The following is a 57,671-nucleotide window of genomic DNA, read 5'->3' on the forward strand; positions in this document are numbered from 1 at the left end:
CCGTGTTCCCCGTCCGGGTCATGGCGAACCTCTCAGGTTCCGATGACAGATGGGGAGGATCTTCCCGTTCCGTACGGGGAGCCCTTTCCTCGCCCGTCACTCCTGGGAGACGACCGTCCGATGACCAGCAGTTCCCCGCGCCGTACGGCGCTCGACGCCCTGCACCGCTCACTCGGCGCGACGATGACCGACTTCGCCGGCTGGGACATGCCGCTGCGCTACGGCTCCGAGCGGGACGAGCACACCGCGGTCCGCACGAAGGCCGGCCTGTTCGACCTCTCGCACATGGGTGAGATCACCGTCACCGGCCCGCAGGCCGCCGCGCTGCTGAATCACGCGCTGGTCGGCGACCTCGCGGCCGTCGGCGTGGGCCGGGCCCGCTACACGATGATCTGCCGGGCCGACGGCGGCATCCTGGACGACCTGATCGTCTACCGGCTCGCCGAGACCGAGTTCATGGTCGTCGCCAACGCCTCGAACGCGCAGGTCGTGCTGGACGCGCTGACCGAGCGGGCCGCCGGGTTCGACGCCCTCGTGCGCGACGACCGGGACGCGTACGCGCTGATCGCCGTCCAGGGGCCGGAGGCGGCCGGGATCGTCGGCGCGCTGACGGACGCCGACCTCAAGGGGCTCAAGTACTACGCCGGGCTGCCGGGGACCGTCGCCGGGGTGCGGGCGCTGATCGCGCGCACCGGGTACACGGGCGAGGACGGGTTCGAGCTGTTCGTGGCGCCGTCGGACGCCGTGGCGCTGTGGGAGGCGCTGTCCGCCGAGGGCGCGGACGCGGGCCTCGTGCCCTGCGGGCTCTCCTGCCGGGACACGCTGCGTCTGGAGGCGGGCATGCCGCTGTACGGGCACGAGCTGTCGACGGACCTGACGCCCTTCGACGCCGGGCTCGGGCGGGTCGTGAAGTTCGCCAAGGAGGGCGACTTCGTGGGGCGCGCGGCGCTGGCCGAGGCCGCCGAGCTGGCCGCACAGCAGCCGCCGCGGGTGCTGGTCGGGCTGGTCGCCGAGGGGCGGCGGGTGCCGCGCGCCGGGTACGCGGTCGTCGCGGACGGCGCGGTGATCGGCGAGGTGACGTCCGGGGCGCCCTCCCCCACGCTGGGCAAGCCGATCGCGATGGCGTACGTCGACGCGGCGCACTCCGCGCCGGGGACGGCCGGGGTCGGGGTGGACATCCGGGGCAGCCACGAGCCGTACGAGGTCGTGGCTCTGCCGTTCTACCAGCGCCAGAAGTGACCCTTCCGTAGCTCTCTATTCATCAGCACTCCCCCGCGTACAGGAGAATTCAGGCCATGAGCAACCCCCAGAACCTGCGCTACAGCAAGGAACACGAGTGGATCTCGGCCGCCGAGGACGGCGTCTCGACGGTCGGGATCACCGAGCACGCGGCGAACGCCCTCGGCGACGTCGTCTTCGTCCAGCTTCCGGCGGTCGGTGACGCCGTGACCGCGGGCGAGTCCTGCGGCGAGCTGGAGTCGACGAAGTCGGTGAGCGAGCTGTACGCGCCGGTCTCCGGTGAGATCACCGCCGTCAACCCGGACGTCGTCGAGGACCCGTCGCTGGTCAACTCCGAGCCGTTCGAGGGCGGTTGGCTGTTCAAGGTGCGGGTCGCCGGTGAGCCGGGCGAGCTGCTGTCCGCCGATGAGTACACCGCTTACACCGCCGGCTGAGGAGTCGTCCCCATGTCTGTCCTGAACACGTCCCTGCACGAGCTGGACCCCGAGGTCGCCGCCGCCGTCGACGCGGAGCTGAACCGGCAGCAGTCGACGCTGGAGATGATCGCGTCGGAGAACTTCGCTCCGCTCGCGGTCATGGAGGCGCAGGGGTCCGTTCTCACGAACAAGTACGCCGAGGGGTATCCGGGGCGCCGGTACTACGGCGGGTGTGAGCACGTCGACGTCGCCGAGCAGATCGCCATCGACCGGGTCAAGGAGCTGTTCGGCGCGGAGTACGCGAACGTCCAGCCGCACTCGGGGGCGTCCGCGAACCAGGCCGCGCTGTTCGCGCTGGCGCAGCCCGGGGACACGATCCTGGGGCTCGACCTCGCGCACGGGGGGCACCTCACGCACGGGATGCGGCTGAACTTCTCCGGCAAACAGTTCAATGTCGTCGCCTACCACGTGTCCCCCGAGACCGGTCTGGTGGACATGGCCGAGCTGGAGCGGCTGGCCATCGAGCACCGGCCGAAGGTGATCATCGCCGGGTGGTCCGCGTACCCGCGTGAGCTGGACTTCGCGGCGTTCCGGCGGATCGCCGACGAGGTCGGGGCGTACCTGTGGGTCGACATGGCGCACTTCGCCGGGCTCGTCGCGGCGGGGCTGCACGCGAACCCCGTGCCGTACGCGGACGTCGTCACGTCCACGACGCACAAGACGCTCGGCGGGCCCCGGGGCGGGATCATCCTCGCGAAGCAGGCGTTCGCGAAGAAGCTCAACTCCTCCGTCTTCCCCGGGTTCCAGGGGGGTCCGCTGGAGCACGTCATCGCCGCGAAGGCCGTGTCCTTCAAGGTGGCCGCGTCCGAGGAGTTCCGCGAGCGGCAGCGCCGGACGCTGGAGGGCGCCCGCATCCTCGCCGAGCGCCTGACCGCTCCGGACGCCCGTGAGGCGGGCGTCAACGTCCTCTCCGGCGGGACGGACGTCCACCTCATCCTCGTCGACCTCCGCGAGTCCGCGCTCGACGGGCAGCAGGCCGAGGACCGGCTCCACGAGGTCGGCATCACCGTCAACCGCAACGCCGTCCCCGACGACCCGCGTCCCCCGATGGTCACCTCCGGCCTCCGCATCGGCACTCCCGCGCTCGCCACGCGCGGCTTCGACGCGTCGGACTTCGCCGAGGTCGCCGACGTCATCGCTGAGGCCCTGAAGCCGTCCTACGACGCGGAGTCCCTGCGCATCCGCGTCAAGGCCCTGGCCGACCGGCATCCGCTGTACCCCGGCCTGAACAAGTAGAACGGCTCACCGGGGCGTTCGGGGTCTGCCGGGCGGGGTGGGGCTGGGCTTGGCGCGGCCCCACGGTCCGGCGTTGCGCCGGACCGCGTTCGGCGGCGGAGCCGGGCGGGCGGGGTTACGGTTCGGCGGTGAGCCGGGCTGCGGGGCCGTCGGTTCGGTTCCCGGCCGGGCCGGGCAGGCGCTTCGGCGCTGCGCCCCGGGCGGGCGGAACTGCGGCCCGGCTCCCGACCTCACTGGGCACGCGGCTCCGCGTTCCGCCAGGCTACGGGGTCGGCCCGGTTCCCGGCCGGGCCGGGCAGGCGCTTCGGCGCTGCGCCGGGCGGCAGGGCGTCGGCTTGGTTCCGGGGCGGCGGCTCGGGGCTGGGCGACGGGTTCGGCTCGGTTCCCAGCAGGGCCGAGCAGACGCTTCGGCGCTGCGCCCCGGGCGGGCGGAACTGCGGCCCGGCTCCCGACCTCACTGGGCACACGGCTCCGCGTTCCGCCAGGCTACGGGGCCGGCCCGGTTCCCGGCCGGGCCGGGCAGGCGCTTCGGCGCTGTGCCCCGGGCGGCAGGGCGTCGGCTTGGTTCCGGGGCGGCGGCTCGGGGCTGGGCGACGGGTTCGGTTACAGGGTGGCTGTTCCGCGAGCCGGGCCGGCGGCACCCGGCCGGACGGCCCGGACCCGGTTGTCGCCTTGCCGGCCCGGCCCGGAGCGGATCTTGTCCTCCGGCCCGGGGCTCGGCGCCGTCGGCCGTTCCCCGGCACCGGTGCCGGCCCCGGCAAGCGGTCCTCTTGCTCGGGGGCGCGGTTCCGTGGTCCGGTCTGTGGGCTGGGTGGCGGTCCGGCCGGCCGGGGCTTGCGCTCGGGGCGGTGGGGCGTTCCGGGTCGGTTCCGGGCCGGGGGTGGGGGTCTGTCCGCGCGGGCTCTTGGGCTGGGGCGGGGCTTCGTCCAGTTCGGTCCGGCGTCGGCGTCGGCCGGTCGTGCCTGGGCGGCGTGGGGAGCCGGCTTCTCGGGGCCGGGTGAGGGGTGGGGGCTGTGGGGCTTTTATGCTGGGTGCGGGGTGGTTTCGTATCTTCCGTCCTGGTCCGGGGGCTGGTTCGCCGGCCAGTTGCTCGGATCGCTTCATGTCCGTACCCGGTGCCGCTCGCGTGCCGGGTTGAGCAGGTTGTTTCCCGGTGGGGCGCTCGATGGCGCGTGCCTCGCCCTTTCTGGTTGGAGTTCCCGTGGCCATCTCTGTGTTCGACCTCTTCTCGGTCGGCATCGGACCTTCGAGTTCCCACACGGTGGGCCCGATGCGGGCGGCGCGGATGTTCGCGCGGCGGCTGCGGAGCGAGGGACTGCTGGACTCGGTGACGGCGGTGCGGACGGAGCTGTACGGGTCGCTGGGGGCGACCGGTCACGGGCACGGGACGCCGAAGGCCGTCCTGCTGGGCCTGGAGGGCAACTCGCCGCGGACGGTGGACGTCGAGGGCGCGGACGACCGGGTCGAGGCGATCAAGTCGTCCGGTTCGCTGCGGCTGCTGGGCGAGCGGGAGATCGCGTTCTCGTTCGACGACGACCTGATCCTGCACCGGCGCAAGGCGCTTCCGTACCACGCGAACGGCATGACGATCTGGGCGTACGACGCCGGGGGCGCCGAGGTGCTGTGCCGGACGTACTACTCGGTGGGCGGCGGTTTCGTCGTCGACGAGGAGGCGGTCGGCGCGGACCGCATCAAGCTGGACGACACGGCCCTCAAGTACCCCTTCCGCACCGGTGACGAACTCCTGCGCCTCACCAAGGAGACGGGGCTGTCGATCTCCGCGCTGATGCTGGAGAACGAGCGCGCCTGGCGCACGGAGGACGAGATCCGCGCCGGGCTCCTGGACATCTGGCACGTCATGCGGGCGTGCGTGTCGCGGGGCATGTCCCGTGAGGGAATCCTCCCCGGGGGCCTGCGAGTTCGCCGACGTGCTGCCGTGACGGCCCGTCAACTCCGGGCGGAGGGCGATCCGTTGGCCCGCTCGATGGAGTGGATCACGCTGTACGCGATGGCGGTGAACGAGGAGAACGCGGCGGGCGGGCGCGTGGTGACGGCCCCCACGAACGGCGCCGCCGGCATCATCCCGGCCGTCCTGCACTACTACATCAACTTCGTGCCCGGCGCCGACGAGGACGGCGTCGTCCGCTTCCTGCTCGCCGCCGGCGCCATCGGGATGCTGTTCAAGGAGAACGCGTCCATCTCCGGCGCCGAGGTCGGCTGCCAGGGCGAGGTCGGCTCCGCCTGTTCCATGGCCGCCGGCGCCCTCGCCGAAGTCCTAGGCGGCTCCCCTGAGCAGGTCGAGAACGCCGCCGAGATCGGCATGGAACACAACCTCGGCCTCACCTGCGACCCCGTCGGCGGGCTCGTCCAGATCCCCTGCATCGAACGCAACGGCATGGCCGCCGTCAAGGCCGTCACCGCCGCCCGCATGGCCATGCGCGGCGACGGCTCCCACAAGGTGTCCCTCGACAAGGTCATCAAGACCATGAAGGAGACGGGGGCCGACATGAGCGTCAAGTACAAGGAGACGGCGCGCGGCGGGCTGGCGGTCAACATCATCGAGTGCTGAGCCGGCGGCGCGGCGAAGCTCCGGTTCGGCACCGGCCGGAGCTTCGTCACACCGTCGTGGGCGGGTTGGTCACGGTGTCCGGGGGAGGTCCGTGCCGAAGTAGCGGTCTCCGAAGTCGCCGATGCCCGGCAGCATGTAGGCGTTCTCGTTGAGCCGTTCCTCGATGGCGGAGGTCACGATGCGTACGCCGGGGTGGCGTTCGCGGACGGCGGTGATGCCTTCGGGGCAGGTGATGAAGGTGACGAAGACGATGTTCTGTTCCGGCACGCCCAGTTCGAGCAGGGTGCCGATGGCGGCCAGTGCGGTGCCGCCGGTGGCGAGCATGGGGTCGAGGAGGAGGACCTGGCGGGTGGCGATGTCCTCGGGGAAGGCCGTGTAGTAGAGGCTCGGCAGCTTGGTCGTCCTGTCGCGCTGGATGAGGATCTTGCCGATCCTGATGCCGGGGACGACGGCGCGCAGTTCGGCCTCCATGCTCTCCCCGGCGCGCACGATCGGCACGCCGACCAGTTTGTCGGCGAAGCGCAGGCCCCGGTAGGTGCGGCCGACGGGGGTGGTGACGTCGTGCGGTTCGAACGGCAGGAGGTTCAGGGCCGCCTCGGTCAGCATGCGGATGATCCGGCCGGTGTAGAAGACGAAGTCCTCGCGGCGGGCGTCGCGGTCCCGGACGATGGTGTGCAGGGCGCGCAACTGGTCGGTCTGCGGGAGGAGGTGGACCGCTTCGTCGAGACGGTGCGCGACCGCGGTCCCGGGCTGGGTGGTCAGGGTGGTCATCGAAGGCTCCTCGATGAGGGCGAGTCGTGAGGGCGGGTCGTGGAAGTGGGCGTGGGGCGTCAGTCGGCCGGGGGCTCGTCGAAGGTGGGGGGAAGTTCCGGCGTGGCGGTGAACTGACCCGCGGCGACGCGGTACACGGACCTGCCGCCCGAACGGAGCCACAGTTCGCGCATCACGTAGACGAGCTTGGCGTTGTGCTCCTCGTCCTCCTCGACGGCGCGGGCGATGTGCCAGTCCCACTCGCGGGCCCAGCGCGGGTCGTCCACGTCGTCCAGGGCGGTCGAGAAGAGGTCGTCGATCGCCGCCAGCTTGGCGGGCGTCACGAAGTGGGCCCGGGAGAACAGCACGCCGAGGGCGCCGGTCCAGTAGCACGCGACGGCTCGCCCGCGTTCCTCGGCGGGCAGGGCGTCCGCGATGTGCCGCATGGCGTGCAGGGCGGTGAGCAGGTGGAGCAGGATGAAGTCGCCGGGTTCGGTCAGGTAGAGGACGGTGACGGCGTAGCCGAGCTGGTCCCAGCTGGCCTCGGGGTCCTGCGCGTCGACCCAGGACGGCGTCTCGTACATCCGCGGGTGGCCCTCGCCGAGCATGCGGGCGATGCGGTACTGGAGTCCGGAGCGCAGCAGTTCCGGGTGGATGCCGTCGGTCGTGCCGTCGTACAGGCTCTCGATCGCGGCGCCGGTGCCGGGCCGCTCCTGCCAGTGGCGCGCGATGCGCAGGAGCGAGTCGAGGGGGCTGTCGGTGTTCGGCGCCGTCGAGGGCCGGGCCCGCTCGGGGTGGCAGTCGACGTAGGCGAAGGCCAGGTAGGCAAGGCCCTCGAGGGTCATCCGGCGGTTGCCCGCGTCCAGGCCCCAGCCCAGGTGGATGGTCGCATGCTGGAGTGCCCCGGCCCATCCGGCGAGCAGGCGCGGGACGTAGGTCCGCAGCAGGGCCGGCATCCCCAGTTCCTTCTCCCGCCGGTCGAAGAAGGCGCTGTAGGCGGCGAAGTCGCGGCGCTTGCCGAGGAGTTCGAGCCAGTTGCCCTCGTCGACGACGAGCTGCGGGGCCCGCGCCGGCTCCACCCGGCAGCCGTACGGCGTCAGGGCGATGTAGTTGTCGTGGAAGGCCACGATCCGCCGGGGGTCCACACCGAGGCCGTCGAGGGCGACGACCGCGTGTTTGACGTGGTTGGTGAGGTGGCCGTTGAACTCGATGTGGTAGGTGGTGTCGTCGAGGAGATCGGTGACGGTGCGGTCGTCCGCCGGCAGGACACCGAGGATCTGCGTCACGGCCTGCGGGAAGGTGTCGGCGATGTGGGTCGGCGCCGCCGTCTCCAGCTGCGCCCGCTCGTGCACGCCGTAGGTGACCGCCACGGAGGCCATGCCGGCCGCCGCGGCCATCTTCAGGTCGTGGGTGGTGTCGCCGACCATGACGGCGTGCTCCGGCAGGGCGTCGTGCCGGCCGAGGATGAGCAGGCCCGACTCGGGGTGCGGCTTGGGGTGCGTGACGTCGTCGGCGCCGACCAGCGTGGTGATGTGGTCGCGCAGCCCCGCGGCGGTGAGCAGGGCGTCGGCGCTCGTGTGGAACTTGCTGGTGGCCACGGTCACCGTGATGCCCTGGCGGCGCAGTTCGGCAAGGCCCTCGGGGACGCCGGGGAAGACCAGGGAGCGGGCGCGGGGCAGGACGACGGTGCGGAACGCCTCCTGGTAGCGGGCCACGCCCTCGGTGACCGAGGGGTCCTCCCGCTCCACGCCCAGCAGGTTCGCGAACGCCTGCTGGAGCGGGAGGCCGATGGTGGCGCGGACGTCCGCGGGGTCGGGGGGCGTGAGGCCCATCGCCTCGAAGGCGGCGGTGAACGCGTCCACGATCGCCCGGGGCGAGTCGACGAGGGTGCCGTCGAGGTCGAACATCGCGACGCGGACGGGCGCGGTGCGCTGCCGGTCGGCCGGTGCCGCCGTGGGCGCGGGGGTCATCGTGGTCATCGTCGGGTTCTCCACCGTCGTCAAGTCGGTTGTCGTCAGGGTCCGTTCGGCCGGGGCGGCGCTCATCGGCCGTCCTCCCGCCGCAGCCGGGCGTGGGCCGCCGCGAGCCGGCCGCCGATCTCGGCGGTGTGGATGAGGACGGCCATGTTGGCGCGGGCGGAGCGGCCTTCGGTGGCCCGGTCCACCGCCCGCATGACGTACTTGGTGACGGCGCCGCCGCGCACCCCGTCCGCCTCCGCGCCGCGCAGGGCGTCGGCGATGGCCGCCTCGACGTCCTGGTCGTCGATGGCGTCCTCCGGCCGGGTCGGGCTGGTGATGAGGACGCCGCCGGGGTTGCCCAGCGCCCAGTGGGTGTCGACGGCGCGGGCGATGAGGGCCGGGTCGTCGAGGCGCTGGGGCGCGCGCAGTCCGCTGGAGCGGCAGTAGAAGGCGGGGAAGTCGTCCGACTCGTAGGCGATCACGGGGACGCAGTGGGTCTCCAGGAACTCCAGGGTCAGGCCGAGGTCGAGGATCTTCTTCGCGCCGGCGCAGACCACCGCGACCTTGGAGCGGGTGAACTGGATCAGGTCGGAGGAGACGTCCATGGTGGTCTCGGCGCCCCGGTGGACGCCGCCGATGCCGGCGGAGGAGAAGAAGGGGATGCCGGCGAGTTCCGCGGCGACCAGCGAGGAGGCGACGGTGGTGGCGCCGGCCTTGCCCGAGGCGAGGACGGCCGCGAGGTCCCGGCTGCTGACCTTCGGGATGCCGGGGGTACTGGCGAAGCGCTCGATGTCGCCGTCGGTCATCCCGATCAGGATGCGGCCGGCGTCGATGCCGATCGTGGCGGGCACGGCGCCGCCGGCCCGTACGGCGTCCTCCACCTTGCGGGCGGTGGCGGCGTTGTCGGGGTAGGGCAGGCCGTGGGTGATGACGTTCGACTCCAGGGCGACCACGGGGTCGCCGGCGGCGAGCGCGGTCGCCACCTCGTCGGTGAAGACCAGGGGCACCGAGGAGTGCCGGGGGGCGGGGATCGTCATGGGAGGGTCCTTACGGGAGAAGCGGGCGGCGGTCAGTAGTTGGGGGTCTTGCTCAGCAACTCCGGCCGGCCGACGATCTCCGGGAGGTAGACCCGCTCGTTCCACAGGTCCTGGGCGACGGGCTCGAGGGCGATGGAGACGACGCCCTCCTCGCAGCCGAAGGCGTTGCTCACGGCGGTGGTGACGGCGGCGACCAGCTCCCGCTCCTTCTCCTCGGTGATCGGCACCGGGAAGTGCTTGATGTTGATGTGCGGCACGGTGGCCTCCGGGATCTGGATGCGGACGGACAGGGTCGGCTCGGGGGACTCGGCGGCGGTCAGCCGGTCGGTGACGACCTTGGCGAGCTCGGCGACGTGCGGCTCGCGCAGGAGTTCGTAGTGGCCGGCCCGCAGGGGGTGGACGGCGGGCGGGTGGGCGGACCAGCCGTCCTCGCCCTCGATGAAGGAGTAGTTGTCGTCGGTGGCCTTGACCAGGGTCACGGGGGTGCGCAGCCGGCGTCCGCGCAGCTCGTGGAAGTCGTAGGTGAGGGAGTAGGTGCGCCGCACGATGTCGGTGACGGCGCGGACCAGGCCCTCGCCGAGGCCGGGGAAGTGCTCGGTGACGAAGGCGACGAAGCCGTCCTCGTCGCTGACGGTGTCCAGGCACCGGTCCAGGCGGGGGCCGGTGAGGGTGCCGGCGAACACGGAGAAGAGCAGGGCGAGGAAGGCGCGGTCGGTGAAGTCGGCGCGGCCGGTGGCGCCGGCGGCGTCCTCGGGCCGTAGCTGCGGCTGGCCGGGGGCCACCAGGAAGAGGTGTTCCACGCGCTCGCCCGCCTGCTCCAGCTGCCGGGCGGCCTCGAAGGCGACGCGGGCGCCGAAGGAGTATCCGCACAGCAGGTAGGGGCCGTGCGGCTGGATCTCCCGCAGGGCCGCGACGTCGGCGGCGGCCATGGCGGCGACGTCGTCGTAGGGGTGTTCGCCGGGGTTGATGCCGTGGGCCTGGATCCCGTAGACGGGCCGTTCGGTGCCCAGGGCCGCGGCCAGCGGGCGCAGGTTCATCGGGTAGCCGCCGAGGCCGGGCCAGCAGTACAGGGGGGTGCCCCGGCCCTCCGGCTGGAGCGGCACCAGGCGGGAGGCGGGCTGCGGTGCGGCGGCCTCCAGGCGGGCGGCGAGCTTCTCCACGGTGGGGGCCTCGAACAGGATCTGCAGCGGTATCCCGCCGCCGAAGTCCGCGTTGAGGCGGCTGACCAGGGCCACCGCGAGCAGCGAGTTGCCGCCCAGCTCGAAGAAGTCGTCGACGACGGAGACCTGGTCCCGTTTGAGCACCGCCTGCCAGATGTCACGGATGCGGCGTTCCAGCGGCCCCCGGGGGGCGACGAAGGCGCGCCCGCCGACCGCCAGTTGGCTCTCCTGGGTGGCTTGCAGGGCCTTGAGGTCGATCTTGCCGTTGGCGGTCTGGGGCAGCCGGTCCAGGACGACGATCCGGTTGGGCAGCATGTAGCGGGGCAGCAGGCCGGCCAGGTCCTCCTTGATCAGTTCGGCCGGACCCTGCATGTGGACCACGTCCTCCTTCATGTCCTCGCCGCGCCACTGGGCGTCGCTGACCCGCCCGCCGACGCAGAAGTAGGAGGGGCCGGACGGCAGTCCGCAGTCGGCGAGGATGCGGCCCAGCCGCTTGGCGGACGGCAGGTCGTTGCCGGACTTGGAGCTGTAGCCCGAGGACATGAAGCCCAGGTGGAGGTCGTTCATCTGGAGGCGCTGGAGCGCGCGGCCCAGGTCGAGGTAGTGCCGCCAGGAGTCGGGGGCGGTGGCGACCATGCTGACGCCGAAGTCGGAACGCTCGTAGACCCGCTGGTTGATGGCGATGACGTGCTTCTTGAGGATCACGTCGTCGCTCACCCGGGTGAGACCGGTACCGGTGTAGCGGTACTGGCCCGGCGGGAGGCCGTCGACCCGGTGGGAGTGCGTCTGGACGTAGAGGTCGAAGGCGTCGGCGTCACCGGTGGCGCCGGGCCCGGCCGCGCGCAGGTCGAAGCTGCCCAGGTAGTGGTCGTCCGGGGCGCAGTCGAGGCGGTCCTTGACGGCGGGCCGGTGGGCGGCGGCGGTAATGCGCAGGCCGTGGGCCGGCAGCACCTCCTCGAAGAGGCCGACCATGTGGCCCGCCTCGATCTCCAGCACCTCGCGGATGTTGTTGCGGTAGACGGGTTCGATGGCGCCGTGCTTGCCGAGGAAGTGCAGCCGCGTGTGGCCGTCCGGGACCCGGGAATCGGCGTCGATGAGGACGAGCCGGTGGTGGAGCGGGTGGTAGTAGTGCAGGCCGGCCGGGATGTCGTTGCCCGCGCCGACCTCGACGTAGAGCTGCGTGGCGTACAGGGAGCCGGGTGAGGCGTAGGCGTACTTGGGCAGCAGCCGCTGGTCGCTGAGGTGGCTGCCGAAGTTCCGCAGGATGCGGCCGAGTTCGTCGCGGCCGATCAGGTCCGAGGTGCGGGCGGGCGGTTGTGGGCGGGTGCGCGGGCCGAGCAGCCGCAGGATGTCCTCCTGGCTGACCGCGGCGGCGCCCTCGTAGAAGCGGTAGGTCTTGCGGGAGAAGGCCAGGGCGCGCTGCTCGGGGGTGGCCTCGGCGCCGGGCAGGTCGAGTGCGGTGCGGCCGGCCAGGTCGGCCTCGTCGCGCAGGCCGGGGTGCGACAGCTGGGCCCTGACCTGGAGGCGGCTCTGTTTGGACTGGTGGTGGGAGCCGTGGTTGCCCTGGTCCATCAGGGCGGCTTCCTTCGGGTTGAGTTCGACGAAGGCGACGAGGTTCTGGAAGCCGGTGGTGGCGTCGTCGTGCAGCAGGACGGCGGCGGAGCGGACCCAGTCGTGGGCCTCGACGGTCTGGCGTATCTCGTCCAGCTCGACCCGGTAGCCGCGCAGCTTGACCTGGTTGTCGGCGCGGCCGACGAACTGGACGGTGCCGTCGGCGTTGAGGTGGGCGAGGTCGCCGGTGCGGTAGAGGCGGGCGCCGGGTGCCTTGGAGAAGCGGTCGGGCACGAACCGGTCGGCGGTCAGGTCCGGGCGTCCGAGGTAGCCGCGGGCCACCTGGGCGCCGCCGATGTGGAGTTCGCCGACCTCTCCGGCGGGGACCGGTTCGCCGTCCGCGTCGAGGATGTGCAGGGTGGTGTCGCGCACCGCGGTGCCGATCGGCATGACGAGCGGGCCGTCCGCGAGGGCGGCGGCGTCCACGGTGAAGGACGTGGCGTTGATGGTGCACTCGGTGGGGCCGTAGAGGTTGACCAGGCGGGCGTGCGGCATGGTGTCCAGGCACTGGGCGGCGAGGCCGCGGGACAGCGCCTCGCCGCCGCTGAAGATGCGGCGCAGGGTGTGGCAGGTGTCGAACTTCTCGGTGTCCAGGAGCGCCTGGAGCAGGGTGGGGACGCACTGGAGCGTGGTCACCGCGTGCCGCTCGATGGTGGCGATGATCGCCTCGGGGTCGCGGTAGATACCGGGAGCGCCCATCACGACGGTGCTGCCGCAGGCGGGGGCGAGCAGTTCCCACTGTGCGGCGTCGAAGCTCATCGGGGTTTTCTGCAGGATCCTCTCGTTCCCGTCGATGCCGCACTCGTCGTGCAGCCAGCGCAACTGGCCGACGATGCTGTGGTGTTCGATCATCACCCCCTTCGGTTTTCCGGTGCTGCCGGAGGTGTAGATGACGTATGCGAGGTCTCCCGGCTGGGTGCCGGGCTCCGGCGGGGCGGTCACCTGGGGGTACTGCTCGGCCGCCTCGAAGATGTCGTCGAGGGTGAGCGCGATGAGTCCGGCGGGCGCCAGTTCCCGTAGGGCGGGGCGCAGGGACTCCTGTGTGAGGGTGACGTCCACGCCGGCGTCCGACAGCATGTACGAGATCCGGTCCTCCGGGTATTCCGGGGACAGCGGCACATAGCTTCCGCCGGCCCAGAGGATTCCCCAGATCGCGGTCAGCAGGTCGAGCGAGGGCTCCATGAAGACGCCCACCCTGCTGTCCCGGTCCGCTCCTTCCTGCCGCAGCACGGCCCCCACCAGCTCGCTGCGCCGGACCAGCTCGGCGAACGTGAGGCTCTGCTCGTCGTGCACGGCGGCGATACGTCCGGGGGTGATTCTCGCCTGTTCGCGGAGCAGGGCGGGGAGATCCGAGATCGCGCCACGAGAATCGGGGACGGTTTCTGTATTCATGGGGATGTCCTTCATCCGCGTCTCTGAGTGAAAGCGCCCTTTTAAAGGGGAGTGGGGCGCTCCACTGAACTTTTCGTTCTTTTCTGGTGCGGTACTCCGGGAAATTCGCCCGCTGATTCGGGGGTCAGCCGATTCGACGGTTCCGGCCGGCGGGAACGGCCGCCGCCATCTGCAGCAGGGTCAGCAGCAGGACGAACGCGATCGGCAGCCGCCAGCCGCCGGAACGGTCGTAGAGGACCCCGACCAGGAGCGAGCCCGGGATGGACAGGGCGTAGCCGCGGCTCTGCACGAATCCGGACAGGCGGGCCGAGGAGGCGCTGTCCCGGCCGCGCATGCCGATCATCGCCAGGGCCAGCGGGAAGGAGCAGTTGGCGATGCCCAGCAGGATCGCCCAGAGCCAGGGCGTGACGGACGCGTCGACGAGGAGGCCGGTGAATCCGGCGAAGCCGCAGACGCCGGTCGCGACGGCGAGTCCGCTCTGGTGGCGCATGCGGTCGGCGGCGGCCGACACGGCGAACGACAGCGGTATGCCGAGCAGGGAGGAGACGGAGAACAGCAGCCCCGCGGCGCCGGCGGAGAGTCCGGCGTCCCGGTAGATCTGGGGCAGCCAGCCGATGATGATGTAGGCGACGCTGGCCTGGAGGCCGAAGTAGGCGGCGAGGGCCCGGGCCGTGGGGTCGCGCGAGAGCCGTGTCTCGACGGCGGGTGGCGGGACGGGGGAGCCTGGCGGGCTCGGTGTGCCTAGTGAGCCTGGCGGGCCGGCCGCCCCGCCGATGTGCCCGTCGGGCGGTCTTCGGGCCGCGAGGGTGAGCCAGGCCGGTACGGCCAGCGCGGCCAGGACGGACCAGGTGGCGAGGCCGTAGCGCCAGTCGCCGCCGAACGCCTCCGTCAGGGGCGCCGTGAGCGCCGCCGCGGACGACGCGCCCACGTTGAGGGCCATCGAGTACAGGCCGGTCATCGTGCCCACCCGGTCGGGGAAGTACTGCTTCACGACCATCGGCAGCAGCACGTTGACCACGGCGATGCCGGCCAGGGACAGCGCGGTGAAGACGAGGAACAGCACCGCGTCGAAGGCGAACGGCCTCAGCGCCAGCCCCACGGCCAGGACCGCGCCGGCGACCGCGATGGCGCTGCCCGCTCCGAAGCGGCGGGCCAGGAGCGGCGTGACCGAGCCGACCACCGCGAAGCACACCGCGGGGACGGCGGTCACCAGTCCGGTCATCGACCCGCTCATGTCGAGGCTGTCACTGACCTCCTCCAGCACCGGTCCGAGGCTGGTGACCCCCGGGCGGAGGTTGAGGGCGGCCAGCACCAGTGCCACCACGGCCGCACGGCGCACGCCCCTCGATAAGCCGTCGCGGCCGACGCCGGGGACAGCTGTCGCTTCGTTGCCCTTACCTAAGGTCATAGACCCCATCATAGAGTCATCCCATGACTGGATGTCCAGTGATTTTTCGTAAAGTCGTAGGATGACTGGGGCTTCTGGCGTAGGGTGGGCGGCATGAATATGGGCCCCGTCCGCCGTCAAGTCCTGGGCGACCTGGTGATCGCCAAGCTGCGCGATCAGATCACCTCAGGCGCCTGGCCCGTGGGGAGTCGCATCCCCACCGAGACCGAACTGGTCGAACAACTCGATGTCGCCCGCAACACCGTGCGCGAGGCCGTCAAAGCCCTGGCGCACACCGGGCTGCTGGACATCCGCCACGGTTCCGGCTCCTACGTCCAGGCCACCAGCGAGCTGGCCGGCATCATGCGCAACCGGTTCAAGGACGTCAGGACGGAGGACGTCGTCGAGGTCCGCAGCGCGCTGGAGGTCCGGGCCGCCAAGCTCGCCTGCCAGCACCGCACGGACGACGATCTGGCCCGGCTCGAAGGCGTCCTCCAGCAGCGGCAGGACGCGTGGACCGCCGGCGACCGGGTCGCCTTCGTCAACGCCGACGTCGCCTTCCACCTCGCCGTCGTCACCGCGTCCCGCAACACCGTGCTGGCCGGGCTCCACGCCGACCTCGGCGAGGTCATCCGCGACTCCCTCCTCGACCACTTCAGCGACACGCTGCACACCGAGCAGTTCCAGGATCATGCCGGGCTCGTCGACGCGATTCGTGACCGCGATATCGGCCGGGCGGTGCAGGAGGCGGCCTCCTACATGGACTGACCGCCTGGACCGGCTATCCGGGCGAAGAGGCGACGAACGCCGTTCCGGCTGGAATGTCTACCGGTCATTTCGCTCTCTCTTACTTCCGTCGATTTCCGGAACATCCGTCCCGTGGAATTTAACCGGCCGGGTCGAGAGCGGCCAACCCCTAATGCGGTACGCCGGTTCTGGGGGCGAATAGGGGCGGGAGCCCGGCGGCGATGGCGGGGTGGCCCCTGCCGGGCCCGCCGGCGCCCCGAATAGGATCTCCGTGATCCGGAACCGGGGTGAGGAGAGAACATGGCTGACGAGCGGTTCGAGGTGGCGCGGGAGGTCGCGGCGTCGCCGGAGCGGATATTCGCGTTGCTCCGGGACCCGAAGGGGCATGTGGCCATCGACAGTTCGGGGATGTTGCAGGGGGCGGACGGGGAGCCGGTGACGAAGGCCGGGGACTCGTTCGTCGTGCACATGGACCGGGAGGCGCTGAACGACTTCCCGATGGGGCGGTACGACGTGACGGTGGCGATCACGGCGTACGAGGAGGGCCGGCTGATCGAGTGGACGCCCCGGTCCCCCGACTTCCAGCCGGACGTCAACCACCACTACGGGTACGTCCTGGAAGCCACCCCGACCGGCACGCTCGTCACCTCGTACTACGACTGGAGCCGCATCCACGAGAAGTACCGCGCCGCCGGCATCTTCCCGATCCTCCCGGAGTCCGCACTGCGCGCGACCCTGGGGATCCTGGCCCGGACGGTCGAGAACGAGGGCTGAGCGGCGTTGCCCGATGTGCTCGGTTTCTACGAGGAGTTCGACGACAGCGTTCGGCTCAACGGATCCGTCCGGGCGGCCGTCCGGGCGGTGGGCGAGCCGGACGAGGCGGAGTTGGTGGCGTACCTCGACGCCGGGCACATCCTGATCGACGTGATGGAGGGGGGACGCGACGTCCTCACGGGGCTGCCGCACCGGCACTCCCTGGGCTGCTCCTCTCCCGTGACCGACGGCACCTGGTTCTGGCGGCTCGATCTGCCGCACTACGTCGAGACCCACCACGTCCAGCTCCCGGCGGCGTTCCTCACGCACGTCCGCGGCCTGGGCCACCGCATGCCCCCGCTGATCACCGCGCGGTTCGCCACGCTGCACGACGCGGTGATGCCGGTGATCGGGTGGGCGTCGGCGGTGCCGTGGCGGGTGCCGGACGCGGTGATCGAGCCCACGCCGCGCGGCGGGCCGACCAGGGCCCGGTCCGCCCCCGATCCGCTCGCACGGGACCGGCCCCACGGCTCCTGGGCCAAGCCCCGCAAGCCCAGGCGTACATGAGCGCCGGATAGCATCAAGCGACCGCCCGCTGAACAGTGGGCGGCGGGCCAGTGGCTAGTGGTGAGGGGCGGAGCGGGTGGCGGTCGGTGGGGTGGAGTGGCTGCGGGTGCCCGTCGGGGAGGACGCGGCGCGGTGGGTGACTCGGGACGGGTGCCGGCGGGTGCTGTTCGTCGTCCACAACGTCACGTCCGCGACCCGGCTGCTGGACGTGCTGCCGCTGTTCCACAGCGATCCCCGGGTGCAGTTGTTCGCCACGTGCACGGGGTCGTCGCCGTTCCTCGCCGGGGTGCCCGAGTTGCTGGCGGGGGTGGGGGTGCCTGTGGTGCCTTGGGAGCAGGCGAAGGGGACGGGGTTCGATCTCGCGGTGTCGGCCAGTTATGGGGGTGAACTAGGGCTGATACGGGCGAAGTTGGCGGTGTTGTCACATGGCGTCGGGTACAACAAGCGGCTGGCCGCGCCGAAACCGCACGTCACGGAGACAAAGCAAGTACCCGACAAGGCACCGGTGTTCGGGCTCTCACCCGACTGGTTGCTCCGCGAGAACGGCGCTCCCCTCGCCACGGCGACCGTCCTCTCGCACCCCGAACAGCTCACCAGACTCCGCGAGTCGGTGCCGGAAGCGGCGGGCACGGCGGCCCTCGCCGGTGACCCCTGCTTCGACAGGATCCTCGCCGGTCTTCCCGAACGCGCCCGGTACAGAAGGGCGTTGGGAGTGGGCGAGGGGCAGAGACTGGTTGTCGTCAGCTCGACGTGGGCGCCCCGTTCGCTGTTCGGCGGTGACGCGACCGCGCACGACGACCTCCTCCCCTGGCTGCTGGACCGCCTGGCGACGGACCTCCCGGCGGACGAGTACCGCAAGACGGCGGTCCTGCACCCCAACATCTGGCACGGGCACGGCCCCGGCCAGGTGAGGGCGTGGCTGGACAACGCCCGGAGGGCGGGCCTGGACCTGGTGGACCCCTTGGAGGGCTGGCGCCAGGCCCTGATCGCGGCGGACTGCGTCCTGGGCGACCACTCCAGCGTGACGTACTACGCGGCGTCCATCGGCGTCCCGGTCCTCCTGGGCGCGTTCCCGCAGGGGGACTTGGCCCAGGACTCCCCGGTGGCGGCGCTGGGCCGCACGGCCCCGCACCTGTCCCGGCGAGGCAGTCTGAGGGACCAGATCGACCGGACGATCGCCGAACACGACCCGGCACGCTACAAGGACCTCGCGGAGCAGACGAGTTCGGCACCCGGCGAGTCGGCCTCCCTCCTGCGCCGCCTGTTCTACGGCCTGTTGGACCTCCCCGAACCCGACACCCACCCCGCCCTCCTGGACCCCCTCCCCCTCCCCCCGTACACCCCGGCCCAACTCACCGCCCCGGTGCGCGTGTTCACCCGCCGCGGGGACACTCCCGCCCCGGAGATCGAGGTCACCAGGCACGCCGTCACCGGCGACACCCCCGACCCCTCGGACGACGAGCACGACGCCCACACGTCCGTCGACGAGGAGACCCGCGAGACGGGCCGGCTGGCCCTCGCGGACGTCGTCGTGCGCCGGGCCCGCGAGGACGACCCGCGCCTGGGCCCGCCGCCCGCGTGGACGGCGGAGACGCTGGCGAGGTACCCGTACTGCGGCATGGCGGTGTACGTCGACGGCCCGGACCGGTGTGTCGCGGGCACCCGGGACGGCCACGTCGTCCGCCTGACGGCGACACCGGCCCCGGACGGCCGCGCGGACCTGTGCGACCCGGCGGCGTACGCGTCGGCGCTCTACGCGCACCTGCTCGAACACCCGCACCCACCCGCCGAGTTGACGGTATGGACAGGCACCCGGGCGCACCGCGTCAACGTCGCGCCCTACTCCCCCAGTTCACCCAGCCGCTCCTGAACCCGCCCCGCCCCGGCCAGATCCCCGAGCCTGAGATACCACTCCTCGGCAACCCGCAGATCGGCGGCCTCCTCCCCCCGCCGCCCACCCCGGCGATACACCCCCGCCCGCACCTCGACCGCATCGGCGAGCTGAACCCCGGCCCCCTCGGCGGTCATGACGGCGACGGCGTTGTCGAGACAGACGAGCGCCTGTTCCAGGTCCCCGGCGTTGAGGTGCAGCTCACCGAGGCACATGTAGACGCGCCCCTCGTTGTACCGGTCCCCGAGTGGACCGAGTGAACGGAACCCCACGAGCGCCCCGTTGAGCCGCCCGAGCGCGGCGTCGAACTCCCCGGCCCCGCTCTCGGCGCGCCCGGTGTGCAGATCGAGCAGCGCGACGGCCCGCGCCTTGTCCGCCCACCCGTCGTCCCCGTCGGCGACCCGCTCCCAGATCCCCCGCGCCTCCTGGAACCGCCGCCCGGCCTCCCGCCAGTTCCACAGCCGCAGTTGGAGCAGCCCGGCCGTCTCGACGGCACTGGCCTCGCCCCGCAGGTGCCCGCAGGCGCGGTCGGCGGCGACGGCTTCGGCGAGCGCGTCCGAGGCGTCGTCCGCGCGCCCGACTCCCATGTAGGCGAAGGCGAGTTGGACCAGGACGCGGCCCACCGCGCGCGGGTCCCCGAACTCGGCGGCCTGCCTGCGGGCGGCCTCGGCACCGAGGAGGTGGGTGTCGATCCACTGCGCGTGGAACCCGAGCCGCAGATGCAGGCTCCACATGGCCTCGCACAACTGCCAGACGAGGTCGTCGAATCCGTGGTGGGCGGCGGCGCGGATCACGGCGGCGGTGTTCTCCCGCTCGCGGCTCAGCTCTTCCAACGCCCGCTTGGCGTCGCCGGGTTGAGGCTGCTCGCGCAGGTTCCGGTAGGCGGGACCCACCCGCCAGCGCAGCGGCATGACCTGGTGGTCGGCGCGGGCGGTGGACTTGAGCGTGGCGACGGCGACGCGGCGCACGGCGGCGGCGACGCGCCCGTGACCGTCCTCGGTGAGGGCCAGCTCGCGGGCGTGGGCGCGGGCGGCGTCGTGGAAGCGGTAGCGCTCCTCGGCGACCTCCTCCAACAGGTGGACGCGGGCGAGGAGTTCGAGCAGGGAGCGGGCCGCGCTCTCATCGACGCCGGCGGCCTGCGCGGCGAGCGGGACGGTGAGGGCGGGCCAGGACCAGGAGCCGAGCGCGCGGTAGAACGCGGCGGCGTCCGGGGCGAGTTCGGCGTAGGAGACGTCGTGGGCGAGGCGTACGGGGTCGTCGGTCACCGGGCTTCCTCCCGCGTCCTGTCGTAGCTCCCGGGCCACCCGCTCCCAGCTGAGGTGTTCGCGTTCGGCGAGTCCGGCGCCGGTCGTGCACACGGCGAGCGGGTACCCGCCGGTGCCCTCGGCCACCGCCCGGACGGCCGCCTCCGGGGCGGCTCTTCCCACCGTACGCGTGAGCAGGAGCATGGCGTCCTCGGTGGACAGCGGGGTGAGCGTGCGCGGGCGGGCGCCGTGGTGGGCGGTCAGGCGGGTGAGCCGGTGGCGGCTCGTGACGAGGGTCAACGAGGTGGGCGAGGCCGGGATCAGGGGCATGACCTGGGCGTCGTCGTGCGCGTTGTCGAGGACGACGAGGAGGCCGCGGTCGGCGGTGAGCGTGCGGTAGAGGTCGCGTTGGCGGGCCTCGTCGCCGGGGATCCGGTCGGGCGCGACGCCGAGGGCTTCGAGGAAGCGGGCGAGGACGTCGGAGGGGGTGAGGGCGGTGGCGGCGGAGTCTCCGGCGAGGTCGACGAACAGGTCGCCGTCGGGGAAGCGTTCACGCAGCCGGCTGCCGCCCCGGACGGCCACGGCGGTCTTGCCGATGCCGCCGGGTCCGGTGAGCACGCCGACGAACGGGCCGTCGCCCTCGTCGGGCAGCGCCTCGATCCACTCGACGACGTCCTCGCGGTCGGTGAAGACGGAGGTCGACGGCGGCAGCATGCGGGGGCGGGCGGGGGCCGTCGGGGCGGTGCGGCGGGCCAGCCAGGACGCCTCACGCAGCCACTCGGCCACTTCGTCGGCCAACTCCTGGGAGTTGCCGGAGAGTTCGAGCAAGTCGCGGGCGGCGTCGGCGCGTTCGGACTCGGTGACCGGCAGCGTGGCGCCGGCTTCGGGGCGGGCGCGGCCCAGCAGGCTGTAGAGCCGTTCGGAGATCCGGCGCCCCGCCTCGCCGCCCGCGCCGGACAGGGCGCCCGAGGCGACCGTGCTGACAGCCGAGAACGCCAACCCCATCAACGGTTCCACGCAGCACTCCCCAACTCGCCGGTGCGGAAATCGTATCCACAAGATCCCAAGGGGCGGCAGGGAGGCGGAAGATGGCGTTTTTCTTACCGAGTGCCATGATTTACACACACTCCGCTACCGTTCGTTCTGTGACTGGCTTGCAAGCCGCGCTCCGGGGACTGCTGGGAAGCGGTGTCGTCGAAGCGCTGAATCTCTCCGCGTCCATGCGACCGGCCGGCCCGCGCCGAACTCGCCCCGCCCACCACCCTCGTTGGATCCCCGTCCTCCTCACCACCCTCGCGCTCGTCCTCACGTGTCTGACCACGGCGGCGGCGCAGGGGGTGATCCCCACGCCGTGGACGAAGCCGGCGCCGGCCGGAGGGACGGTCCCGGAGGTCCGGTGGACGCGGGTCGGTGAGGTGCGGACTCGGGTCGGCGAGGTGATCCTCGCGTTCTCGCCGGCGGACAGGAACCGCCTGCTGGCGGCGGGGACCGGCGTGGAGGAGTGGGACGTGCGGGACGCGGCACGCCCGAGGCGGGCGCACGTCTGGCGGACGCCGCACCCCGTGACGGTGCTGGGCGTCGACCCGGACCGGCGGACGGTGGTGGCCGCCTCGGGCAGGCAACTCCTGTCCTGGGAGGGCGGGTCGGGGATGCTGTCGCGGCTGGAGTCCACCCCCGAGGCCCGCGAGGTGAAGGCGGTCAGGAAACGCGCGAGGAGCCTCGACATCGTGGTGCGGCGCTCGGACAGCCTGACCGTGCTCCAGGAGGCCGGCACGACGGACGACTCGGGTCGGTACGGTTTCATGACGACGGCCGGTTTCCCCCAGGCGACCCACGCCGCCCAGTTCTCCCCGGACGGCGACTCCCTGGCTCTCGCGGACGACTTGGGCAACGTCCAGCTCTGGGACCTGTCCCGGAACTACGAACCCACGCCCAGGGGACGCCCGTTGAACACCGGCGCCCGCCTCCCTCGCGCCCTCGCGTTCAGCCCGGACGCCGCCCTGCTCGCGGTGATCGGCCGCGACGGAGCCGTCCGCCTGTGGGACATCAGGCACCCGAGCCGCCCGCACCCACTGGGCCACCCCGTCGGCCGACCGGCCACGTCGCTCGCGTTCAGCCCGGACTCCCGGCTGGTCGCGACGGCGGACACGGACGGCAACGTCACCCTGTGGCAGCGGAGTTGACGCACACTCACTCGCACGGCGGCGCGTACGGAAGATCCGCCGAGACGTGCTCACGCCACGCCTCCTTCGTCATCGCCGTACGGCTCGCCGCGCACACCAGCGCCCGCGCGCGGCCCATGTCGGTCTGCCAGAGGCGGACGGTGCCGTCGCCCCCGGTGCTGACGAGGGCGCTGTTCGGCAGGAAGCGCAGGCCGGAGACGGTGCCGACGTGGCCGGTGACAGGGTCGCCGTACAGACCGGTGTGCGCGGGGTCGGTGGTGTTCCAGAGGCGGATCTCGCCGCCCGCGTCGCCGCTGGCGAGGAGGGTGCCGTCGGGCGAGAAGTCGACGGAGTGAAGCATCGCCCCGGCGGTGAGGGCGCCGCCGGCCTCGCGCGGGGCGCCGGAGCCGGAGACGTCCCAGAGGTGAATACGGCTGTCACCGCCCGCGGTTGAGAGGAGGCGGCCGTCGCGGCTGAGGGCGACGGCGAAGACGACCTGCGGGGCGATGGCGTACCCGGTCATCACCGGCACCGTGCCCCGCCCGGTCCGCCAGGCGCGCAGCAGGCCGATCATGTCGCCCGAGTACACCTTGCCGCCCGTGGGCCCGGCCGCCAACGCCCGTACGGGCAGGGTGAGTCCGCCGAGGTCGCCGCCAAGTGCCGTGGGCCGGGCCGGATTAGCGGTGTTCCAGGCGCGCAGTCCGCCGGCGTACCGGTTGCGGATCTCCAGGTAGGCGACGGCGAGCGTGTCGCCGTCGGCGCTGAAGGCGACGGCCGACACCGGGTGCCCGGGGCCGGCCAGCGGGGGCGCGAGGGCGACCGGCCGGGCGGGCGAGGAGACGTCCCACAGCCGGACCTCGCCGGTGAACTCCCCGGTGGCCAGCACGGGTTGACGTCCGGGGCGGAACGCGAGCGTGTTCACCGCCCCGGCGAGCGGCGGGAGTTCACCGAGCCTGACGAACCGGTCCGGCACGGAGACGTCCCACAGCGTGACACGGTTGCCGGTGGCGACGGCGATGCGCCGCCCGTCGGGGCTCGCGGCGAGCGCCAGCACCTCGTCGCCGATCAGCAGCGCCGGGGGCAGCCGCCACACGCGGACGAGTCCGTCGGCGCCGCCACTGACGACCGTACGGCTGTCGGGGCCGAACGCGAGGGCGCTGACGAGACCCGAATGGCCGCGCAGCGCAGGGGAGATGAGGCGGGCGCGGGCCGGGGCGCGGACGTTCCAGAGGTGGACGCCGCCGGAGGTGTCGCCGGTCGCGAGGAGCTGCCCGTCGGGGCTGAAGGCGACGGTGTTGACGGCCGCGCGGAGCATGAGCTGGTTGACCTGGGGGAGGCGGGCCGGGCGCGTGAGGTCCCACAGCAGGACCCGGTAGTCGCTGGAGGCGGTCGCGAGGGTCCGGCCGTCGGGGCTGACCGCGACCTGGTTGACGACGAGGCCGTGGCCGCGCGCCGGGTCGGGCAGCGGCTTCGGGCGGGCCGGGTCGGTGACGTCCCACAGCTTCAACAGGGCCGCCCCGGTGGCTCCTTGGGCGGTTCCGCCGCCCACGACGAGGACCTTGCCGTCGGGGGTGAGGGCGACGGAGTTGACGCCCTGGCCGCGCACGCTCAGCGGGGTGCTGAGCCGGCGCGGGCGGCGCGGGTCGGCGAGGCTCCACAGCTGGACGTCACCCATGAGCTGGGCCGGCGTGCCGGGTTTGCCGAAGCCGCTGGTGGTGAGGCCGACGGCGAGGGTGCGGCCGTCGGCGCTGAGCGCGAGGCTCCCGACCGTCCCGGCGGAGACCCGCACGGGCGCGGACAGCGGCTGCGGGCGGGCCGGGTCGGACGCGTCGAGGACGCGCAGCAGACCGTCCGAACTCCCCCAGATCACCAGCTTGTTGCGCGCGTCGTGGACGACGGGCTGGATGCCGCCGGTCTTGGTGCCGGCGCGCGTCGGCGGGCCGGCCGGGGTGGGGGCGGCGGTGCGGGGGACGTGCCAGGCGCGCAGCCGGCCGAGGGTGTCGGCGGGGGTGGAAGCGGCGGTCAGGAGCCTGCCGCCGGGGCCGAACGCGACGCTGTGGACGAGGCCGAACCGGTCGGGCAGGGTCTGCGGCAGCACCGCGCCCGACGCGGTCAGCAGCCGGGTGCGCAGGGCGTCCGTGGGCCTCATCCCATAGGCGGTCAGGTCGAGTTGGGCGGCGAGCGCGCTGTCCGTGGCGCGCAGCCGGTCGGCCTCGGCGGTGACCCGGTTGAAGATCGCCTCGTCCCGCTGCTCGACGGCCTCCCGGCCCCGGTCGAGCGCGTACACGGCGAGCGCGGACGCGGTCAGGGCGAGCACGGAGACGACGGCGACGGCGCCCCGGCGCAGCCCGCGGCCCCGGCGCTGGTGGGTTCCGGAGGCGCGCAGGAAGTCGGCGGCGAGCGGGGTGACGTCGGCGGGGTCGGCAACTGCCGTCCAGGAGCGGGCCAGTTCGAGGCGGGCGCCGCGCAACAGGGCGTCCTTGTCGCGGCGTCCGCTGTCGGACCAGCGCGCGGCGGCCTCCCACACCTCCTGGCGGACCAGGGTGCCCTCTTTGCGGGGCGCGATCCACTCGTCGAGCGTCTTCCAGCTGCGCAGCAGCGCCTCGTGGGTGATCTCGACGGTCTCCTCGCCGCGCCGGGTGCCGTCCTGGGTGAGCAGCCTCGCCCTCGTGAACTCCTCGACGACGAAGGGGACTTCGGCCGGGTCGCGGGGTTCGAGGAGGAGTTCGCGGCGGGTGCGGCGGCGGATCGTCGTCTCTCCGCGTTCATCGACGCGGACCAGTCCGGTGAACAGGGTGCGGGCCACCTGTTTCTGAGGGTCCGTCAGCCGCTCGTACACGGACTGGGCCGCGTTGTGGACGGCCATGTCGATGCCGCCCGCCGCGCGGTACGCGGCGACGGTCATCCGGTCGCCGGTGCGCTGCTGCCAGGTCGAGTGCAGGGCCTGGGAGAGGAACGGGAGGCGGCCCGGCGGGTAGGCGTCCGGGCGCCGCCGCGCGCCGGCGCGCAGGTCGCGGACGATGACGTCGGCGAGCTGGGGGTCGATCGTCAGGCCGCGCACCCTGGTCACCGGGCCCTCGATCGCCTCGCGGACCTCGTCCTCGGTCATCGCGCCGACGATCACGTCGTTGCGCAGGGCCGCCCGCAGGTGGGGGTAGGGGGCGCAGTCGCCGTAGCGGTCGGCGCGCAGGCCGTGGACGACCAGGGCGAGGGGGGTGAGCGCGGCGAGGGCGTCGACGAAGCGGGCGCGGGCGTCCTCGTCGTCGCACTGGGTGAAGAGGTCTTCGAGCTGGTCGACGACGATGACCAGGCGGCTGCCGGGCGGGAGTTCGAGGGTGGTGCGGAGCAGTTCGCGGAAGGTGGCGGGGCCGTGGTCGAGGGCTTCACGGAAGGTGGCCGCGCGGGCGGCGAGTCGGGGGTCCGGGGCGGTGCCGGGGGCGCGCGCTCCTTCGACGCCGAGGGCCACGGCAGCCTCGTCGGCATCGGCGTCTTCGGTGTCTGCGGCACCGGGTCCCCCCGTCGCCAAACGGGCGCAGGCTTCCGCGAGTTGCCCCACGGGGTCCTCCGTCGGCCGGAGCAGGAGGTGGGGCCAGTACTGGGCGCCGGGAAGCATGCGCCCGGAGGCCAGGGCCGGGAGGAGACCGGCGCGCAGGAGCGAGGACTTGCCCGCGCCCGAGGGGGCGACGACCGCCGCCGGGGTGCCCTCGTCCAGGCAGCGCGCGAGGGTCCGTCCCAACTCCGCGACCAGACGCCGCCGTCCGAAGAACCAGCGCGCCGACTCCCGGTCGAACGCCTTCAGTCCGGGGTACGGGCACTCGTCGACGGCGGAGAGGCTGTCGTCGTGGGCGGTCGTGCCGTCGCCGTAGTGGTGGACGACGATGTCGCGGCCGGCCTGGAGGAGGGTGCCGTCGCCGGAGGCCCAGGCGGTCAGGGTGAGGGCGACTTCGCCCTGACGGTCCGTCACGGCTTCGGTGTCCGGCCGATGTTCATGTCCCCGGCGGACTGGTAGATGCGGGAGGTGTCGTGGGACTCGGCGTGGAAGGAGACGCCGGACTGCCGTGCCCGCGGGGCGAGTTCGGCGACCAGTTCGAGGAGGGCGCGGGCGGCGTCCGGGTCGTCGGCCATCAGCCTCCTGAACCTCAGCCGCCAGGCCGCCGTGAGGTCGGCGCGGTTCGCCTCGTCCGCCGGGTCGGCGAGCAACAGCTCACGGTCCCGGGCGAGTTCGAGCGCCAGACGCTCGGTGTCAGGGGTACGACGCAGCCGCGCGAGAAGCGTGCGGGCGCGTTCCCAGGTCTCCGTGGTGAGCGCGCCCACAAGCGCGTTCGCGGCACTCGCCGCGAGCGTGGCCAACTCGGTGTCCATGTATGTCCGCCCCCCCCGTGACGTGGTGTCCGTCATGCCCGAGGGGACAGTTCTCGCACCGGCTCCGCGCCGCGCGTGCGCGATGAACGTTCTTGGTGCGTCCAGGACTTGTCGTGACCGGTTTCGATGCGCGGCCCGACCGTACGGAGTCGCCTGATGCCGTTCTCACGACCCCGCCGACCGGCCCCGGGCAGGCCGGCGCGCATGCGTACGGCTTCGCGTTCGCGTGGGGTGAGGGTGGCGAGGGCGGAGACGGGCCTGGCACGCCTCGACTCCCCGGCGAGAGGAGCCGAACTCGGCACGAAACGCCCGTCACCTGCCGCCGGGGAGCCGCCCTTCCTCCGCCAGCGCCGCCCCTTCCCGCCGGAGGCGCCCGGTGCGGCCGGATGTGGCCGGATGTGGCCGCCCCGGACTGTCCGGCGGGGACCGGAGGAACTAGCCCCGGAAGTTCTCGCTCCGCTCCGGGGACGCCTCGGCGAGGGCCTTCTCCACCTCGTCCACCCCGGCCCGGAGGCCGTACACGGGGGTGTCGGGCTGCTGGCGCCAGGACTCGTCGATGGTGCCGGAGTCGACGGTGTCGAAGCCGAGGTCCTCGACGAGGGCACGGACCTTGGCCTTGGCGGCGGGGTCGTCGCCGGCGACGGGGACGGCGATCCGGTCGGGGTCGCCGGCCGGGCGGTGGCGGTCGAGGATGTCCTGCGCGTAGGTGCCGTTGAACACCTTGACCACGTCGTGCCCGAGGTGGTTGGCGACCCAGCGGCTCTCGGTGATGCCGGTGTCCTCGATCTCGCCGATCCGGCCGTCGCGCTCACGCGGGTAGTAGTTGTTGGTGTCGATGACGACGAAGCCGTCGGCCGCCCCCGCGAGGACGTCGTCCGGCAGCCCCGGGATCGCCTTGAGGGGGATCGTCACGACGACGATCTCGGCCCCCTTCGCCGCGTCCGCGACGGCGACCGGCGTGGCCCCGGTCTCCGCGGCCAGCTCACCGAGCGTCTGCGGCCCCCGGGAGTTCGCGACGGCGACCTCGTGCCCGAGGGCGGTGAGCCGCCGGGTCAGGTTGCCGCCGATGTTGCCCGCCCCGATGACGCCGATCTTCATGACAGACCCTCCGATTGGATGCACGTGCATTCACTTCGGCACAACCACGGGCCCGCACCCCCTATTCCCGGGTTACGCCGAACGGATCCTCCGGCCCCCCTCGGAAGGGGCTGTGCGCGGCGGCCACCACCGCCACCGGCGGCGGACCGGCACGACGACGGCCGCTGGAGCGTGCGCGTCCAGCGGCCGGAGTGACGGACACCTGTCCGCTACTTGTTCAGGTGCGCCCAGAACTCGTCGAACGACAGCTTCTTGTCGCCGTCGAGGTCACGGCTCTTGATGATGGCCTCGGCGACCGCCTCGGTGACGTTCCAGTCGCCGCCCTGCGCGAGGGCGGTCTTGAACTCGGCCGCGGTGATCTCGCCGTCACCGTCCGTGTCGATCCGGTCGAATTCCTTGCGCGCTTCTTCGATGCTGGCCACCGATCCGCCCCTTATCCGCTGCTTGCTGTCGTGCTGACGCAGGTCAGACTAACCGGCCGCCGCGACGCGCAGTGCGCTGACCACCCAGGCGAAGTCCTCCGCGTGCGGCGGGGCCGGGCGCCGGTTCACGATCGACAGGAGTTCCCGGTACCGGGCGACGCGCTCGTCGAACCCGGCGGTCATCCGCGCGAGGACGTCGGCCCGGTCGGCGTCGCCGAACAGGTCCCGCAGCGCCTGGCCCGCCTCGGGCGCGTCCGGCGCGAGACCGCGCTCACGCAACGGCGCCACCCGCTCGACGAGCCGCTTCGCGAACCACACCGCCTCGCCGGGCGGCGAACTCGCCGTCCGCGCACCGGCGTTGTACTCCACCGCCCGCCGCATCTGCGCCCGGAAGCTGGGATCCTCCAGCATCTCCGCCAACTCCACCCAGGCGTCGACCTGTTCGGGCGTCGGGTCGTCGGACAGCTCGACGGCCGTGCGCCGCATCCGCTCCTGGATGTCGGGGTCGACCTCCGGCAGCCCGTGCAGCGTCTCCGCCACGAACTCCTCCATGATCCGCTGCCGTTCGGCCGCGGACAGCTTCGCCAGCCTGTGCATCAGTCTCGTCTCCTCCGCCGTCGACCCGCGCCGGGCGACGCTCGCCAGCACGGCCCTGATCACCTTCAGCGACCTGATCTGGACGTCGATGGCGGCGACGTGCGTCGCGGCCACCTCCGCCACCGTCCGCTCCCCCGCCAGCACGTCCCGCACCGCGTCGAGCCCGAGCCCGAGTTCGCGCAGGGTGCGGATCAGCTCCAGGCGGGCGGCGCCCTCGGCGTCGTACAGCCGGTAGCCGCCCGCCGAGCGGCCGACGGGGTCGAGGACGCCCTCGTCGGACCAGTAGCGGATCGTGCGGACGGACAGTCCGCTGGAGCGGGCCAGCTCGCCGATGGTGAACAGCCCCGTACCGTGGTCGGTCATGGCTCGGAGTCTGGGCCTTCCAGTGGGTGGAGACTCAAGAGAGGACGTGTGGTGGAGACGTTGCGGGACATTCTCGACGGCGCGGCGGACGCTGTCTTCCCCCCGCCGGACGGGCGGGTGACGGTCGTCCCCCAGATGTCGGCGCGCGACGCGGGCGTCCTGTCGTTCACGGCGCACGCGGTCGTCTTCCTCGACGAGGACCCGGACTGGGTGCGTGCCCAACTCGCGGGCGTGGACTGCGACGAGCTGTCGGCGCCGATGCATCCGGCGTTCCTGGCCGCCCTGTTGGCGCGCACGGGGCGCCGCGCGGAGACCATCGACGCGATGCTGGTGGCGCGGCCCCGCGCGGGTGAACTCCCGGTGCCGCTGCGGGAGATCACGGACGCCGGGCATCCCCGGGTGGTGTACGCGCGGCGGCGGCGCGACGACGTGCGCGTGTGGCGGGCGGACGGCGGGGTGCTGGTCCTCGGGCGCGGGATCGGCGGGCGCCTCGAGGTGTCCGTGGAGGTCGACGCCGCCGCGCGGGGACGCGGGCTGGGGCGGCGACTCGTGGGCGCGGCCCGGTACTTGGCGGGTGAGCCGGTGTGGGCGCAGGTGGCGCCGGGGAACGCCCGCAGTCTGCGGGCGTTCCAGGCGGCGGGCTATACGCCGGTGGGCGGTGAACTGCTCATGGTGCGCGCCTAGTTGCGGCTCAGTGCCATGCCTCGAAGTGCGGGTTGCTCTCGCAGCCGCTCATGATCTCGACCTTGGTGGTCTTGTTCACCGGGCAGACGCCGATGATGTACTTGCGGTCGATGCCGCCGGGGAAGGCCACCTCGACCTGGTCGGCCCACTTGTGGGTGTCGCCGATGGTCTTGTTGACGTCGACTCCGCCCGGGGCGTCGATGTAGTAGTTCCAGCCGGACTTCCACCACTTCTTGTAGAGGTCGTGGTCGTAGGTCGTGGAGACGTACGGGGAGGGCTGGTTGACCAGGACGTACTTCTCGATGTCGTACTGGCCGTTCACGTCCTTGGGCTTGAAGCCCTCGTTGAAGACGACGTCGGGGCCCCGGCCGTCGGCGCGGTAGAGGGTGCCGCAGGTCTTGCGCCAGACCGGCTCGGGGGTGATCCGGGAGACGTCGACGCGCACGGCGGCGGCCTTGATCGGGTCGTCGTACTGGACGGAGCAGTCCTTGGGCGCGGGCGCTGCCGTGGCGGGGGCGGCGGTGGTCGTCGCGAGGACGGCGGTCAGGCAGAGCGCGGCGGCAGCGGCCCGCCGCCGGAGGGTGTTGATGATCATGTCCGGCAGCCTGCCGCGCGGGCGGCTGATCGCGGGGGACCTTCACCCGTTCGGCGGCGAGTCAACTGACCCTGGGTCAAACGGGGTTCAGCGGAAGATACCGGTGTGGCCCAGCGAGTAGCGGCCCGGCTGCGGGTAGACGGCCAGTCCGTGCGGGCCCGAGCCGACCTTGATCCGGGCGAGCTGCTTGCCGGTGCCCGTGTCGATCGCGTACACCTCCGCGTCGTAACGGCCCGACAGCCACAGGACTTTGCCGTCGGCGGAGACGCCGCCCATGTCGGGGCTGCCGCCGTCGGGGAGGTGCCACTTCTTCGTCAGCTTGTTCCGTGTGAAGTCGAAGATCGAGATGGTGCCCTCGCCCCGGTTGGAGACGTACATCTCGCGGGAGTCGCGGCTGACGTACAGGCCGTGGCAGCCCTTGCCGGTGGGCAGGAACTCCGGTTTGCCGAAGGTCTTCCCGTCGACGATCCACATGCCGTCGGCCATCATGTCGGCGATGTAGAACCGCTTGCCGTCCGGGGAGATCTTCACGTCCTGCGGCATCGCCCCGTCGAACGGGAGCTTCTGCCGGCCGACGACCTTCATGCTCTCGGTGTCGACCTTCAGCAGCTCGCCGCTGAACTCGCAGCTGACGATGAAGTACCGGCCGTCCGGGGAGAAGTCGGCGTGGTTGACGCCGTAGCAGGTCACCGGGACCGTCTTGACGCGCTTCATCGTGTGGGGGTCGCGGAAGACCAGCTCGCGGTCCAGGGAGGCCATCACGACCGCGTACCTCCCGTTGGGCGTGAAGTACAGGTTGTAGGGGTCGTGGACCTCGACGGGCTTGCCCGCCTTGCCGGTTCGCGGGTCGATCGGCGTGAGGGTGTGGCCCCGGTTGTTGTTGACCCACAGCGTCTTCATGTCCCAGGAGGGGACGACGTGTTGGGGCTGGCGTCCGACGTGCAGGGTGTCGACGATCTCGTACGTCGCCGGGTCGATGACCGTCACCGTGTCGGACTCGGTGTTGGGGACGTACACGCGGGACGGGAAGTCCTTCACGACCGGCGAGAGCCGGTTCGGGCGGTCGGCGGCGTACACGTCGTTCGGGTCGAGGACCGGCGGCATGCCGGGCAGCCCCTCGGGGACCGTCTTCCTGACCGGCGCGGGTACGGCCTTGGTGGTCTCGGTGGCCTTCTGCTCCCCGCCCTGGGTACCGCAGGCGGCCAGGGCCGCGGCGAGGACGAGGGCGGCGAATGCGGGACGACTCTTCAACTGAGCAACTCCGTGGTGGTGACCGCGCGCAGTCCGCGGCGGCCGAGTTCTTCCAGTACGACGGGGAGGGCGGCGACCGTGTCCCGGTAACCGAAGTGCAGGCTGACGACGGCCCCGGGGCGGACGCCGTCCAGCACCGTCCGCGCGACCTCGTCGGCGCCGGGCGAGGTGAAGTCCAGCGAGTCGACGCCGTACGACAGGACGTGCGGATAGCCGGCCTCACGAGCCAGCCGCACGACCAGCGGAGAGGCCCGCGCCGCCCGCGAGGGCCGGAACCAGCTCCCGATCCCCCCGGTGAGCCGCTTCAAGCGCTCCGCACACCCCACGATCTCCCGCCGAGCCTCCCCCTCCGCCATGCCATTGATCCCAAGATGCCGCTGCGTGTGATTCCCGATCTCATGCCCCCCATCAAGAATCCGCCGCCCCATCTCCGGCCACTCATCAAGCCACGCCCCCACCGCAAGCACGGTCACCCTCGCCCCCGCCCGCTCCACCTCCCCCAACAACGCCCTCGCGATCGCCGGATCACCGGCCCCGTGAAAGGTCAGGGCAACCTGCGGACGAGTACGCGGCCCTTCTGTGATCTGAGCGGGATACCGGGGAAAGGCCCGGGGCACGGGGACGGCGGCGAGGGGGCGCGCGGAAGCGTGCGAGGAGGCGGCCTGTTCGACGCCGGCCCGCTCCCCACGAGGCGCGTCACCCCGCCCAGAACACGCGGCAACGAACACACCCCCGGCAACAAGCCCAGCACCCACCCGCAACGCGGCACGACGGTCGGTCGGAGTCACCTGGCCCATTTAAGGGGCTAAGGGCGACAAAAGGGGTGATTCACCCGCCGGGGAGGCGAGACGGCGACGAGACAAGGAGGTGAAGGCGTCACTGGCCCCGACGCTACGTCCCGCAGATGATGTGACGACCACACCATCCCCCCGACGAACGGCCACCACGTGAACCCTCCGGGCCCCTACCGCCTCAGCCGCCGCCAGGTCAGACGCCCACTGGTGCTCGCCTACGCGCCTTCCGTGACGCTCCTGCTGGTGATGACGCTCTCCGGGGCCTGGGTCTTCAGCGCCAGGGAGTTGCCGTTCATGGTGCTCGGCACCACGGCGGCCGTCCTGCTCGTCCCGTTCCTCAACGACGACCAGGTGCGGCTCACCGAGTTCAACGTGCGCTTCCGCCGCCACAAGGTCCGCTGGAGCGAGATCACCCTCGTGGAGGTCCGTTCCCTCCTCGGCGTACGCCAAGTCGTCCTCCACACCGTCTCCGGCAAGCGCCGCACCCTCCCCGCCCCTCACTCCTTCGCGGACCCCGAGTTCGACCGGAAGGCGCGGGAGATCACCGACTGGTGGGAGCGGCACCGGGGTTAGCTGTACGGCAGGAGCGTGCTCGCCGTCCTCTCCCATGCCGTCTTCAGCTCTGCCAGCAACTCCGGCTGGTCCAGGGCGAGGTCGGCCTGTTCGCGGGAGTCGGCCGTGAGGTTGTAGAGGTGGTCGGTGCCGGTGGTGTCCTGGTAGTACTTCCAAGGGCCGCGGCGGAGGGCTCTGTTGGTGCGGACGCGCCAGAAGAGGTCGTGGGTGGGGGCGGGGGCGCCGTGGAGGAGGTAGGGGGCGAGGGTGGTGCCGTCGAGGGGGTGGGTGGGGGCGGGATGGGCGCCGGCGAGGTCGAGGAGGGTGGCTGTCCAGTCGGGGGAGATGTTCGGGACGTGGCTGACCTGGTGGGGGTCGATGCGGGCGGGCCAGCGCAGGATGGTCGGGACGCGGATGCCGCCTTCGAGGAGTTGGGCTTTCTGGCCGCTCAACGGCCAGGTGTAGGAGTAGCGTTCGCCACCGTTGTCGCTGGCGAAGAGGACGAGCGTGTCGCGTTCGCGCCCGGCGCGGCGCAGGGCGGACAGGACCTCGCCGACGGCCGCGTCCAGACTCTCCACCATCTCCGCGTACTTGGCGACCGAGCCCCCGTCGTGGTGGTTGAGGGCGGCGACGATGTCGGCGGGACCCTTCGCCGCGCGGATCTTCGCGGCGATCTCCGCACCGGTCGCCGCGTCGCCCTCGGCGAGCCAGGGCCAGTGCGGGGTGGTGAAGTTGAGGTTCAGCAGCCAGGGCTTGTCGTGCGCGCGGGAGACGTACTCGACGGCCCGTTCGGTGAGGACGGTCGTGTAGTGGCGCAGGTCCTGGTACTCGGCGTCGCCCTCGTAGAGGTCGTGCTCACCGAGCTGACCGAGCTTGGAGAAGTACTCGAGGACGCCACCATGGTTGCCGAAGAACTCGTCCCAACCCGACTTGGTGGGGCTGTAGTCGGGCAGCCAGCCGCAGTGCCACTTGCCGATGAGGGCGGTCGTGTACCCGGCCTCCCGCACCAGCGAGGCCAGCGTGGGGTGCCCGGGATCGAGCCCCTGCGTGCGATTGGCGACCGGCTCGGCGAGACCGCCCGGCGTACGGCCCGGGTAGCGGCCGGTGTAGAGGCTGAACCGGGTCGGCGAGCAGGTCGCGGACCCGGAGTAGGCGTCGGTGAAACGCACCCCTTGGCGGGCGAGCCGGTCCAGATGGGGCGTCCTGATGTGCGGGGCGCCGTACGAGGAGAGGTCGGCCCAGCCGAGGTCGTCACCGAGGATGACGAGGAGGTTGGGCCGTCTCCCGGCCCGGCGCGCGGCCCTGAACGGCCGTTCCACGGACGCCACTTCGGCCGCCCGCGCATCCGCGGCCGTCCCGGCGACGGCCGTGACCGCGCCGCCGCCCACCAGACCGCCGAACGCACGACGGGATATCTCGGACATACGTCTACCTCGGCACGGGATTCGCGAAGGGGAACGTCCCGAGGATGCGGACCGCCCCCGCCCCGGATCAAGGCGGAGGCGTCCGGTTTCATACGGTGTTCACGAACGCACCTTCAGCAGCAGCACCGTCCGCGCCGGCACGCTCACCTCCGCGCCCGCTAGCAACTCGGCCGCCTCCCCCTGCCGTTCGTGCGACGTGTCGACGACGACCTCGTACCGCTCCGCCCACGGCACCCCCGGCAGCGTGAAGACGACCGGCTCGCCCCCGGCATGCAGCACCGCGAGGAAGCTGTCGTCGACGACGGGCTCCCCGCGTTCGTCCCGGCCCGGTATGTCGCGCCCGGAGAGGTACATCCCGAGTGTCGAGGCGGGCGCGTACCAGTCGGCGGCGGTCATCTCCTCGCCGCGCGCGGTGAACCAGGCCAGATCCCTTATCCCGTCGGCGGACCGGGCCCGCCCGGAGAAGAACGCCCGCCTGCGCAGGACCGGGTGACGGTGTCTCAACTCGATGAGCCGCGCGGTAAGTTCGAACAGGTCACGCCAGCCGGGCTCGTCCAGCAGCCCCCAGTCGACCCAACTCGTCTCGTTGTCCTGGCAGTAGGCGTTGTTGTTGCCGCCCTGGGTGCGCCCCATCTCGTCCCCGGCGACCAGCATCGGCACGCCGGTCGACAGCAGCAGCGTCGTCATGAGGTTGCGCAACTGCCGTCGGCGCAGGGCGAGTACGTCCTCGTCGGCCGTCTCCCCCTCGGTCCCGCAGTTCCAGGACCGGTTGTCGTCGCTGCCGTCGCGGTTGCCCTCGCCGTTGGCCTCGTTGTGCTTGCGTTCGTAGGACACGAGGTCACGCAGGGTGTAACCGTCGTGCGCGGTCACGAAGTTGACCGAGGCGTAGGGCCGCCGGCCGCCCCAGGCGTAGAGGTCGCTGGAGCCGGAGAGCCGGTAGCCCATCTCGCGGACGTCGGGCAGCGCGCCGCGCCAGAAGTCGCGGACGGCGCCCCGGTAGCGGTCGTTCCACTCGGTCCACAGCGGGGGGAACGCGCCGACCTGGTAGCCGCCGGAGCCGACGTCCCAGGGCTCGGCGATGAGCTTCACCCGCCGCAGGACGGGGTCCTGGGCGATCACGGCGAGGAACGGGGAGAGCATGTCGACGTCGTGCATCGAGCGGGCCAGCGCCGCCGCGAGGTCGAACCGGAAGCCGTCGACGCCCATCTCGGTGACCCAGTAGCGCAGGGAGTCGGTGATCAGGCGCAGGACGTGCGGCTGGACGACGTGCAGGGTGTTGCCGCAGCCGGTGTAGTCGGCGTAGCGGCGGGCGTCCTCCTGGAGGCGGTAGTAGCCCCGGTTGTCGATGCCCTTCAGGGAGAGCGTCGGCCCCAACTCCCCCGCTTCCGCCGTGTGGTTGTAGACGACGTCGAGGATCACCTCGATGCCGGCCGCGTGCAGCGCGCGAACCATCCGCTTGAACTCGCCGACCTGTCCGCCCGTCGTGCCGGCGGAGGCGTAGGCGGCGTGCGGGGCGAAGTAGCCGATGGAGTTGTAGCCCCAGTAGTTGCGCAGGCCCCTCCTCAACAGGTGGTCCTCATGGGCGAATTGGTGGACGGGCAGGAGTTCGACGGCCGTCACGCCCAGCTTCACGAGGTGGTCGATCGCCGCCGGGTGCGCCAACCCGGCGTAGGTGCCCCGGAGTTCGGGCGGGACGCCGGGGTGGCGGCGGGTGAAGCCGCGCACGTGCAGTTCGTAGATCACCGAGTCCGCCCAGGGCGTCTTGGGCCGCTGGTCGTCGGCCCAGTCGTCCTCGTCCTGCACGACGACGCCCTTGGGGACGTACGGGGCGGAGTCACGGTCGTCGCGGACGGTGTCGGCGACGTGCTGCTGCGGCCAGTCACGGACGTGCCCGTACACCTCGGGCGGCAGCGCGAACTCGCCGTCCACGGCGCGCGCGTAGGGGTCGAGGAGGAGCTTCGCCGGGTTCCAGCGGGCGCCGGTCCAGGGGTCCCAGCGGCCGTGGACGCGGTAGCCGTAGCGGCGGCCGGGGCGCACGCCGGGGACGAAGCCGTGCCAGACCTCGTGGGTGAGCTCGGTGAGCGTGACGCGGGTCTCGTGGCCGTCGTCGTCGAAGAGGCACAGGTCGACCGCCTCGGCGCCGCCCGCCCAGAGGGCGAAGTTGGTGCCGGTGACCCCGCCGGGGCCGGTACGGAAGCGGGCGCCGAGGGGGACGGGGGCGCCGGGCCAGACGGGCGGGGAGTCGGCCGCTCTCGGCGTCGTTCGCGTCCCGGCCCCCTCGGGATCGCCCTCCGCGTGTTCGGGGAGGGGCGTCGCTGACTCCTGTTCGGCTGTGCTGGACACCGGTCGGCCCCTCTTCGTCCTGTCCGCCGCCGGGACGTCCCGCCGGCTGGGTACGGCGGGGCGCGGCTGCCCGGCGTGTGGTCGTCGTCCTTCCCCCTGTTCTGCCCAGCGGCGGTCGTACCCAGACAGGGGGTCGTCCTCACGTTTCCCCGGGGTCCACCCGCTCGTTGGAGGGGCGTGAGGCATGGACAAGGGCGCGCGCGGCGCGCGGGGGCCGCGCTGGCCGTCGTAGTGGCAGGGACAGGGCTGGTCGCCGGGTGCACGTCCGGGGACGGGCGCAGCGGCATCGACCGGCTGCTCGGCAAGCCGGCGGCGGCGACGGACGTGATCCGGGTGACGCCGGACGACGGGACGGTGGGCGTGCGCGCGGAGGGCAGGCTACGCGTGCGCGTGCCGCACGGGCGGCTGGAGTCGGTGCGGGTCGCGCGCGTGCAGGACGCCCAGGAGACCGTCGTCCCCGGGCGGATCGCGGACGACGGCGGGAGCTGGCGGCCGGACGACGACCGGCTCGCGCTGGCCGCCCGGTACACCGTGGACGTCGTGGCGCGCGACGACTCGGGCAACCGGCTGGCCCGGCACAGCACGTTCACGACGTTCGTGCCGGACGAGCGGTTCATCGGGTACGTCACTCCGGAGAACCGTTCGACCGTGGGCACCGGGATGATCGTCTCACTGGAGTTCAACCGGGAGATCGTCAACCGGGCGGACGTCGAGCGGGCCGTCGAGGTCACCGCCGACCCGCCGGTGGAGGTGCGCCCGCACTGGTTCGGCGGGGAACGGCTCGACTTCCGGCCCGAGGAGTACTGGAAGCCCGGCACGCGCGTGACGGTGGCGCTGAGGCTGCGGGACGTCGAGGGGGCGCCGGGGGTGTACGGGCTGCAGGCCAAGACGTTCACGTTCACCGTCGGGCGCAGCCAGGTCTCGCTGGTGGACGCCGCCGCGCACACGATGGAGGTGCGGCGCGACGGGCGGCTCCTGTCGACGGTGCCGATCACGGCGGGGGCGCCCAGGACGCCGACGTACAACGGGAAGATGGTCGTCACCGAGATGCTTGAGGTGACGCGGATGAACAGCCGGACCGTCGGGTTCGGCGGGGAGTACGACATCCCGGACGTGCCGCACGCGATGCGGCTGACCGACTCGGGGACCTTCCTGCACGGGAACTACTGGGCGCCGTACGCCGTTGGACGGGCGAATGTCAGTCACGGGTGTGTGGGGCTGCGGGACGTGCGGGGCGGCTCGTCGAAGACGGCGGCGGGCTGGTTCTTCGACCGGAGCCTGATCGGGGACGTGGTGGAGGTGGTCAACAGCAGGGACAAGGTGGTGGCGGCGGACAACGGGCTGGGGGGCTGGAACATGGGCTGGAAAGAGTGGGTCTCGGGTGGTGCGGGCGGGTAGTCACGAGATGCGTGGCCTCTTTGCGACGAAACAGTGACGTTCATCCGACGAGATGGTCAAATACCGGCGGTTAGGATGCGCCAGTGATCGCGCGGCGAGCGCGGGGGGTGGGGGCCTGACCAGGGCCCTTCGAGGGGAGAAGGACTTGAACGTGCGGCCGATATCGGGGGCGTCGGTGCGAGGACGGAAGCGGGGGCTGGCGATCGTGTCGGGCGCCCTCCTGCTCGCCGTCACCGCGTGCGGCGGGAACGGGGACTCCGGGTCCGGGGACTCCGGCAAGAACGAGGTGAAGGGCAAGCCGGCGGGCGCCGCGCAGAGCGCGCAGTCGGAGGCGGTCGTCAGCATCCTGCCGGCCAACGGCGCGACCGCCGTCGACACCAGCGGCACGCTGAAGGTGAGCGCCGCGAAGGGCAAGCTGACCGAGGTCGTCGTCAAGGACACCAAGGGGACGCGGATCGCGGGCGCGATCTCGGCGGACGGCGCCGGCTGGACGCCCGCCACGCATCTCTCGGCGTCCACGAAGTACCAGGTGCACGCGGTCGCGAAGGACGCCGAGGGGCGGCAGGCCGCCGAGGACTCGACGTTCACGACGCTGAGCCCGAAGAACACGTTCATCGGCAACTTCACGCCGGAGGACGGCTCGACCGTCGGCGTCGGGATGCCGTTCTCGGTGCGCTTCACGCGCGGGATCACCTCGCCGGACGCCGTCGAGAAGGCCATCAAGATCACGACCGTGCCCGCGGTCGACGTCCAGGGCCACTGGTTCGGCAACGACCGGCTCGACTTCCGGCCCGAGAAGTACTGGAAGGCCGGGACGAAGGTCACCGTCTCGCTCAACCTCGACGGCGTCGAGGGGCGCAAGGGCGTCTACGGCGAGCAGACCAAGAAGATCTCGTTCACCATCGGGCGCAACCAGGTGTCCATCGTCGACGCCAAGAAGCACACGATGACCGTCCAGCAGGACGGCAAGACCATCAGGACGATCCCCGTGACGACCGGCAAGCCCGGGTACGCCACCTGGAACGGGCAGATGGTCATGAGCGAGAAGTACAAGGTCACCCGGATGAACGGGGACACCGTCGGCTACGACGGCGAGTACGACATCAAGGACGTCCCGCACGCCGTGCGCCTCACCGACTCCGGCACGTTCGTGCACGGCAACTACTGGGGCGGGGACGCGTTCGGGAACTACAACGCGAGCCACGGCTGCATCGGCCTGCGGGACGTGCGGGGCGGGTACGACAAGGACGTCGCCGCGGCCTGGTTCTTCGACCACTCGATCGTCGGGGACGTCGTCGTGGTGAAGAACTCGACGGACCCGGTGGTGAACCCGTCCAACGGGCTCAACGGGTGGAACATGTCGTGGGCGGAGTGGACGAAGTAGTCCGTCCGTAGGGGTACGGGGTGGCCTCGGTGCTGTGACTCACGGCACCGAGGCCACTGTCGTTAGTGGCCGTTAACCTGATCCACATGACCGTGAATCTCGAAGTCGCCGACGGCGTCGGCACGCTGCGGCTCGACCGGCCGCCCATGAACGCGCTGGACACCGCCACGCAGGACCGGCTGAAGGAACTCGCCGAGGAGGCCACGCGGCGCGCGGACGTCCGCGCGGTGGTGGTGTACGGCGGGGAGAAGGTGTTCGCGGCGGGCGCGGACATCAAGGAGATGCGGGTCATGGACCACGCGGCGATGGTGCTGCGGGCCCGTGACCTCCAGGACGCGTTCACGGCCGTCGCGCGGATCCCGAAGCCGGTCGTCGCGGCGATCACCGGGTACGCGCTCGGCGGTGGCTGCGAGCTGGCGCTGTGCGCGGACTTCCGGATCGCCGGGGAGAACGCGAAGCTCGGGCAGCCGGAGATCCTGCTCGGCGTCATCCCCGGTGCGGGCGGCACGCAGCGGCTGGCCCGGCTGATCGGGCCCTCCAAGGCGAAGGACCTCATCTTCACGGGGCGCATGGTGAAGGCCGACGAGGCGCTGTCGCTGGGGCTCGTGGACCGGGTCGTCCCGGCGGACGAGGTGTACGCGCAGGCGCACGCGTGGGCGGCGAAGCTCGCGCAGGGGCCGGCGATCGCCCTGCGGGCCGCGAAGGAGGCGATCGACACGGGCCTCGAAACCGATCTGGAGACCGGGCTCGCCGTCGAACGCAACTGGTTCGCGGGGTTGTTCGCGACGGAGGACCGGGAGCGGGGGATGCGGAGTTTCGTGGAGGAGGGGCCGGGCAAGGCGAAGTTCCTCTGAGGGCAGGGGGGTTCGGCTGTTCGGTGTGTGAGCGATCGCCCTGATGAAATCTCCTCCAGGGGCTTGCAATTGACGTGATGTCTCATCCGGGTCCCTCGTTGGGGCGGTTTGTGGGAGCCTTGGGGTGACCGCGAGTCTGTCGTGCCGAGGGAGCCGTCGATTGCCGCCGAGTGAGCCGTCGCCGCAGCTCAGCGGGGGTTTTGTGGACCCCCTCCTGCCAGGGTCATATGCCGGGGGCGCACCGGGCACCGGTAGCTTGCGGGGGGCGTATTCCTCCGGAACGGCCACGGGCGGCGCTCCGGCCCGCCATGATGGGGGTATGGCGGGGCTGGAGGGTTTTGAACAGCCGCGGGGACACGGGCGTGTGGACGACGCGGCGCGCTGGTCGCCCGCGGTCGAGGACGAGCGGGCGCTGAAGGCGGTGGAGCTGTTCGGCGACCCGACGGAGGCGGAGGTTCCGCTCCCGTCCCGGCCCGAGTCCGCCGCCGCGGCCCGTCGGCTCACCCACTTCGTCGTCCTGCGCCAGTGGGGGCTGTCGCCCAAGCTCGCCGAGGATGCCGTGCTGCTCGTCTCCGAGCTGGTCGGCAACGCCGTGCGGCATACCGGTGCGCGGGTGTTCGGACTGCGGATGCGGCGGCGCCGGGGGTGGATCCGGGTGGAGGTGCGTGACCCCTCGCGGGGGCTGCCGTGTCTCATGCCGGTGCATGAACTCGACGTCAGCGGGCGGGGGTTGTACCTCGTGGACAAGCTGTCCGACCGCTGGGGGGTCGACTTACTTCCGCGGGGGAAGACGACGTGGTTCGAGATGAGGGTGGGGGACCGGTAGTTCCCGGGTGGTGAACTCCTGTGGTGTGTACGGCCGTTGATCTGTTCAGTTCCTGTGCGGCTCCTGTTCGGCTCAGCCGAGGATCTTCCGTTCGTACGCCACCGCGACCGCCGCGGCCCGGTCGCTGACGCCCAACTTGGTGTAGAGGTGCGTGAGATGGGTCTTCACGGTCGCCTCGCTGATGAACAGCTCCCGCGCGATCTCCCGGTTCGACGTCCCCTTCGCGACGAGGGCCAGCACCTCGCGTTCCCTCGCGGACAAGGGTTCGCTCACGGGCGTGCGGACCGCGCTGACGAGTCTCGTCGCGACGGCCGGCGACAGCACCGTCCGGCCCTGGGCCGCCGCCCTCACCGCCGTGAACAGCTCATCACGCGGGGCGTCCTTGAGCAGGTACCCCGTCGCGCCCGCCTCGATCGCCGGGAGCGTGTCCGAGTCGGTGTCGTACGTCGTCAGCACGAGCACCTTCGCCCGCGCGCCCTCCCTCGTGAGCCGCGCGATCGCCTCCACCCCACCGCCGCCCGGCATCCGCAGATCCATCAACACGACATCCGGATCCAGCCGAGCCACCCTCTCCACCGCCTCCACCCCATCCGCCGCCTCCCCCAGCACCCGGAAACCGGGAGCAGAGGCGAACATCCCCCGCAGCCCGTCACGGACCACGGGGTGGTCGTCGACGATGAGGAGGGTGATGACGGGATCGTCGGTCGGGTCGCCGCTCGGGGGGGCGGCCGGGGCGGTGCCGGGGGCTTCGACCGAGGCGTCCGCGGGGGTGCCGGGGGCACGGCCCTGCGAGGCGCCGGGCGGCAAGCCGACGGGGTCGTCGACCGGGGCGCCGGGCACGGAGCGCGAAGGCGTTCCGGGCGCCGGGGCAGTGCCGGACGCGCGACCGGCCGAGACGTCTGGGCCGGGCCGGACGTCGGCCTGGGCACCGGCGTCGGAGCCGGCCCCAGCTCCGCTCACAAGTCCGGCCGGGGAGCCGACGAGCCCATCGGCCGGGGCGCCAAGCGCGGAGGGTGACGGGGAGCCGGGCCCCGGGGCGAGCCTGGCGTCGGGCGTGCGGGTGAGCGGGGCGGCGTCCGCAGGACCGGACCGGGCGGCGTCCGGCGTAGGGCCAAGCCCGGCGTCGGGCGTGCGGTCGGACACAGCGCCGGCCGGGGAGCCGGCGGGGGCATCGGCCGGGGCACCAGGCGCGGAGGGTGACGGGGAGCCGGGCCCCGGGGTGAGCCTGGTGTCAGGCGTGCGGCCGGACACCGTGTCATCCGCAAGGCCGGGCCGGGTGGAGGGCTGGTTATCGGTCATGGGGGACCAACGGTACGCGAGCTGAGAGGGCTGTGCCGTGGGCCGGTTCGGACTCGATCGTGAAGGAGCCGGCGATGCGTTCGGCGCGGGTGCGCATGCCGTCGAGGCCGAAGCCGCCGGTGCGGGTGCGGGCGGGGAGGGCGAGGGGGTCGAAGCCGCGGCCGTCGTCGCGGATGTCGAGGATGACCTCGTCGCCGAGGAACGTGAGGGTCACGCCGAGGCGGTGGGCGTGGGCGTGCCGGGCGGCGTTGGAGAGGGCTTCCTGGGTGATGCGCAGGAGGGTCGCGGAGACCTCGTCGTGCAGGTGCTCGGCGATGCCGGTCACGGTGAACTCGGCCCGGACGCCCGTCCGTTCACCCCACTCGGCGACCGTGCTCTTCAGCGCCTCGGGCAGCCCGGCGTCGGCCAGCGCGACCGGGGCGAGGTTGTGGACGGAGCGCCGGGCCTCACCGAGGCTGTGGCGGGCCAGGTCCAGCGCGCGGACGGTGTGCTCGCGTGCGGCGTCCGCGTCCGGGGTGTTCAGGACGACCTGGAGCTGGGCGATGATGCCGGCGAGGCCCTGGGCGATCGTGTCGTGGATCTCGGCGGCGAGGCGCCGGCGCTCGTCGGCGACGCCCGCTTCCCGTGCCTGGACGAGGAGTTGGGCGTGCAGCGCGGCGTTCTCGTCGAGGGCCTGTTGCAGGGCGGCGTTGGTCCGCTCCAGTTCGGTGATGGTGGCGGCGCGTTCGTGGGAGCGGCGCGAGTCCTCCTCGGTGAGGTGGGCGATCACCGCCTGGAGGGCGAACTGGAAGAACAGCAGCGCGGTGAACACGGCCCACTGGCCGAGGTTCTTCGGCGGCAGCCCGCCCGACTGCGCGCCGGCCACCGGCACCGCGCTCACGAACAGGCCGACCCTGCGCCACCGGCCGGGGAGCAGTTCGTCGGAGTCCATGTACCCGGTGGCCGCGTAGAACGCGAAGAACGGGTTGAGCCCCGTCAGCGCGAAGGCGAGGGCCCAACGGACGACGTAGTACGCCGTCCCGGCCGGCGTCGGGATGCGGCCCCGGTTCGGGCGGCGGTGCCGGGTCACGTGCCACCACAGCTGGAGCGCGAGCGCCGCGACGACCAGCGCGCCGGCGGCGTACCACCCGGCGGGGCGCGGCGTCAGGTCGGCGGCGATCACCCCGAGGACGACGCTGATCCCGAGCATCCCGTACGGGCCCCACAGGTGCAGCTGCTCCCAGCGCCAGTCGATCTGCGTGTCCCGCACGGTCATGTCGCCCAGTCTCCTACTCCCAGCGGAACCAGCGCGCGGCGGCACCGGTCAGCAGGGCGATCCAGGCGACCAGGACGGCCAGGTGCCCCCAGCCGGGCCAGTGGCCGGCCGCCGCCTGGTTCAGCGCCTCGGCCGCCGCGCCGAACGGGGTGTAGCCGACGGCTGCCGCGAGGCCGTGCGGCATCGTCTGCACCGGCATCCACACGCCCGCGCAGAACATCGACGGGAAGAACACGGCGGAGCCGATCGCGCCGGCGACCTTCGTCGTCCGCGACAGCGCGGAGATGACGGCGCCGAGCGCGAGGGCGGCGAGCAGGGTCAGCAGCAGCGCCAGGGCGTATCCGGCGGGCTGCCTCGGCAGCGTCACGTCGAACGCGAGGCGTCCCACCGTCAGCGCCAGCAGCGAGGAGGTGAGGGCCGCCGCGCCGTACATCACCATCTGGCCGGTCAGCAGAGCCGACGGTTTCACCGGCGTCGCCGACATCCGCCGCAGGATGCCGCGCTCCCGGTAGCCGGTGAGGGTCTGCGGCATCGACTGGAGCCCGCCGACGATCAGCCCGAGCAGCACGGTCACCGGCACGTACGCGTCCACCGGGCGCAGGCCCCCGAAGGAGTCGTCCGGCTGCCGGAAGGAGGGGATGGAGCCGAGGATCACCAGGAGGAGGGTGGGGAAGAGGAGGATCCAGAAGTGGGCGCCGGGTTCGCGCCGGAAGAGGCGGAGTTCGGCTTTGAGGACGGCGGGGTTGAAGGGGAGGGCGGGCGTGGGTGCGAGGGGCATCGGGGCCGGCTTCCGGGAGGTGTTCATGCCGTCGCGCCCTTCGTCAGGTCGAGGAACGCGTCGTCCAGCGTCGCGTCCGTGACGCGGAGTTGGTGGGCGGTGATGTGGCGGCGGGCGAGGAGGGTGATCACGGCGTTGACGGTCTCGTCGGTGCCGGAGAGGGTGAGGCGGGCGTCCTTGTGGCTGACGGCGGCCAGGGCGGGGAGGGTGGCGAGGTCGCGGTCGTCGAGGGGGGCGGAGGGGGTGAAGCTGATGATCGTGGCGCCGGCCGAGCGGTGGATCAGGCCGGCCGGGGTGTCGAGGGCGGCGATCCTGCCCTTGTCGATCACCGCGATGCGGTCACAGAGGCGCTGGGCCTCCTCCATGAAGTGGGTGACGAGCAGGACGGTCACGCCGCCCGCGCGGACGTCCTCGATCAGCTCCCAGGTGTCGCGGCGGGCGCGGGGATCGAGACCGGTGGTGAGTTCGTCCAGGACGACGACCTTGGGGTCGCCGATCAGCGCGAGGGCGATGAACAGGCGCTGCTTCTGTCCGCCGGAGAGCTTCGCGAACCGGGTGTTCAGCTTGCCGGTGAGTCCGAGGCGTTCGGCGAGGGGACGCCAGTCCGCCGGGCGCGCGTAGAAGGACGCGTACAGCTCCAGCGCCTCGCGCACCGTCAGCTTCGGCTGCAACTCGCTCTGCTGGAGCTGCGCACCGAGCACCTGCGCGACCTGCGCGTGCTCGGTGACAGGATCGAAACCGGCGACCCGGACCCGCCCGGCATCCGGGACCCGCAACCCCTCCACACACTCCACGGTCGTCGTCTTCCCGGCCCCGTTGGGACCGAGCACCCCAAAAATCTCCCCCTCCTCCACGGCGAAGGAGACTCCGTCCACCGCCCTGTGGGCGCCGTACGTCTTGCGCAGATCCGTGACTTCGATGACGGGCATGACTCCACCCTCCCGAACCACCCCCACCCCTCACATCGGCCGAAGAGCCAGACCCCGCCTCCACCGTTCACCCGTCCGGCATCAACCGATCGGCTGATGCGCGAATACGACCCCGGGGGCGACCATGGGACACGCCCCCTCGTCCCGCACCCTCTCAGCCCCTCTCCCCCGCCCGTTCCCCGTGCCAGGTCCCCCACAACTGGGCGTACGCGCCGCCCGCGTTCACCAGTTGTTCGTGGGTTCCGAGTTCTGTCAGGAGGCCGTCTTCCATGACAGCCACCCGGTCCGCGTCGTGGGCGGTGTGGAGGCGGTGGGCGATGGCGATGACGGTGCGGTTGGCGAGGACGGCGGCGAGGGCGTGTTCGGTGTGGCGGGCGGTGGTGGGGTCGAGGAGGGCTGTCGCCTCGTCGAGGATGAGGGTGTGGGGGTCGGCGAGGACCACGCGCGCGAGGGCGAGTTGCTGGGCCTGTGAGCCGTCCAGCGTGTGCGCGCCGGTGCCGAGCTGGGCGTCGAGCGCGCCGGGCAGTTCGCGGACCCAGCCGTCCGCGCCGACCGCGTCCAGTGCGGCCCACAGGTCCTCGTCGCTCGCGGAGGGTTCGGCGATGCGGAGGTTGTCGCGGACGGTGCCGAGGAAGACGTGGTGCTCCTGGGTGACGAGGACGACCTGCCGGCGCAGTTGCTCGGGGCCGAGGTCGGCGACGGGGACGCCGCCGACGGTGACCGTGCCGTGCGTGGGCGCGTCCACGCCCGCCAGCAGCCGGCTGAGGGTCGTCTTGCCCGCGCCGGAGGGGCCGACGACGGCGAGGCGTTCGCCGGGCCGGACCGTGAGGTCGACACCGCGCAGGACCTCGCCGCCCCGCTCGTACGCGAACCGCACACCGGTCACGTCGATCCGGTCGCCGTCCGGTGTGGGCGCGTCCCGCGTCACGCCGCCCGGCGCCTGCGCGATCCCCTCGACGCGCGCGAACGAGGCCCCGCCGCTCTGGAGTTGTTCGACGTTGACGAGGATCTGGTCGACCGGCTCGAAGAACTGCCGGGTGTAGAGGGTCGCGGTGACGACGGCGCCCAGGCTCATCTCCCCGTGCGCGTGGAGCACGCCGCCGAGGATCAGGATGGCCGACACGGGCAGCGTGTACGACGTCTCGACGATCGGGAAGAAGACACTGCGCAGGTAGAGCGTGTGGAACCGGGTCCGGCGGGAGACGGCCAGCGCCTCGCGGCCGGCCGCCGTCCGCCGCTCCTCCAGGCGGAACGCCTCGACGGTCCGCGCGCCCGCGGCCGTCGCCGCCAGGATCTCGGAGACCTCGGAGACCGCCGCGCCCTCGGCGAGGTAGCCGGCGCGCGCCCGCCGCAGGTACCAGCGCACGCCGGCCCAGATCGGCGCGAGGCCGAGCAGGGAGACCGCGCCGAGCAGCGGGTCGACGAAGAAGACGGCGCCCAGCAGGAACACCGCCTGCGCGCCGCTGACCATCATCTCCGGGCCGACGTCGCGCAGGGTCGTGCCCACGGTCGCCACGTCGGCGGTGCCGCGCGTGGTGAGGTCCCCGGTGCCGGCGCGCTCGACGACGGACGCGGGCAGGGCGAGCGTCCGGTCCACGAACTCCTCGCGCACGCGCGCCAGCGTGCGTTCCCCGAACCGGTGGGCGATGTACCGCGCCCAGCGGTCCAGCAGGAGCTGGACGACGGCGGCGACGAGGATCCCGAGGGCGAGCCGGTCGACGACGCCGACGCCTGCCCCGCCGCGCACCTCGTCGATGATCCGCCCGAGCAGCCACGGCCCCACGAGCCCGGCGAGCGCCGCGAGCACGTTGACGCCGACGACGACGGCCGGCGCCCGCCCGTCCGCCCGCACCAGCCGCACCACGGCCCGCCGCACGTCCCGGACCCCGGCGACCGGCAGCCGCCCCGCACCGGCCTCCCCGCTCACCGGCCCCACCTCCCCGCGCCACACTCCGACGCCTGCCCGAACGAACCCGCTGTCACCGAACCCGCTGTCACCGAACCCGCTGTCACCGAACCGCCCTTTCCGCACCGCGCGCCGGCGGGGCCCCGGCCCGCCCGGTCACGCCCCGAAGCCCGGCGGCCGACAGCCGCTCCGGCGCCCACCCCGCCGCCACGCGCCCGGCGCCCGACACGCCCCGCCGTCACCGGACCACCTCTTCCGCGACGCCTTCTCCCGACACGCCCTCTCCCGTCCCGTTCGTCCCGTCCGCCCCGTCCGTGTCCCGCGCCACCAACTCCCGGTACCCCGGCTCCCGTTCCAGCAGTTCCCGGTGTGTCCCCGAGGCCACCACGCGCCCGTCCACGACGTACTGGACCCGCTCGACCCGGTCGAGGAGGAGCGGTGAGGTGGAGGTCACGACGGTCGTGCGGCCGGTGCGGGCCTCGCGGAGGCGGGAGGCGATCGCCGCCTCGGTGTGGGCGTCGAGGGCGGACGTCGGTTCGATGGCGAGGAGTACTTCGGGGTCGGCGAGCAACGCCCGTACGAGGCGCACGCGTTGGCGCTGGCCGCCGGAGAGGCTGCGGCCCTGGGCGGAGACGGCGGAGTCGAGGCCGTCGGACAGGCCGCGCACGATGTCCTCGGAGGCGGCGGCCCACACGGCGCGCGCGATGTCGTCGGCGTCGCGTTCCTCGCGGCCGCAGACCATCTCGCGCAGGGTCTCGGCGAACAGGTCGGCCTCGTTGTCGGCGACGAGGATCCGCGCGCGGACGTCCGCCAACGGCACGGCGTCCAGGCGGACTTCGCCCCAGGTGACGTCGGAGGGCAGGTAGCGGCCGAGCCGGTCGGCGATGACGGCGCCGTCGGCGGGCCGCGCGCAGACGACGGCCGTCAACTCGCCGGGCCGGACGCGGACATGGGACAGCGGGTCGTGCAACTCGGCGGGCTCCTCGGGGGCCTTGGCCGTCGGGTCGTCGGGGTCCGGTTCCAGGCTCAGCAGGCGCACGACGCGGCGCGCGGCGACGACGCCCCGGCTGCCCTGGTAGCCCAGCTCGACGAGGAAGGCCACCGGCCCCACCAGGACGGCCACGAAGCCGTAGACGGAGACGAGTTGACCCACGGTGATCTCGCCCTGCGCGGCGAGGCGCGCGGCGAGCCAGGTGACGACGGACAGGAACAGCATCGGCAGGCCGAGCCCGCACGCCTGGATCCAGCTCGTCACCGCGCCGACCCGGTACCCCTGTTCCCTCAGCCGCGCCGAGTCCCGCCGGAACGCGTCCGCGAACAGCCCTTTCCCGCCGAGCCCGTTGAGCACGCGCAGCCCGCCCGCGAGGTCCCCGATCCGCGCGGTCAGCAGCCGCTGGCGCTCGCGGTACTCGGTCTCGGCGCCCTGGAGCCGGGCCATCAACGGCCCGACGACCAAGCCGAGTACGGGCATCCCGGCCAGGACGAGGGCCGCGAGCAGCCCGGAGATGTCGAGCAGCAGCACGGCGACGACGCCGTACGCCACGATCGCCCCGATCCCGGGCCCGAGCGCGGTCAGGGAGAACGCGACGGTCTGCACGTCGCCCACGCCGATGGTGACGACCTCCCCGGCGACCGTCCGCCTCGGCAGCGCGGCGCCCAGCCGCACCGCCTGCCCCACCACCACCTTGACCGTCCGGAAGTTGGCGTCCATCCGCAGCCGTGTCATCGTCCGGTGCCGCATGACGCTGACCCACGCGTTGAAGGCCCCCACCAGGAACAACGCGACGCTCCACCCGACGAGCGCCCTCATGTTCCCGGGTTCGAGTCCCTCGTCGACGGCCTTGGAGATCATCCACGGCGCCGCCGCGAGGAGCCCCATCCACACCGACGCGAACACCGCCCCGGCCACCGCCCGCCCGGCCTGCCGCCGGCTCAGCCACCACAGGTACGCGAGCCCGCCCCGGCAGTCGGGGGTGCCGGGGTCCTCGTGGGCGTCGATCGGGGCCCTCATGTCAGGCTCTCCCGCCAGGCCCGGTGCAGCCCCGCGAACCGGCCCGTGCCGGCGATGAGTTCGGCCGGGGTGCCGTCCTCGACGACGCGGCCGTGCTCCATGACGAGGACGCGGTCGGCGATCTCGACGGTGGAGAGGCGGTGCGCGATGACGACGGCGGTGCGCCCGCGCAGGACGGTCGACATGGCTCGCTGGACGGCCTGTTCGCCGGGGATGTCGAGGGAGCTGGTGGCCTCGTCGAGGATGAGGACGGCGGGGTCGGCGAGCAACGCCCGCGCGAAGGCGACCAGTTGGCGCTGGCCGGCGGAGATGCGGCCGCCGCGCTTGCGGACGTCGGTGTCGTAGCCGTCGGGGAGGGCGCTGATGAACTCGTGGGCGCCGATGGCCTTCGCGGCGCGTTCGATGTCCTCGCGGGTGGCGTCGGGGCGGCCGATGGCGATGTTCTCGGCGACGGTGCCGGAGAACAGGAACGCCTCCTGGGTCACCATCACGACGCCGCGCCGCAGTTCGGGCACGGACAGGTCGCGCAGGTCGACGCCGTCGAGGGTGACGCGGCCGGCCGTCGGGTCGTAGAAGCGGGCGAGGAGTTTCGCGAGCGTCGACTTGCCGGCGCCGGTCGAGCCGACGACGGCGACGGTCTGGCCTGCGGGGAGGGTGAGGTCGAAGCGGGGCAGGATCTCGCCGCCCGTGCGGTAGCCGAAGGAGACGCCCTCGAACTCGACCGTGCGGCCGGGGAGTTCGCCCTGGCGCACGGGCAGTTCGCGCGGGTGCGCCGGTTCGGGGACGGAGGGCGTCTGGGCGAGCAGGCCGGCGATCTTCTCCAGGGACGCGGCGGCCGACTGGTAGGAGTTGAGGAACATGCCGAGCCGGTCGATCGGGTCGTACAGGCGCCGCAGGTACAGCACGGCCGCCGCGAGGACGCCGAGGGCGAGGGAGCCGTCCGTGACGCGGTAGGCGCCCCACAGGACGATCAGCGCGACGGCGGTGTTGGCGATCAGGCGGGAGCCGACGACGTACCTGGCCATCTCCAGGAGGGCGTCGCCGTTGGAGCGTTCGTGCGTGCGGTTGAGGGCGGCGAACTCGGCGTCGTTGACCGCCTCGCGCCGGAACGCGCGCACCGGGCGGATGCCGTTCATCGTCTCGACGAACTTCACGATCACCGTCGCGATGGCCGTCGAACGCCGGGAGTACACGCGGCCCACCCTGCGCTGGTAGGTGCGCACCATCAGGTACAGCGGGCCGAAGGAGGCGACCGCTACGGCGCCGAGGCCGAGGTCGAGCCAGAGCAGCATCGCCGAGATGTAGACGAACGACAGGACGACCGTCACGAGCTCCTGAAGGCCCTCCTCCAGCAGTTCCCGCAGTGACTCGACGTCGGTCGTGGAGCGGGAGATCAGGCGGCCGGAGGTGTAGCGCTCGTGGAAGTCGACGCTCAGCGCCTGCGCGTGCCGGAAGATCCTGCCGCGCAGGTCCAGCAGGGCGTCCTGGTTGACGTGCGCGGAGGCGTTGATGAACGCGTACTGCAGGACGCCGGCCAGGAGCGCGCACGCGAGGTAGCCGGCGCCGGCCGTGATCAGCGGGCCGTCGTCGCCGTCGCGGTAGGCGGGGACGGCCGTGTCGATCGCGTACGCGACCAGGAGCGGGCCGACCTGGACGGCCGCCTGCTGGGCCAGCAGGAGCAGCGCGGTGAGCGTCGCGCGGAGTTTCATCGGCGCGAGCAGGGAGCGCAGGAGGGCGCCGGTGGCGCCGGGGGGTGTGGGCAGGTCGTCCTGGTCGAAGGGGTCCTGCTGGGGCGCGGGGGCCGTCGTGGGGGCGGTCATCGGCGGGCGTCCTCCTGTGCGCGCGGGGTGAGGGCGTCGTGCGGGGCGGGCGGGGCGGGGTCGCTTCGTCCGGTGTCGCCGGTGTCCTGCGCGCCCGCCATCAGGTGCGCGTACTCCGCGTTCGTCCGCAGCAGTTCCTGGTGTGTGCCGACCGCCTTGACGCGGCCCTCGGACAGGAGGGCCACCCGGTCGGCCAGCAGGACGGTCGAGGGGCGGTGGGCGACGATCAGGGCCGTCGTGTCGGCGAGGACGTGCCGCAGGGCGGCCTCGACGGCGGCCTCGGTGTGGACGTCCAGCGCGGAGAGCGGGTCGTCGAGGACGAGGAACGCGGGCCGGCCCACCACCGCGCGGGCCAGCGCGAGGCGCTGGCGCTGACCGCCGGAGAGGCTGAGCCCCTGTTCGCCGACCTCCGTGTCGACGCCGCGCGGCAGGTCGTGCACGAAGGACGCCTGCGCGACGTCCAGCGCCCGCGCGAGGTCGCCCTCACCGTCGACGGCCCCCATCAGGACGTTCTCCCCGACGGTCGCCGAGAACAGCGTGGGCTCCTCGAACGCGACGGCGACCCGGGCGCGCAGTTCCTCGCGGGTCATCCCCTCGATGTCCTCCCCGTCGAGCGTGATCCGCCCGCCGCTGACGTCGTACATGCGCGGCACCAGCGCCGTGAGCGTCGTCTTCCCGCTCCCCGTAGCCCCGACGAGCGCCAGCGACTCCCCGGCCCGGATGTGCAGATCGACCCCGGCGAGCACGGGCGGATCCTCCGCCCCGGCATCGGGATACCGAAACCAGACCCCCTCGAACCGCAGCCCGTCCCCGGCCCCGCCGGACACACCGGCCCCCGCACGCCCGCCACCACCGGCCCCCGCCGGACCGGGCCCGCCACCGGAAGCCCCGGCCGCCTCGACGAGCGCACCCCCGGTCTCCGCCTCCGCCGAAGCCCCCGCGCCCCCGGCGTCCCGGGCCCGGTCGTCGTCAGCCGCGCCCGGCGCCCCGCCGAGCACACCCCCGGCCTTCACCGCGGCGCCGGCCGAAGCCGCGCCCCGCCCTGTACGGCCCCCGGTGCCCCGCGCGTCCGCCCCGGCGCCTTCCTCCTCCTCGTCCATCACCTCGAAATACCGGGCCGTGGCAGTAGCCGCCTCCTGGCTCATCGCCAGCAGGAACCCGATGGACTCCACGGGCCACCGCAGCGCGAGGGCGGTGGAGAGGAACGCCACGAGGGTCCCGGCGGACAGCGCGCCGTCGGCCACCTGCACGGCGCCGACGACGAGGGCGACCGCGATCGCGATCTCCGGCAGGGTCACGATGACGCCCCAGATCATCGCGAGGAGGCGGGCCTTGCGCAGTTCGGTGCCGCGCAGGTTCCGGGCGAGGTCGCGGAAGACGCGGGCCTGGCTGCGGTGGCGGCCGAACCCCTTGATGATGCGGATGCCGAGGACGCTCTCCTCGACGACGGTCGTGAGGTCGCCGACCTGGTCCTGCGAGAGGCGGGCCACGCGCGCGTAGCGGGTTTCGAAGGCGACGCAGAGGACCACGAGGGGGACCGTGGGCGCGAGGACGACGAGGCCGAGCGTCCAGTCCTGGAGCAGCATGATGACGACGCCGACGAGGATGGTCACGGCGTTGACGAACAGGAACGTCAGCGGGAACGCGAGGAACATGCGCAGGAGCATGAGGTCGGTGGTCCCGCGCGACAGGAGCTGGCCGGAGGCCCAGCGGTCGTGGAAGGCGACCGGCAGCCGCTGGAGGTGGCGGTAGAGGTCGGCCCGCATGGACGCCTCGACGTGGGACAGCGGGCGGGCGACGAGCCAGCGTCGCAGGCCGAAGAGCAGCGCCTCGGCGAACCCGAGGAGCAGCAGCCACAGCGCCCCCAGCCAGACCCCGCCGGTGTCGCCGGAGGCGATGGGCCCGTCGACCATCCACTTCAGGACGAGGGGGATGACGAGGCCCACGCAGGAGGCCAGCACGGCGACGAGCGCGGCGATGACCAGCCGGGCCCGTGCGGGCCGCACGTACGGCCACAGTCGGAGCAGTGTGCGGACGGCTGACCGTTCGGTGGGGGGTGCGGGCTTCACTGGCGTCACGATGGCGAGCCTACGGACCGGCACTGACATCGCCCACCGAGTTTCGGCCGGTACCGCCTCCGTCGATGGTCCTACGACCTGCGGTTTTCCTTGATTCTCAGGGGTGCCTCAGGGGCCGGGCCCCGAAGAAGACCAGGGGCGCACGACCCCCGCGCGCGGAGATCGCCAAGCCGGCGCCAAGCGCTGGTCAACAAAGGGTTTCCAGCCAAGTTCTTGAGGCGCCCATGACATAACCCCTCCTCCCCTGCCACCCTTCCACCACCGCTGCACAGCAACCCCACAGCACCACCACACGAGTTCGACCGACGGTCTCCGAAGGAGTCAGTGGTGAGCAGCAGTACCTCTCCCAGACGCACCCCCCGCTCCCCCTACCGCAGAACAGCCGCCGCGGCCCTGATGGGCGTGGCGGCTCTCGTCGCCACCGCCGTGCAGTCCGGCGCCGCGACGGCCGCCCCCCAGCAGGCGGGCACGAAGACCGAGTCCGTCCTGCTGACCCCCTCCCAGCGCGCGGAGCTGTTGCGCGACGCGGACGCGGGCAAGGCGGCGACGGCGAAGACACTGGGCCTGGGCGCCCAGGAGGCCCTGGTCGTCCGCGACGTCGTGAAGGACGCCGACGGCACCACGCACACCCGCTACGAGCGCACGTACGCGGGCCTGCCGGTGCTCGGCGGCGACCTGGTCGTGAAGGAGAACGCGGCCGGCGCCACCCAGGGCGTCGTGAAGGCGACGAACGCGACGGTGAAGGTCGCCTCCCTCACGCCGAAGATCGCGGCCGGCGCCGCCGAGAAGCAGGCGCTGGCGCGCGCGAGCGCGGAGGGCGCGAAGAGCCCGGACGCGACCCAGGCGCCCCGCAAGGTGGTCTGGGCGGCGAACGGCACCCCGACGCTGGCGTTCGAGACGGTCGTCGGCGGCCTCCAGCACGACGGGACGCCGAACGAGCTGCACGTCATCACGGACGCGAACACCGGCCAGAAGCTGTACGAGTACCAGGCCGTCATGAACGGCACCGGCAACACGATGTACTCGGGTTCGGTGACGATCGGCTCGACGCAGTCGGGTTCGACGTACAACCTGACGGACGCCACGCGCGGCAACCAGCGCACGTACAACCTGAACCGGGGCTCGTCGGGCACCGGCACGCTGTTCTCCGGCCCGGACGACGTGTGGGGCAACGGGCTGCCGTCCAACGCGGAGACCGCGGGCGCGGACGCGCACTTCGGGGCGCAGACGACGTGGGACTACTTCAAGAACGTGCACGGCCGCAACGGCATCCGCAACGACGGGGTCGCGGCGTACTCGCGGGTCCACTACGGCAACGCGTACGTCAACGCGTTCTGGCAGGACTCCTGCTTCTGCATGACGTACGGCGACGGCGCGGGCAACAACAAGCCGCTGACGTCGCTGGACGTGGCCGGGCACGAGATGTCGCACGGCGTCACCGCGAACACGGCCCGCCTGGTCTACAGCGGCGAGTCGGGCGGCCTGAACGAGGCGACCTCGGACATCTTCGGCACGGCCGTCGAGTTCTACGCGAACAACGCCTCGGACGTCGGTGACTACCTCATCGGCGAGAAGATCGACATCAACGGCAACGGGACGCCGCTGCGCTACATGGACAAGCCGAGCAAGGACGGCTCGTCCAGGGACAGCTGGTACTCCGGGCTCGGCGGGATCGACGTGCACTACTCGTCGGGTCCCGCGAACCACTTCTTCTACCTGCTGAGCGAGGGCAGCGGCACCAAGACGATCAACGGTGTCACCTACAACTCGGCCACCTCGGACGGGCTGCCGGTGACCGGCATCGGCCGGGACAAGGCGGAGAAGATCTGGTTCCGGGCGCTGGCCACGAAGTTCACGTCGAACACGAACTACGCGGGCGCGCGCACGGGCACCCTGGCGGCGACCGGTGAGCTGTACGGGACGACGTCGGCGGAGTACCGCGCCGTGCAGGACGCGTGGGCGGCCATCGCGGTCGGCGCGCGCTCGACGGGCGGCGGCACCGGCGGCGGCACCTCGTTCGAGAACACGACGGCCGTGCCGATCCCGGACAACGGGGCGGCGGTCACCTCGTCGATCGCGGTGACCGGGCGGACCGGCAACGCGCCGGCCAACCTCCAGGTCTCCGTGGACATCACGCACACCTTCCGGGGCGACCTGGCGATCAACCTGGTGGGGCCGAGCGGGACGTCGTACCTGCTGAAGGCGTTCAGCTCGTCGGACTCGGCGGACAACGTCGTGGCGACGTACACCGTCAACGCGTCGACGGAGACCGCCAACGGCACCTGGCAGCTGCGGGTCCAGGACCAGGCGGCGCGCGACACCGGGCAGATCAACAGCTGGAAGGTCACCTTCCCGTAAGCCGGTGATCCACTGAACGTCGGGCGCCGCTCCCCCAGGGGGCGGCGCCCGATCGTTTCCGGTCAACGCTCCCGGGGCCGGGGAACCGATCAGTACCCCTCGTACGTCGAAGTCCCGCGCGACCGGCCGGAATCCGACGTTCCGGCACACAGCCCACCGTAAGGACACCGTAAGGGCCGTCCTAGAGGCACTTGCCCGGGGTTGACCAACTCCCCCACGAGGCCCCGTTTTTGCCGACCCCTTACTCATAATCGGTGGCTCCTTTGCCGAGGTCAGCCTGATTTACGCGGCAGAAACATTTACCGAACAGGCGCTTTTCGGCCAACATCGATTCAGGGTCCTGACATGTACGCGTCCCCGGTGTCACTCTTCCCCCACCCGCCGCACAACTTCACGACTACTCCGGCCGGCAGTCCCCACGCCGGACCGGACTCCCCCACGAAGGAGCTTGTGTGACCCCCGTCTACACGCGTCACAAGCGCGCCACCCTGGCCATCGCGACCGCCGTGGCCGCCGGAGCGCTGCTGACCACCGGGCTGACCACGGCCAACGCGACCGACACCAAGGTCGACGCGAACAAGGCCGCCCGGACCCTCTCCGCGGCCCCGCTCCAGCTCTCGGCGCCCGCCCGCGCGGCCCTGATCCAGGACCAGCAGGCGGACGCGGCCGAGACCGCGCGGCAGATAGGTCTCGGCGCCAAGGAGGCGCTGGTCGTCCGTGACGTCGTCAAGGACGTCGACGGCACCACGCACACCCGCTACGAGCGGACCTACGCCGGTCTGCCGGTCCTCGGCGGCGACCTCCTCGTCCACCAGACCGCCGCCGGCGCCAACAAGGGCGTCACCAAGGCCACGTCCGCGACCATCAAGGTCGCCTCGCTGACCCCGAAGGTCACCCCGTCCGTCGCCGCGAAGCAGGCCGTCGGCCTCGCGAAGGCCGCCGGTTCCGCCGAGACCGCCGCGGACGGCGCGCCCCGCAAGGTGATCTGGGCGGGCAACGGCTCCGCGCCGACCCTCGCCTTCGAGACCGTCGTCGGCGGCCTCCAGGACGACGGCACCCCCAACGAGCTGCACGTCATCACCGACGCGGCCACCGGCAAGAAGCTCTACGAGTGGCAGGGCATCGAGACGGGCACCGGCAAGAGCCTGTACTCCGGCACCGTCACCATCGGCTCCACCAAGTCGGGTTCGACCTACAACCTGACCGACGGCACCCGCGGCGGCCACAAGACGTACAACAAGGCCCGCTCGACCAGCTCCTCGGCCGGCACGCTGTTCACGGACGCCGACGACACGTGGGGCACCGGCACCGCGTCCAGCTCCTCCAGCGACCAGACGGCCGCCGTCGACGCCGCCTACGGCGCCCAGGTCACCTGGGACTTCTACAAGAACACGTTCGGCCGCAGCGGCATCAAGAACGACGGCGTCGCCGCGTACTCCCGCGTCCACTACGGCAACGCGTACGTCAACGCGTTCTGGGACGACTCCTGCTTCTGCATGACCTACGGCGACGGCGCGGGCAACACCGACCCGCTGACCTCGCTCGACGTCGCCGGCCACGAGATGACGCACGGCGTCACCTCCAACACCGCGGGCCTCAACTACTCCGGCGAGTCCGGCGGCCTGAACGAGGCGACCTCGGACATCTTCGGCACCGCCGTCGAGTTCTACGCCAACAACGCCTCGGACCCCGGTGACTACCTCATCGGCGAGAAGATCGACATCAACGGCGACGGCACCCCGCTGCGCTACCAGGACAAGCCCAGCAAGGACGGCTCGTCCAAGGACAGCTGGTCCTCGACCCTCGGCAACCTGGACGTGCACTACTCGTCCGGCCCGGCGAACCACTTCTTCTACCTGCTGTCCGAGGGCAGCGGCGCGAAGACGATCAACGGCGTCAGCTACAACTCGCCGACGTCCAACGGCTCCACGATCACCGGCATCGGCCGCGCCAAGGCCGTCCAGATCTGGTACAAGGCGCTGACCTCGTACATGACCTCGACGACCAACTACAAGGGCGCCCGCACCGCGACCCTGAGCGCGGCGTCGGCCCTGTACGGCGCGAGCTCCACCGAGTACGCGACGGTCGCCGCCGCCTGGTCGGCAGTGAAC

41 protein-coding genes and 1 riboswitch (2 of these 42 cut by a window edge) are annotated in these 57,671 nt (G+C 72.3%); of the genes, 17 read left to right on the plus strand and 24 right to left on the minus strand.

The window, feature by feature from the left end:
* A riboswitch (glycine riboswitch) is annotated at positions 1-59 on the plus strand (it extends 49 nt beyond the left edge of the window).
* Between the two features lie 61 nt (positions 60-120).
* From gcvT to IAG44_RS11730, 4 genes are all read left to right on the plus strand, one after another.
* A complete protein-coding gene (gcvT, locus tag IAG44_RS11715) occupies positions 121-1,239 on the plus strand; it encodes a glycine cleavage system aminomethyltransferase GcvT (RefSeq protein WP_187747071.1) in 1,119 nt (372 codons plus the stop codon).
* Between the two features lie 56 nt (positions 1,240-1,295).
* Entirely contained in the window at positions 1,296-1,673 is a 378-nt protein-coding gene (gene gcvH / locus IAG44_RS11720) for a glycine cleavage system protein GcvH (protein WP_187747072.1), read from the plus strand.
* A 12-nt stretch (positions 1,674-1,685) separates the two neighbouring features.
* Entirely contained in the window at positions 1,686-2,951 is a 1,266-nt protein-coding gene (gene glyA, locus IAG44_RS11725) for a serine hydroxymethyltransferase (RefSeq protein ID WP_223006790.1), read from the plus strand.
* Positions 2,952-4,152: 1,201 nt separating this feature from the next.
* Entirely contained in the window at positions 4,153-5,520 is a 1,368-nt protein-coding gene (locus tag IAG44_RS11730) for an L-serine ammonia-lyase (protein ID WP_187747073.1), read from the plus strand.
* A 69-nt stretch (positions 5,521-5,589) separates the two neighbouring features.
* Here IAG44_RS11730 and upp read toward each other — a convergent pair whose 3' ends face one another.
* From upp to IAG44_RS11755, 5 genes are all read right to left on the minus strand, one after another.
* Positions 5,590-6,291: a uracil phosphoribosyltransferase gene (gene upp, locus IAG44_RS11735; RefSeq protein WP_187747074.1), complete on the minus strand. Its 702-nt coding sequence runs from the start codon at positions 6,289-6,291 to the stop codon at positions 5,590-5,592.
* A 59-nt stretch (positions 6,292-6,350) separates the two neighbouring features.
* Positions 6,351-8,315: an HAD-IA family hydrolase gene (locus IAG44_RS11740; RefSeq protein WP_246561648.1), complete on the minus strand. Its 1,965-nt coding sequence runs from the start codon at positions 8,313-8,315 to the stop codon at positions 6,351-6,353.
* Positions 8,312-9,265: a pseudouridine-5'-phosphate glycosidase gene (locus IAG44_RS11745; RefSeq protein WP_187747075.1), complete on the minus strand. Its 954-nt coding sequence runs from the start codon at positions 9,263-9,265 to the stop codon at positions 8,312-8,314. Before IAG44_RS11745 ends, IAG44_RS11740 begins: the two co-directional genes overlap by 4 nt.
* Positions 9,266-9,297: 32 nt before the next feature.
* The gene (locus IAG44_RS11750) at positions 9,298-13,428 is read right to left on the minus strand and encodes an amino acid adenylation domain-containing protein (protein ID WP_187747076.1); all 4,131 of its coding nucleotides are present in this window, start codon (positions 13,426-13,428) and stop codon (positions 9,298-9,300) included.
* 124 nt (positions 13,429-13,552) lie between these two features.
* Positions 13,553-14,767 carry a CynX/NimT family MFS transporter gene (locus IAG44_RS11755; RefSeq protein ID WP_246561650.1) on the minus strand — a complete coding sequence of 405 codons (1,215 nt, stop codon included), beginning with the start codon at positions 14,765-14,767 and terminating at the stop codon, positions 13,553-13,555.
* Positions 14,768-14,929: 162 nt separating this feature from the next.
* Between IAG44_RS11755 and IAG44_RS11760 the strand changes: the two genes are divergently transcribed.
* From IAG44_RS11760 to IAG44_RS11775, 4 genes are all read left to right on the plus strand, one after another.
* Positions 14,930-15,583: a FadR/GntR family transcriptional regulator gene (locus tag IAG44_RS11760; RefSeq protein WP_425508436.1), complete on the plus strand. Its 654-nt coding sequence runs from the start codon at positions 14,930-14,932 to the stop codon at positions 15,581-15,583.
* Positions 15,584-15,862: 279 nt separating this feature from the next.
* A complete protein-coding gene (locus IAG44_RS11765) occupies positions 15,863-16,336 on the plus strand; it encodes an SRPBCC family protein (protein WP_187747078.1) in 474 nt (157 codons plus the stop codon).
* Positions 16,337-16,351: 15 nt separating this feature from the next.
* A complete protein-coding gene (locus tag IAG44_RS11770; RefSeq protein WP_246563981.1) occupies positions 16,352-16,882 on the plus strand; it encodes a hypothetical protein in 531 nt (176 codons plus the stop codon).
* A gap of 76 nt (positions 16,883-16,958) precedes the next feature.
* Complete coding sequence (locus IAG44_RS11775) at positions 16,959-18,752, plus strand: hypothetical protein (protein WP_187747080.1); 1,794 nt, start codon at positions 16,959-16,961, stop codon at positions 18,750-18,752.
* Here IAG44_RS11775 and IAG44_RS11780 read toward each other — a convergent pair.
* The gene (locus tag IAG44_RS11780; RefSeq protein ID WP_246561651.1) at positions 18,722-21,034 is read right to left on the minus strand and encodes an NB-ARC domain-containing protein; all 2,313 of its coding nucleotides are present in this window, start codon (positions 21,032-21,034) and stop codon (positions 18,722-18,724) included. The genes IAG44_RS11775 and IAG44_RS11780 overlap by 31 nt on opposite strands.
* A 128-nt stretch (positions 21,035-21,162) precedes the next feature.
* Between IAG44_RS11780 and IAG44_RS11785 the strand changes: the two genes are divergently transcribed.
* Entirely contained in the window at positions 21,163-22,200 is a 1,038-nt protein-coding gene (locus IAG44_RS11785; protein ID WP_187747081.1) for a WD40 repeat domain-containing protein, read from the plus strand.
* A gap of 7 nt (positions 22,201-22,207) precedes the next feature.
* Here the strand turns inward: IAG44_RS11785 and IAG44_RS44255 are convergent, their stop codons facing one another.
* From IAG44_RS44255 to IAG44_RS11810, 5 genes are all read right to left on the minus strand, one after another.
* Entirely contained in the window at positions 22,208-26,143 is a 3,936-nt protein-coding gene (locus IAG44_RS44255; RefSeq protein WP_187747082.1) for an nSTAND1 domain-containing NTPase, read from the minus strand.
* A complete protein-coding gene (locus IAG44_RS11795; protein WP_187747083.1) occupies positions 26,140-26,541 on the minus strand; it encodes a hypothetical protein in 402 nt (133 codons plus the stop codon). Before IAG44_RS11795 ends, IAG44_RS44255 begins: the two co-directional genes overlap by 4 nt.
* Positions 26,542-26,976: 435 nt before the next feature.
* On the minus strand, positions 26,977-27,639 hold the full coding sequence (locus IAG44_RS11800) for an NADPH-dependent F420 reductase (protein ID WP_187747084.1): 663 nt from the start codon (positions 27,637-27,639) through the stop codon (positions 26,977-26,979).
* Between the two features lie 209 nt (positions 27,640-27,848).
* Complete coding sequence (locus tag IAG44_RS11805; RefSeq protein WP_187747085.1) at positions 27,849-28,061, minus strand: EF-hand domain-containing protein; 213 nt, start codon at positions 28,059-28,061, stop codon at positions 27,849-27,851.
* A gap of 48 nt (positions 28,062-28,109) precedes the next feature.
* The gene (locus IAG44_RS11810) at positions 28,110-29,021 is read right to left on the minus strand and encodes a MerR family transcriptional regulator (RefSeq protein ID WP_187747086.1); all 912 of its coding nucleotides are present in this window, start codon (positions 29,019-29,021) and stop codon (positions 28,110-28,112) included.
* Positions 29,022-29,072: 51 nt separating this feature from the next.
* Between IAG44_RS11810 and IAG44_RS11815 the strand changes: the two genes are divergently transcribed.
* A complete protein-coding gene (locus tag IAG44_RS11815; RefSeq protein ID WP_187747087.1) occupies positions 29,073-29,705 on the plus strand; it encodes a GNAT family N-acetyltransferase in 633 nt (210 codons plus the stop codon).
* A gap of 7 nt (positions 29,706-29,712) precedes the next feature.
* On the opposite strand, the gene IAG44_RS11820 is transcribed toward IAG44_RS11815, so the two are convergent.
* The 3 genes from IAG44_RS11820 to IAG44_RS11830 form a co-directional block, all read right to left on the minus strand.
* The gene (locus tag IAG44_RS11820) at positions 29,713-30,300 is read right to left on the minus strand and encodes an ADP-ribosyltransferase (RefSeq protein ID WP_187747088.1); all 588 of its coding nucleotides are present in this window, start codon (positions 30,298-30,300) and stop codon (positions 29,713-29,715) included.
* 87 nt (positions 30,301-30,387) lie between these two features.
* Positions 30,388-31,551, minus strand: a complete 1,164-nt coding sequence (locus IAG44_RS11825; RefSeq protein ID WP_187747089.1) for a YncE family protein — start codon at positions 31,549-31,551, stop codon at positions 30,388-30,390.
* Positions 31,548-32,348 (minus strand): polysaccharide deacetylase family protein, encoded by an 801-nt coding sequence (locus tag IAG44_RS11830; RefSeq protein ID WP_187747090.1) that lies wholly within the window; start codon positions 32,346-32,348, stop codon positions 31,548-31,550. The genes IAG44_RS11825 and IAG44_RS11830 overlap by 4 nt, the downstream gene beginning before the upstream one ends.
* A 150-nt stretch (positions 32,349-32,498) precedes the next feature.
* On the opposite strand from IAG44_RS11830, the gene IAG44_RS11835 reads away from it, so the two are divergent.
* Positions 32,499-32,918: a hypothetical protein gene (locus tag IAG44_RS11835; RefSeq protein WP_187747091.1), complete on the plus strand. Its 420-nt coding sequence runs from the start codon at positions 32,499-32,501 to the stop codon at positions 32,916-32,918.
* On the opposite strand, the gene IAG44_RS11840 is transcribed toward IAG44_RS11835, so the two are convergent.
* Positions 32,915-34,321 (minus strand): sulfatase-like hydrolase/transferase, encoded by a 1,407-nt coding sequence (locus tag IAG44_RS11840; RefSeq protein ID WP_187747092.1) that lies wholly within the window; start codon positions 34,319-34,321, stop codon positions 32,915-32,917. The genes IAG44_RS11835 and IAG44_RS11840 overlap by 4 nt on opposite strands.
* Positions 34,322-34,420: 99 nt before the next feature.
* The gene (glgX, locus tag IAG44_RS11845) at positions 34,421-36,664 is read right to left on the minus strand and encodes a glycogen debranching protein GlgX (RefSeq protein ID WP_187747093.1); all 2,244 of its coding nucleotides are present in this window, start codon (positions 36,662-36,664) and stop codon (positions 34,421-34,423) included.
* Positions 36,665-36,841: 177 nt separating this feature from the next.
* Here glgX and IAG44_RS11850 point away from each other — a divergent pair, with 177 nt between their 5' ends.
* The 4 genes from IAG44_RS11850 to IAG44_RS11865 all read left to right on the plus strand — a co-directional run bounded on the left by IAG44_RS11850 (position 36,842) and on the right by IAG44_RS11865 (position 41,126).
* Complete coding sequence (locus IAG44_RS11850; RefSeq protein ID WP_187747094.1) at positions 36,842-38,062, plus strand: L,D-transpeptidase; 1,221 nt, start codon at positions 36,842-36,844, stop codon at positions 38,060-38,062.
* Positions 38,063-38,207: 145 nt separating this feature from the next.
* Entirely contained in the window at positions 38,208-39,446 is a 1,239-nt protein-coding gene (locus IAG44_RS11855) for a L,D-transpeptidase (protein ID WP_187747095.1), read from the plus strand.
* 86 nt (positions 39,447-39,532) lie between these two features.
* Positions 39,533-40,300: an enoyl-CoA hydratase/isomerase family protein gene (locus IAG44_RS11860; RefSeq protein ID WP_187747096.1), complete on the plus strand. Its 768-nt coding sequence runs from the start codon at positions 39,533-39,535 to the stop codon at positions 40,298-40,300.
* Between the two features lie 319 nt (positions 40,301-40,619).
* A complete protein-coding gene (locus IAG44_RS11865; protein ID WP_187747097.1) occupies positions 40,620-41,126 on the plus strand; it encodes an ATP-binding protein in 507 nt (168 codons plus the stop codon).
* Between the two features lie 72 nt (positions 41,127-41,198).
* On the opposite strand, the gene IAG44_RS11870 is transcribed toward IAG44_RS11865, so the two are convergent.
* The 8 genes from IAG44_RS11870 to IAG44_RS11905 form a co-directional block, all read right to left on the minus strand.
* On the minus strand, positions 41,199-41,816 hold the full coding sequence (locus IAG44_RS11870; RefSeq protein WP_187752631.1) for a response regulator: 618 nt from the start codon (positions 41,814-41,816) through the stop codon (positions 41,199-41,201).
* Between the two features lie 598 nt (positions 41,817-42,414).
* Positions 42,415-43,680, minus strand: a complete 1,266-nt coding sequence (locus tag IAG44_RS11875; RefSeq protein WP_187747098.1) for a sensor histidine kinase — start codon at positions 43,678-43,680, stop codon at positions 42,415-42,417.
* A gap of 13 nt (positions 43,681-43,693) precedes the next feature.
* Positions 43,694-44,485 (minus strand): ABC transporter permease, encoded by a 792-nt coding sequence (locus tag IAG44_RS11880; protein WP_187747099.1) that lies wholly within the window; start codon positions 44,483-44,485, stop codon positions 43,694-43,696.
* A complete protein-coding gene (locus IAG44_RS11885) occupies positions 44,482-45,387 on the minus strand; it encodes an ABC transporter ATP-binding protein (protein ID WP_187747100.1) in 906 nt (301 codons plus the stop codon). Before IAG44_RS11885 ends, IAG44_RS11880 begins: the two co-directional genes overlap by 4 nt.
* A gap of 154 nt (positions 45,388-45,541) precedes the next feature.
* Entirely contained in the window at positions 45,542-47,314 is a 1,773-nt protein-coding gene (locus tag IAG44_RS11890; protein WP_187747101.1) for an ABC transporter ATP-binding protein, read from the minus strand.
* 217 nt (positions 47,315-47,531) lie between these two features.
* Positions 47,532-49,304, minus strand: a complete 1,773-nt coding sequence (locus IAG44_RS11895) for an ABC transporter ATP-binding protein (protein WP_187747102.1) — start codon at positions 49,302-49,304, stop codon at positions 47,532-47,534.
* Positions 49,301-51,124: an ABC transporter ATP-binding protein gene (locus IAG44_RS11900; protein ID WP_187747103.1), complete on the minus strand. Its 1,824-nt coding sequence runs from the start codon at positions 51,122-51,124 to the stop codon at positions 49,301-49,303. Before IAG44_RS11900 ends, IAG44_RS11895 begins: the two co-directional genes overlap by 4 nt.
* Positions 51,121-53,202 carry an ABC transporter ATP-binding protein gene (locus tag IAG44_RS11905; protein WP_246561653.1) on the minus strand — a complete coding sequence of 694 codons (2,082 nt, stop codon included), beginning with the start codon at positions 53,200-53,202 and terminating at the stop codon, positions 51,121-51,123. Before IAG44_RS11905 ends, IAG44_RS11900 begins: the two co-directional genes overlap by 4 nt.
* 327 nt (positions 53,203-53,529) lie before the next feature.
* Between IAG44_RS11905 and IAG44_RS11910 the strand changes: the two genes are divergently transcribed.
* Together IAG44_RS11910 and IAG44_RS11915 are read left to right on the plus strand one after the other, a co-directional pair.
* A complete protein-coding gene (locus IAG44_RS11910) occupies positions 53,530-55,560 on the plus strand; it encodes a M4 family metallopeptidase (RefSeq protein WP_187747105.1) in 2,031 nt (676 codons plus the stop codon).
* Between the two features lie 452 nt (positions 55,561-56,012).
* Positions 56,013-57,671: the 5' portion of a M4 family metallopeptidase gene (locus IAG44_RS11915; RefSeq protein ID WP_187747106.1), read on the plus strand. The gene runs 9 nt beyond the window's last position; the window shows 1,659 of its 1,668 coding nt (coding positions 1-1,659); it begins with the start codon at positions 56,013-56,015; its stop codon lies off the right edge, out of view.

This window comes from Streptomyces roseirectus (assembly GCF_014489635.1).
Lineage (GTDB): Bacteria > Actinomycetota > Actinomycetes > Streptomycetales > Streptomycetaceae > Streptomyces > Streptomyces roseirectus.

Bases quoted from the DNA above. Each gene is read 5' to 3' on its own strand.
- IAG44_RS11840 (WP_187747092.1), bottom strand. From the start codon at position 34,321: ATGTCCGAGATATCCCGTCGTGCGTTCGGCGGTCTGGTGGGCGGCGGC.
- IAG44_RS11865 (WP_187747097.1), top strand. From the start codon at position 40,620: ATGGCGGGGCTGGAGGGTTTTGAACAGCCGCGGGGACACGGGCGTGTG.
- IAG44_RS11760 (WP_425508436.1), top strand. From the start codon at position 14,930: ATGAATATGGGCCCCGTCCGCCGTCAAGTCCTGGGCGACCTGGTGATC.
- IAG44_RS11765 (WP_187747078.1), top strand. From the start codon at position 15,863: ATGGCTGACGAGCGGTTCGAGGTGGCGCGGGAGGTCGCGGCGTCGCCG.
- glyA (WP_223006790.1), top strand. From the start codon at position 1,686: ATGTCTGTCCTGAACACGTCCCTGCACGAGCTGGACCCCGAGGTCGCC.
- gcvT (WP_187747071.1), top strand. From the start codon at position 121: ATGACCAGCAGTTCCCCGCGCCGTACGGCGCTCGACGCCCTGCACCGC.
- IAG44_RS11860 (WP_187747096.1), top strand. From the start codon at position 39,533: ATGACCGTGAATCTCGAAGTCGCCGACGGCGTCGGCACGCTGCGGCTC.
- IAG44_RS11795 (WP_187747083.1), bottom strand. From the start codon at position 26,541: ATGGACACCGAGTTGGCCACGCTCGCGGCGAGTGCCGCGAACGCGCTT.
- gcvH (WP_187747072.1), top strand. From the start codon at position 1,296: ATGAGCAACCCCCAGAACCTGCGCTACAGCAAGGAACACGAGTGGATC.
- IAG44_RS11810 (WP_187747086.1), bottom strand. From the start codon at position 29,021: ATGACCGACCACGGTACGGGGCTGTTCACCATCGGCGAGCTGGCCCGC.
- IAG44_RS11885 (WP_187747100.1), bottom strand. From the start codon at position 45,387: ATGCCCGTCATCGAAGTCACGGATCTGCGCAAGACGTACGGCGCCCAC.
- IAG44_RS11745 (WP_187747075.1), bottom strand. From the start codon at position 9,265: ATGACGATCCCCGCCCCCCGGCACTCCTCGGTGCCCCTGGTCTTCACC.
- IAG44_RS11800 (WP_187747084.1), bottom strand. From the start codon at position 27,639: ATGAAGATCGGCGTCATCGGGGCGGGCAACATCGGCGGCAACCTGACC.
- IAG44_RS11750 (WP_187747076.1), bottom strand. From the start codon at position 13,428: ATGAATACAGAAACCGTCCCCGATTCTCGTGGCGCGATCTCGGATCTC.
- IAG44_RS11830 (WP_187747090.1), bottom strand. From the start codon at position 32,348: ATGGGCCAGGTGACTCCGACCGACCGTCGTGCCGCGTTGCGGGTGGGT.
- IAG44_RS11895 (WP_187747102.1), bottom strand. From the start codon at position 49,304: ATGAGGGCCCCGATCGACGCCCACGAGGACCCCGGCACCCCCGACTGC.
- IAG44_RS11875 (WP_187747098.1), bottom strand. From the start codon at position 43,680: ATGACCGTGCGGGACACGCAGATCGACTGGCGCTGGGAGCAGCTGCAC.
- IAG44_RS11900 (WP_187747103.1), bottom strand. From the start codon at position 51,124: ATGACCGCCCCCACGACGGCCCCCGCGCCCCAGCAGGACCCCTTCGAC.
- upp (WP_187747074.1), bottom strand. From the start codon at position 6,291: ATGACCACCCTGACCACCCAGCCCGGGACCGCGGTCGCGCACCGTCTC.
- IAG44_RS11880 (WP_187747099.1), bottom strand. From the start codon at position 44,485: ATGAACACCTCCCGGAAGCCGGCCCCGATGCCCCTCGCACCCACGCCC.
- IAG44_RS11740 (WP_246561648.1), bottom strand. From the start codon at position 8,315: ATGAGCGCCGCCCCGGCCGAACGGACCCTGACGACAACCGACTTGACG.
- IAG44_RS11820 (WP_187747088.1), bottom strand. From the start codon at position 30,300: ATGATCATCAACACCCTCCGGCGGCGGGCCGCTGCCGCCGCGCTCTGC.